This is a genomic window from Comamonas koreensis (genome assembly GCF_021026195.1).
GTDB classification, from domain to species: domain Bacteria; phylum Pseudomonadota; class Gammaproteobacteria; order Burkholderiales; family Burkholderiaceae_C; genus Comamonas; species Comamonas koreensis.
Window position 1 is genome coordinate 111,906 of sequence record NZ_JAJNCT010000009.1, and the last position, 54,823, is coordinate 166,728.

Genomic DNA, 54,823 nt, shown 5'->3' on the forward strand with positions numbered 1-54,823 from the left:
GGGCATCGCGCAGGCCTTGCTGGGGCGTGGCGGCGGCCATCAGCAGCGCCTTGGCGCCGGCGTCTTCCAGGCAGGTGGCTATGCGCTCGGGGGGTGTTTCGCTGTCAAAGGGCAGCCAGGCGGCGCCCGTTTTGGCAATGGCCAGCTGCAGGCTGAGCAGCGCAATGCCGCGTGGTAGCCACAGGCCCACCATGTCGCCCGGGCCAATGCCGGCTTCGATCAGCCGGTGTGCCGCGCGGCTGGCGTCGGCATCGAGCTGGGCATAGGTCAGCTGCCGCGTGCCGGCAATCAGCGCGACTTGCTCGGGGTGGGCATAGGCGGTGGCCTCGAACACATCGGCCAGCACCTCGTGGCGCAACAAATCAGGGCGCTCGGGGCCCCGCAAAACAACAGTCTCAGACATGGCAGCAATACCCGGCAGCTGCAGAAGGCGCAGGCGCACCGCCTATCTGCACAAAACGCCCCAGAACGGGGCATTCGCGCATTATGCGGCTGCACCAGCGCCCGCTAAACCGGGATCACCCCCGCAAGGACCTGTCTGAGGGCTGGGCACAACGCTTTGGCCCGTGTTTAAGCCCGGCCTAATCTGCGGCAGCGGCTTGCGCTGCGGCGGTCGGCAGTACGGCATCGGCCGACCAGCCCCCGCCCAGCGCGCGGTACAGCGCAATCTGGTTGTCCAGCCGGCTCTGGCGCAGGTTGACCAGCTCGGTCTCGGCCTGGAACAGGTTGCGCTGGGCGTCTATCTGCTCCAGGTAGGAGGCATAACCCGCCTCGTAGCGGTCCTTGGCATAGCCCAGGGTCTGGGCCAGCACGGCGCGGCGGCGCTCGGCCGCCTGCTCCTGCTCGGCCAGGCGCTGCACGCCAACCAGCGCGTTTTCCACATCGCCCAAGGCCGACAGCACCGCGCCCCGGTAGGCGTAGGCGGCCTGGTCACGCTGGGCCGTGGCCGTGTCGTACTGGGCATCAAGCCGGCCGCCATCGAACAGCGGGGCCAGCACGCTGGCGCCCAGGCTCCAGACATTGATGGGGTTGTACTGCAGCGCATTGACAAACAGCCGCCCTGCACTGGCGCTGAGGTTGAGCTGGGGCAGGTAGGCGGCGCGGCTGGCGCGCAGGCTGGCATCGCTGGCGGCCAGGTTCAGCTCGGCCTGCACCAGGTCAGGCCGGCGGCGCAGCAAGGCCGATGGCAGCGCCGCAGGCACCACCGGCATCTGCAGGCGGGCAAAGCCCTGGCCGTCGGCCGCCTTGGTATCGCGCACGGCGGGCACATCGCCGGCCAGCAGTTGCAGCGCGTTGTACTGGCGCGCAATGGCCAGCTCCAGCGGCGGGATCTGGCCCTGCACTGCCTCGTACTCGGCCTGTGCCTGCGTCACCTGCAGCCGCGAGATATAGCCCACCGATTCCTGGTCCCGGGCCAGCTGCAGCGCGGTGCTGCGGGTCTGCAAGGTCTGGCGCGTCTGGGCCAGTTGTGCCTCGCGGCCCAGCAGATCGACATAGGCCTGGGCCGTGGTGGCCGCCACCGTCAGCGCCACGGCATCCCGGTCGGCCCGGCTGGCGCGGTACTGCAGATCGGCCGCGCTACTGCGGTCGCCCAGACGGCCCCACAGATCGGGCTCCCAGCTGGCCTGCAGCTGGGGCTGCACAGAGCGGCTGGTGGTGATGCCCGAGGCCGTCAAGGTGTGGGTGGCACCCACATTCGCGCCCAGTGACAGGTTGGGTTGCAGTGCGGCATTGGCAGCGGCGAGCTGGGCGCGGGCTGCTGCCACGCGGGTGCCGGCCACCTGCAGGTTGGCATTGCGCGCCAGCGCGGCCTGCACATAGTGGTTGAGCTGCTCATCGCCAAAGGCCTGCCACCAGGCGGCGGGCACGGCTGCCTCCGGCCCGCTGGTGGCAGCGGCCTCGGTCTGCGCCCAGGCGCCGGGCACGGTCACGGCGGCATCGGCAGGCGCCTGGCGCAGCGCCGGTGCGCAACCGGCCAGCAGCAGGGCCATGCCCAGGGTGGTCAACGTGGTCCAGGCCGAACCGTGCACTAGCGGGCTGCGGGTCATGGCCGGTCTCCTTGGGCGGCGGCCTTGGCGGCGCGCGTGTCCACATGCACTTCGACCGACATGCCCGGGCGCAGTCGCGCGGCCAGCGGCTGGTCCGGGTCAATCGCAATGCGGATCGGCAGGCGCTGCACGATCTTGATGAAGTTGCCCGAAGCATTGTCGGCCTTGATGACGCTGAACTCCGAGCCGGTCGCCGGTGCCATCTGCTCGATATGGCCTCTCAGTTCGGCGCCTTCCAGCGCATCGACATAGAAGCTGGCCGCCTGGCCCTGCTGCATGTGGGCAATCTGGGTTTCCTTGAAGTTGGCTACCACCCAGAGCTGCTCGGGCACCAGGAACAGCAGCTGCGTGCCCGAGGCCACATACTGGCCCAGGCGCACCGAGGCTTCGCTGATCTGGCCATCGCGCGGCGCACGCACCACCGTGTTGTCCAGGTCGATCTTGGCCAGGCCCAGCTGGGCTTCGGCGGCCTTCACCTGGGCTTCCAGGCTGGCCCGTGCCACCTGGGTGGATTTGATGCTTTGCTCGCCAATGCGGATATCGGCCTGCGCCTTTTGCACATTGGCCTTGGCCAGCTGGCTGGTGGCGCGCGACTGGTCACGCTCGCGCAGCGACACCGAGCCGCGTGCGGCCAGGTCCTCGACCCGCTGCAGATCGGCAGCCGCACGGCGGGCTTCGGCATCCACCGCCGACAGGCTGGCCTGGCGTGCGCCCAGGTTGGCGCGGTTTTGCGCCTGGGTCTGGTCCGAGTTGGCCAGCTGCGCGCGGGCATTGTCCAGCTGCGCCTGGGCCTGGGCCACTTTTTCGGCATAGATGCGGTCGTCGATGCGCAGCAGCACATCGCCGCGCTTGACGTGCGCATAGTCCTGCACATTCACCTCGGTCACGTAGCCGCTGACCTGGGGCGCCAGCACGGTGATCTGGCCGCGCACATAGGCGTTGTCGGTGCGCATCATGTCGGAGGCAAAGGGCGGCAGCTTCCAGGCCCAGAGCACCAGCAGCACGCCGGCCAAGGCAACGACCGCCATGGTCAGCACCGCGCGGCGGCTGGGCCGGATCAGCTTGGCCGTTGGCGATGCCGCAGGCGCAGCGGCGGGCACGGGCGCCGCAGGCGCTGGCGTGGCTTGGGGGGCTGCCGGCTCCGCTGTGGCAGCGGGGGCAGCGTTGGGGGTGGGTTTTTCAGTATCAGACATTGTTGTTGCTTTGTAGATAAGGATCGAAAAGGGGTGGGATCAGACGGGGGCCGGCAGCTCGCCTCGGCGCCGCGCCAGCCAGGCCAGGGTGCGCTGGCGCAGCACGCGGTAGAACGCCCAGGCCAGGAAGGCCAGCGCCATCGCGCCAATCACGCGGAACACATCGTTGAAAGCGCGTACCGCCGCTTCACGCCGGATCACCTGCACCAGCTGGGCCTGGCTTTGGGCGCCGCGCTGCACCGGGTCGGTGATCGTGCGGCCCAGGGACTGCGATTGCTGGGCCAGGCGCTGCGCGACCAGCGGGTTGGTCACCGGCATCTCGGCCGCAATCGCCTGCGTATAGAGCTGGGCGCGCTGCTGCTGGATACTGCCCAGCAGCGCCGGGCCGAGCAGGCCGCCCAGGCTTTGGGTCACCGAGAACAGCACGACAAAGGTGACCATGTGGTCCAGCCCCTTGCCCAGCGCGCGCTGGATGCCGATCATCATCACCGGTCCCATGAACAGCGCCGCCGAGAACGCGATCAGGAACTGGCTGAAGAAGAAGTCATGCGGGCGGCTCAGGCTGGTGGAGTGCAGGTCCAGCCATCCGCCCACGCCGATCAGCAGGATCGAGGTCAGAATTTGCGGCAGGATGGCCTGGGGGCTAAAGGTGGCCGCCCCGACGATCACGCCCAGCAGCATGCCGACAAAGATCACGCCATACAGCGCCTGCAGCTGCTCGGGCACCACGCCCATCGCGCGCAGCAGGCCCACCACGCCGTAGTTCTGCTCCGAGATCATGAAACGCATCATGATGGCGCCCGCCATGAAGGTCAGCGTCGTGGGGTGCATCAGCCAGCGCAGCTGGATCAGCGGCGTGCGGCGGCTGTATTCCAGCAGTGCCGCCAGCGCAAACAGCACCACCGAGGCGATCAGCGCATAGGCCAGCCAGGGGGCATTGAACCACCAGGCATTGACGCCCTGGGCCAGCACCGCACACAGCAGGCCCACCGCAGGCGCGACCAGCAGAAAGGTCACAAAGTCCAGCGGCTCGAACACATGGATCTGCAGGCCCCGTGGCAGCTTGAGCACTACCACGGCGGCAAAGGCCATCAGCGCCAGGCCTGCCTCGAACGCATACAGATGGGGCCAGGGGTTGACGTTGACCAGCGAGGGCGAAAGCACCCAGGCCAGTGGCACGGCGATCGAGGACATGTTCATGCCCAGGATGAAGGCCGAGGGCACCTTGGAGGCCGGAAAGCCCTGCATCACATACATGACGGCCAGCGAGGTGGTGGTGGCTCCGGCAAAACCGGCGACCGCTCGCACCACGATGGACATGGTGTAGCCCTCGACAAACACGTGCAGCAGCGCCAGCAGCGCATAGATGCCCAGGCCCCATTCGGCAAACACCCGCAGGCCCAGCTGCTGGCGGCTTTTGAAGACCAGCAGGTTGGCCGTCACATTGACCATCACATAGGCCGCAGGCAGCCAGGCTGCTTCAACCGCCGTCAGGCCCAGCTGGCCCTGGATCGAGGTCAGATTGGCCGTGACCAGGCCATTACCCAGACCGCCGACCAGACCGACAAACAGGCCCACCATGATGTAGGCAATGCGCCGGGGCAGCGTGTGCTGCAGCCGCGCGGGCGAGCCCGGCAGCACGGGACGCTCATGCGTCTCCCAATCCGGGGGTTGCTCGACGTAGCGAAAGGCGGGTGCGTTCATACCGCCTCCCTCGCATCCACGCGCAGGCCCTCGGTGATCAGCTGCCAGGCGCGGTCACTCAGCTGCAGGCGCTCGGCCGGTGTGCGGCCCCGCCGCGCCGCGCTGAACATGCCCACGATCAGCAGCAAATCGGCGCCCTGCAGGTCCTCCCGGCAGCGCCCTGCCGCCTTGGCTTGCAGCAACAAGGGCGTCACCAGTGCCAACAGGCGCGCGCGCAGATCGACGACCAAGGGGTCATCGAGCGGCAGCGAACGCCAGTAATCGGTCAGCGGCACGGTCAGCACCGAGTCATGTGCCCACAGGCGCAGAAACTCGAACAGCGCATCGGCATCGCCCGTCTCGCTCAAGGCCTGGGCCTTGGCGGCCAGCCGCTCCAGGATATGGATCAGCAAGGCCCGCAGCAGCTCGGAACGGTCCGCAAAATTGCGGTACAGCGTCGTGCGGCTCACCCCCGCCCGCTCTGCCACCACATCCAAAGCCACCGTCACCCCCTGCTCGGTAAACACATGCAGAGCCGCATCGAGCAACTGGCTGCGATGGGCCAGCGCATCGCTGCGGGGTTGGCGTTCTTTGGAGGTCATGGTAAGGAGGCAAAAGCATTAAACGTACAAAACTGTACGCTAATTGCACACGGCCTGCACAAACCCTGCAGACATCAGGGTAAACCCGTGAGTTAAAGACTGCCTATTTTTTGGGCAGCCCACTGGCTACTTCCTAGAGAACAGCTTGCTGGATGTGCCACCCGAGATCATGCGGCTCTCTGGAGGAAAAGCAGTGAGGCATGATGTAGCCCCACCGAATTATTTATAGATGAATGAAATATGCGTAAATGATGATATCTATGTTGCTTTAAACATCTAGCAAGCAGAAATTGGCCGTATTCCATGCATGTAGAAGTCGAACTAATTCATAGATTTGCTTTTTTCTCGTAAAAGACTAATATCTATGAATGCCTCGCCAAAACACACCGCCCTCTGACTACCCGCAAGCCGTTCTGCAGCAGATCGAAAAGCTGGCGCAGAACATTGCGATCGCCCGTAAGCGCCGGGGAGAGTCGCAGGCGCAATGGGCCAAGCGCCTGGGCATTTCGCAGCCCACGATGGCGCGGATCGAGCGGGGTGATCCGTCGGTGGCAATGGCCTCCTATGTGATGTGCATGTGGCTGATCAATCCCAAGGGCGATTTGGCCGAGCTGATTGCGCCGCAGAACGACCATACGGCGCTGGAGCGGGAGGTCGCCAAGGCAAAAGCTCAACGCAAACCCAAAGCGCCCCAGCCAAACAGTCCTGTGCCGCCAAAGACCAACGCGGATAGTGCCGTGTACCCCAGCCAGGAATCCGACCTGGCCTCCATCATTCCTGGCCTGTTGAACGAGGCACGCCAGGAATGGACAAGTGCAGCCCCGGGACTTGCCGCGCTCATGGCCAAGAAGCCTCCCCAGAAACCATGACCACCCCCGCCTTCCCCTCCGTCTCTGCACGCACCTATGTGCCGCAAGACCAGCTCTATGTTTGGGCCATGGTCAACCCGGCGGCGCCTACCTTGGCGGGCACGGTCAGTCTTTCGCAGTTGGTGGCGGATTGCGCCACGTTCAGCTATGCGCCAGATTGGTGGAACTTTGCGCTCAGCCAGGACCTGCCTTTGGTACAAGGCCAGCTCTTCAGCAATGACGAAAAGCACACGGCGCCCGGCGCCATTGACGATGCCCGGCCTGACCGCTGGGGCGAGCGCATCATCCGCCACATCGACCGGCCTGCACGCTTATCGATTCTGGAGATGCTGCTCTTTGCCGGTGATGACCGCTTTGGCGCGCTGGGCATCTCCACCTCGGCCGAACATTACCTGCCGCGCTACATCGGACCGTATCCACAGCTGAAGGACTTGGCGCAACTCGCTGCCGCTGTGGAAGATGTGCAGACCCAGGCCCCCATCACCCCTGAGATACAGCGCCTGATCCAGCCCGGCGTCACCTTGGGTGGCGCCCGGCCCAAAGCCTTGCTGCAGACCGACAACGGCCCTTGCGTCATCAAGTTCAGCGAGTTGGATGATGCCGTGGACACGCCGCTGATTGAACACGCGACGATGAGGCTGGCCACACAGGCCGGCATGTACACCGCCAATACGGCGGTACTGCCTCTGCCACCGCGCTATGGCAAAGCACGACACGCACTCACCGTCGAACGTTTTGACCGCGTCGGCCCTTTCCGCGTGCACTGCCAATCGGCTCACACGGCCTTGCGCGCTGCGGGGCTGGAGATGGGCTACAGCGCCCTGGCAAGCATCCTGCTGCGCCTGGGCCATCCCGAGCGACAAGCCGCCATGCGCGAGGAGTTGTTCAAGCGCCTAGTCTTCAACATCCTCATGGACAACACCGACGACCATGAGCGCAACCACAGTCTCAGCCTCAACCTGGCTGATAACTACTACGACCTCAGCCCCGCCTATGACGTGGTGCCGAGCCTGCAGAACCTGGGCTACCAAGCCCTCAGTGTGGGGACCATGGGGGCCGAATCCAGTCTGGAGAACGCCCTCAGCCAGATCAATGAATACGGCCTCAAAAGGCCACGCGCCCTGGCGCTGGTTAAGCAGGTGGCTGCGGTCGTCGATCAATGGGCTGTGCATTTTCAGACGCAGGGCGTCAGCCCGGTGGATATGGAACAGCTCGCAGCCAGCATTGACCGCGACGCGCTCAGGCTGCAAAGGCAGGCATTTCTTTAAAGCCTGCGGGGCTGGCTGAAACCTTCAGAAGCGATGGCGCAACGCCCTCCCATCCCAGCCCTTGGAAGATCTGCCTATATTTAAGGCAGCTCAGTGCCCATCCACCACCACTGGCACGCGAGGCGCCACCGCGCACATCAGCTCGTAGCCTACGGTGCCAGCGGCCTGGGCCACTTCGTCGATGGAGAGCACCGTGCCATTGGCGGCGCGGCCCCAGAGAGTGACCTCGCTGCCCCAGCCGGCTTGGGGGTTGTCGGTTAGGTCGACGGTGACCATGTCCATGCTGACGCGGCCGATCAGGCGCGAGCGCTGGCCGTCGACCAGCACGGGGGTGCCGTTGCCGCAGTGGCGGGGGTAGCCGTCGGCATAGCCGCAGGCGACGACGCCGATGCGCATGGGCTTGTCGGCAGTAAAGGCCGAGCCGTAGCCAACGGTGTCGCCGGGCTGCAGCTCCTGCACGCCGATGACCTTGGCCGACAAGGTCATCGTGGGCTGCAGGCCCCAGTCGTCTGCGGTTTGCAGTGGGTAATCGGGCGCGCTGCCATAGAGCAGGATGCCGCCGCGTACCCAGTCGCCGCGCTCGCTGGCGGACATATGGGGGTTGCGCAGCATCGCGGCGCTGTTGCAGATGCTGCGCTCGCCTGGCAGGTCCAAGGTGGTCTGGTTGAACAGCGCCAGTGCCGCGCCAATGCCCTTGGCCGTATCGGCATCGCTGAAATGGGTGATGAAGGAGATCTCGTCCACCTGGGGCAGCGCATTGAGCCGCGCCCAGGCCGAGCGGTAGCGCTCGGCGGTGAAGCCCAGGCGGTTCATGCCGGAGTTCATCTTCAGGAACACGCGGTGCGGTTGCTGGGTCTTGTGGGCTGCCAGCCAGTCGATCTGCTGGTCGCAGTGCACCGTGTGCCAAAGGTTCAGGCGCGAGCACAGCTCCAGGTCGCGCGCATCAAAGACGCCTTCCAGCAACAAGATAGGGCCGCGCCAGCCCAGATCGCGGATGCGCTGGGCCTCAGACGGCTCCAGCAGCGCAAAGCCGTCGGCGGCGCGCATGCCGTCAAACACCTGCTCGATACCATGCCCGTAAGCGTTTGCTTTCACCACACACCACAGCTTGGCGTCTTGCGCCGCTTGACGCGCGCGTGCCAGGTTATGTTGCAAGGCAGCGGTATGAATGGTGGCTAGAATGGGGCGCGGCATGGCGAATACTCACAACAAGATGATGAAAAACCCCTAGTATTCTGGCACCGTGCTTTCGCCCCTGCGTGCTATAACCTCGACTCCCTACACGCAGCTTACAAATTTCTCGCGCCATTAGCATCCCTTATTAGCCTCTCCAACGAATGAAGCGCGGTTTCTACACCATCATGTCGGCGCAGTTTTTCAGCTCGCTGGCCGACAACGCCCTGTTTGTCGTTGCCGTCGATCTGCTGATCAGCGCAGGGGCCGCCGAGTGGCAGCGTGCCGCCCTGGTGCCCATGTTCGCGCTGTTCTACGTGATCCTGGCACCGTTTGTGGGTGCATTTGCCGATGCCTACCCCAAGGGGCAGGTGATGTTCATCAGCAATGCCATCAAGGTCGTCGGCTGCCTGCTGATGCTGTTTGGCCACCATCCATTGCTCGCCTATGCCGTCGTCGGCCTGGGCGCAGCGGCCTATTCACCGGCCAAGTACGGCATCCTCACCGAGCTGCTGCCAGCCAGCCAGCTGGTGCGGGCCAATGGCTGGATCGAGGGGCTGACGATTACCTCGATCATTCTGGGCGTGCTGCTGGGCGGCCAGCTGGTGGGTCCCCAGGTCTCGGGCTGGCTGCTGTCCTTTGATCTGCCGCTGATCGACACCCCCATCGACACCCCGTCCGAAGCGGCGATCTGCGTGATCGGCCTGCTGTATGCCGGCGCTGCCTGGTTCAACACCCGCATCCCGCGCACCAATACCCAGCTGGTGCCGCTGCGCCAGGACATGGACCGCAGCATGTTCTCCAATGTGATGGACCTGCTGCCCGACTTCTGGCGCTGCAACAGCCGCCTGTGGCGCGACAAGCTCGGCCAGATCTCGCTGTCGACCACCACCCTGTTCTGGGGTGTCTCGGGCAATCTGCGCTACATCGTGCTGGCCTGGAGCGCGGTGGCGCTGGGCTACAGCACCACCAAGGCTTCGGCGCTGGTTGGCGTGGTTGCCATCGGCACGGCAGTCGGCGCCATTCTGGCCTCGATGCGCATGAAGCTCGATGGCGCCACGCGCGTGATCCCGCTGGGCATTGCGATGGGCCTCTTGGTGGTGTGCATGAACTTTATCCACAGCATCTGGCTGGCGGTGCCTTTTCTGGTCGTGCTAGGGGGCCTGGGCGGCTTTCTGGTGGTGCCGATGAATGCCTTGCTGCAGCACCGGGGCCACAACCTGATGGGTTCGGGCCGCTCGATTGCCGTGCAGAACTTCAACGAGCAGGCCTGCATCCTGGGCCTGGGCGTCGTCTACAGCATGTTCACCCGCTTTGGCATGTCGGCCTATGGCGCCATTACCTGCTTTGGCCTGCTGGTGGCCGGCATCATGTGGTGCATCCTGCTGTGGCACCGGCATAATTGCAAACAGCATCCGCAGGAAGTCCAACGGCTGCTGGACATTGCCCGCCACGACCACCACCACTGATGGCCCCAGGCGGTGGGCCCAGCGCCAAGCCCAGCCGCCCTTTCTGCACCACCCAAAACTAGAAAACTGACAGCGCCTGCAGACAACAGGCGCTGCGTCCCCTCGCCCCATGCTCACCGCGCTGCCCTTTTTAGCCCTGATGACCAACGCCCTGATCTGGGGCACGATCTGGTGGCCGTTCCGCCAGTTGCAGGCCCTGGGGGTGCATCCGGTGCTGGGCACGGCCCTGGTCTACCTGATCCTGTTTTGCGGACTGCTGCTGGTCAAGCCGGCGGCGGCGGCCATTGCCCGGCGCCATCCGCTGTTGCTGCTGCTGGCCTTTACCTCGGGCAGCACGAATGTGTTGTTCAACTGGGCTGCCACCACTGGCGATGTGGTGCGCGTCGTGCTGCTGTTCTATCTGATGCCCGCCTGGTCGGTGCTGCTGGCCTGGTACTTTCTGGGTGAAAAGCCCAACAAGTATTCGATACTGCGCCTGGTGCTGGCCTTCAGCGGCGTGCTGATCGTGATGATTCCGGCCGGCGCCACCTGGCAGAGCCTGACGGCCAATCTCTCGCTGCCCGATGCGCTGGCGATTGTCGGCGGCTTCACCTTTGCCGGCACCAATGTGGTGTTGCGCAGCCAGTACCGCGTGCCGGGTGAGGCGCGCATGCTGGCCATGTTCTTTGGCGGCCTGGTCGCCGCCGGTGCCATGTCGGTGCTGGGCATCTACCTGGGCCGCATGCCGGCCATTCCCGATATCGCCTGGGGCTGGCCGCTGATGGTGCTGGTCGTCGCCGTGCTGATCATGCTGAGCAACTGGACCTTGCAATACGGAGCCTCGCGCCTGGCCGCCACCACCGCTGCAGTGGTGATGCTGTCCGAGGTGGTGTTTGCCAGCGCGTCCAATGTGCTGATCGAGGGCACGGTGCTCTCGGGCCGCCTGCTGCTGGGCGGCGCGCTGGTGCTGTCGGCCTCGCTGATCGCGGCGCTGGAGTCGCGACTGCCCTGAATGGTATGACGGTGGGTTAGCGACTAAGATAGCCACCATGCCCGCAACCCCGCACACGATCCAGGACTTTGTTCTCCACGATGCCAGCGCCCAGCCGCTGCCGCTGTCGCGCTATGCCGGCCAGGTGGTGCTGGTGGTCAACACGGCCACGGCCTGCGGTTTCACACCGCAGCTCAAGGGGCTGGAGGCCTTGCAGCAGCAATACGGCGCCCAGGGCCTGCAGGTGCTGGGGGTGCCGTGCAACCAGTTTGGTGCGCAGGCATCGGGCAGCAATGCCGAGATTGCGCAGTTTTGCGAGCTGAACTACCAGACCAGCTTTCCCAGCCTGGCCAAGGTGGAAGTGAACGGCCCGCACACCGACCCCTTGTTTGCCTGGCTCAAGGCGCAGGCGCCGGGCATCCTGGGTGGGCGGATTCTGTGGAACTTCACCAAGTTTTTGGTGGCGCGCGATGGCCGCACGGTGCAGCGCTTTGCACCGATGACCAAACCCGCCAAGCTGGCAGCGGCTATTGAAAAGGCCTTGGCTGCTTCTTAAATACCAAACGGCGCTCAGTCCATCAGCGCCGTCTCCAGCCCGGCGGCAATGCTGGCCAGGCCCGCAATCACACAGACCGCGCCCCAGAACTTGCGCAGCCAGCGGCGCTTGGTGGTGCTTGTGGTGGTATCGGGCTTCATGGCGGTCTCCTTGCCAGGTCTCAGACAGTCAGTGTAAGCAGCGGCTGATCGGCGATCAAGCCAGGGCATAAAAAAAGCTGTCCACGCTTTTAGAGCGCGGGCAGCTTTTTACTGGGCGAAGGCCGGGTTTATTCAGCAGCAGCGCTGTCGTCGGCCTTGGCGGCGGCCGGCTCGGCCACCTCGTCCTCGTCCGCCGCTTCGGGGGCCGCAGGGGCAGCGGCAGGGCGTGCAGCAATCGCCTTGGCCTGGGCGGCGCGGTGCAGGTGGCGCTCGACCGCAGCGGGGTGCATGCCGTACATGTCGGCAAACTCGGCCACGCTCTTGCCGCTGGCGGCATGGGCGGTCGCCAGAGCCTCGGCCTTGGCGTCGAACTCGGCCACTTCCTGCATGGCAGCAGCGAGCATCGCCTGGGTTGCTTCATCCTTGACCTGGACCTTGGCCAGGAAGTCGTCGCGGCTCAGGTCCGATGCAATATAGGCCATGCCGATGCGGCGGCGCAGCTTGAGCTGCAGGTCTTCGCCGTCGCGCGGCTTGCGGCGGCGGAAGGACTCCACCAGCGCATGGAACACATGCTCAGGCGCCATCGCCTCGACCACCTGGCCCTGCAGGTCATGGCGGGGCTGGCCCATTGCCACGGCGTTCAGGTAGCGGGTCGAGCGGGTATGCAGGCCCAGGGCCACCTTCAGCTCGCCCTTCTCGAACGCGTCGGGGTGGGCGGCCATCAGGTCCTGGAACACACCGCGCTTGAGCGGCAGCGGCTGGTCGCCAAACAGAGCGGGGTACAAACCTGCGAGCTTTTCCACCACCGGGTGGCGGGGACGCGGAGGCGCCTTGGGCGCTGCAGGGGTGGCCTGGCCACCGTCACGGCGCGGGCCACGGCCGCCAGCACCCTGGCCTTCGCGGCGTGCGCCGTTGCCGGGCTTGTTGCTGCGGCGGGGGGTCTGGCCGCTGCGGGCGGGGCGCTCGCTGCGTGCCTGGCGTTGCACCGGCGCGGCGTCGGCCTCGACCGGGGCAGGCGCAGCTGCCACTTCCAGCGCATGGCCCTTGGTGGCCGCGCGCAACGCATCGGCCATGGCCGAGTTCAGCACCGGCGCTTGGCCTGCAGGGCGCTCGCGGCGCTCTTGCTTGGGCTGGCGACGCGTATCACCGCCCGCTGCGGGCGCTGCCGCAGCTGGTGCCGGTGCGGAAGCATCAGAAGAGGTGGGGAGGGTCGGTTCGGTCATAAACAGAGGCTGGCGCAGAAAAAAGTGCAGACCCGCCATCAGCAGCTGCACCGGTAAAAAGCAAAACGCCCTGGATCACCCAAGGCAAGACTGCAAGTATAACGAATCAAGCCCATCACCAAGTAAGCAGCTGCACACCTTGCGTGGGCTTTCAGGCGCAGGCGGCGGCGCAGGTTTTGTGCCCATCCAGGCCATGCAAAACCTGCGCGCGCTGCAAGCGGTCCTCCATAGGTGATCAATAGGTGCCCGGGTACTCGCCGCCGTCGATCAGCCAGCTCTGCCCGGTTACATAGCCGGTGTGCTGCGACGCCAGGTAGGCGATGAGTGCGCCCACCTCCTGGGGCCGGCCAAAGCGGCCGGCGGGGTTGGCGGCCTCGCGGCTTTGGCGCACCTGGGCCGGCGAGCGCCCGCTTTGCTGGGCGAGCTTGTCGATGTGGCGGGCCTGTGCATCGGTGTCGAACGCGCCGGGCAGCACATTGTTGATGGTGACGTTGTGGCGCACCGTCTGGCGCGCCAGCCCAGCCACAAAGCCGACCAGGCCCGAGCGCGCGCCATTGGACAGCCCCAGCTCGGCATGCGCCGCCTTGACGCTGCGCGAGACGATATTGATGATGCGCCCGTAGCCGCGCTGCTGCATGCCATCGACCACGCGGCGCATCATGTCGATGGGGCCGACCATCATCATGTCCAGCGCCTCGTGCCAGGTCTCGTCGCTCCAGTCTCGGAAGTCACCCGGCGGGTAGCCGTCGGAGTTGTTGACCAGAATGTCCGGCTGCGGGCAGGCAGCCAGCGCGGCTTCGCGGCCCGCCTTCTTGGTGATGTCAGCCACCACATAGCGCACCGGGCGGCCACACTCGGCCGACAAGGCCTGCGCCGCCGCCTGCAAGCTGCTTTCGGTGCGCGCGGCGATCACCACGTCCACCCCTTCCAGCGCCAGCTGGCGCGCCGCTGCATAGCCCATGCCCTTGCTGCCGCCCCAGACCAGCGCTGCCTTGCCCGTCAATCCCAGATCCATGGTGTTGTTCCTTAGCTCGGCTTAGTGTTGCTCGCTCAGTTCGGCCACAGCGGCCGCTTCGTTCTGGAAGATGAAGCTGTCGCTGTAGATCTTGTCCAGCGCCGCCCCCGACAGGGCCATCAGCGCCTTGGCATCGGCAATCATATGGGGCGAGCCACACAGATAGATCGAATGCTCGGACAGGTCCTCGAAGTCCTCGGCAATGGCGTCCTGCACATAGCCGCGCCGGCCGGTCCAGCTATCGGACGGGCGCGAGAGCACCGGCACAAACGTGAATTCATACAACTGCCCGGCCCAGGCCGCGATCTCGTCGAGCAGGTACAGATCTGCCTCGCTGCGCATGCCCCAGTAGAAATGGATCGGCGGGCAATCCGCATCGCCCAGCAGCGATTCCAGGATCGCCTTGATCGGCGCAAAGCCGGTGCCGGTGGCGGCAAACACCATCGGCTGGTAGTCCTGCGCGCGGTAGTAAAAGCTGCCATGGGGCAGCTCCACATCCAGCACATCGCCTACCGCCATCGTCGCCAGCAGGCCATCGGTAAAGCGCCCGCCGGCAATCTTGCGGATCTGCAGGCTGATGCGCCGGCCCTGCGGCGGCGTGGCCATCGAGAAGCTGCGGTGCTCGCCGCCGGGCAGGCAGATGTTCAGGTACTGGCCAGGCACATAGCGCAGGCCGTGGTCCTCGGGCAGGTCCAGCGCCAGGTGGTAGATATCGGGCGTGTGCATGCGCAGCTCGGCCACAGTGGCCTGCACCCGGGTGGCTGCGGAGCTGTCCGGCCCCGTCGCGATGCTGATGACCAGATCCGACTGCGCCCGGGCCTGGCAGGCCAGCGCATAGCCCTGGGCATGTTCTTCCTCGCTCATGGCCAGCGGCAGCTCGCCATCGGCATAGGCAAACGCGCCCGCTTCCACCTTCATGCGGCAGGTGCCGCAGCCGCCGAAAGTGCAGTCATGGGGCAGCGCCACGCCCTGGCGGGTGGCGGCGTCGAGCACCGATTCATCGGCACCCACGTCAAACGATTGCTGCGTCTGCAGCCACTGTACGCGGTAGTTCATCGCAGACCTCAGCTCGGTTGTCCCTGGCGCTTATTTCTTGATGTCGGCCTGCACCAGCACATCGGCTGCGGCGCCCAGGTGGTCTTTCAAGGCTTGCAAGGCGGCCACGCCACAGGCGGTGTCCTGCTCGCCATTGCCGCCCGACAGGCCCACGCCGCCAATCACCTCGCCGTTGACGACGATGGGGTAGCCACCCACGAAGACCGCAAACTTGCCCTCAAAGCTCCACTGGATGCCAAAGGCCTCGTTGCCCGGCAGCGCCGGCCCATTGGGCAAGGTGTTGAACAGGTGCGTGGAGCGCTTGTGCCCTGCGGCCGTGAAGGCCTTGTTCCAGGCGATCTGCGGGCCGGTGACGCGGGCGCCATCCATGCGTTCGAGCACCAGCGGAAAGCCGCCTTCGTCGGTGATGCAGACCGTCTCGGTCACGCCAATTTCCTTGGCCTTGGCCAGCGCGGCCAGGGACATCACACGGGCTTCCGCCAGTTCCAGTTTCAGTGCGCTTTTCATCGTGTTTCCTCTTGCTGTCAGGGGTCAGATACCGCGGTAGACGGTCTTGATCTGGGTAAAAAATTCCAGGCCGGCGCGGCCCGATTCGCGGAAGGTGGAGGTGCTGGAGTTCTTCAGCCCGCCAAAGGGGGCGTTGACCAGGTTGCCGGTGGTCGTGCGGTTGATCTTGACGGTGCCCGCCTGGATCTCGTTGGTGAACACATGCATGTAGCGCGGGTTCATCGTGACGATGCTGGCAGACAGCCCGTACTGCGAGTCGTTGGCCTGGCGCAGCGCGTCGTCAAAATCGGCCACCTCGATGATCGCCAGCACCGGGCCGAAGATCTCTTCCTGCGCGATGCGCATGCTGTTCTTCACATCGGTAAAGACTGCGGGCGACAGGTAGTAGCCATGGTCGAACTCGCCACCGGTCAGCCGCTCGCCACCGCACAGCCAGCGCGCCTCGCTCTTGCCGATGTCGATGTAGCGCTGCACGGTCTGCAGCTGCTTTTCCGTCGCCAAGGGGCCCAGGTCCATGCCCGGGGCCATGCCGTTGCCGATCTTGAGCTGGGACACGCGCGTCAGCAGCTTGTCGGTAAAGGCCGCCTTCACGCTGGGCACCACCAGGATGCGGCTGGTGCCCGTGCAGGCCTGGCCGGTCAGCGAGAAGCCGCCCTTGATCGCCAAGTCCACCGCCAGGTTGAGGTCGGCGTCCTCCATCACGATCAGCGGGTTCTTGCCGCCCAGCTCCATCTGCAAGCGGGTGGAGAGGTGCACGGTGCGGTGGATCTGGGTGCCGGCCGTCGTCGAGCCGGTGAACGAGATCGCGCGGATGGCCTGCGAATTGGTGATCACCGGCCCCACCTCGCCCGCGCGGCCGGTGACGCAGTTGACCACGCCTGCGGGCACGCCCGCCTTCTCCAGCGCCTCGACCAGGCGCAGGCCCGACAGCGGCGCATCCGACGAGGGCTTGAACACCACCGTGTTGCCGGTGATCAGCGCAGGCGCCAGCTTGCGCGCCGGGATGGAGGCGGGAAAGTTCCAGGGTGAGATCACCGTCACCACACCCAGCGGCTCACGGTGGCTGAACACATGCAGGTTGGCATCGTCCTGTGGGTAGGTCTCGCCGCCCAAGGTCTGGCCTTCGGTGGCATAAAAACGAAAGGTTTGCGCGCTGCGCAGAAACTCGTCGCGCGCCTGGCTCAGCTGCTTGCCCTCCTCACGGGTCAGCTCCTGCGCAAACTGCTCCACGTTCTGTTCCAGGTAGCTGGCCGCATCGTTGAGGATCTTGGCGCGCTTGCCAATGGCCAGCTTGCGCCAGCCATCAAAGGCTTTTTGCGCCGCCTGCACGGCCGCCTCGGCGTCAGCCGGGCCCGATGCCTGAAAACGCCCCACCACATCGCGGGTATCGGCGGGGTTGAGGTTGTCAAAGGTGCTGCCCAGCAGGCAGGGCACCCAGGCGCCGTCGATATAGTTCAGAAACGTTTGCACGGTGTCAGCCATGGTGGAGAGGTCTTGGAGAGGTGAGGGGTCGGTCACAGCGGCGGCCGTCAGGGGCGCGCCGCTGCGCGGGGCAAGGGGGTGCAGCAAGGCTCAGGCGGCCAGCAGCTCTTCCTGCGAGATCTGCAGGTCCTTGGCCACGTAGTCGTGGTAGAGCGCCGTGGTGTAGAGCAGGCGCATCTGGGCACCGATCTCGCAGATGCGCAGGCACTTGGCTTGCAGCTCGGGCGTGTTGGCATGCTCCAGCACGATCTGGTAGCCGCGCTCGCCATGGATTTCGTCAGAGACGATGTGCAGGTCAAAGAACTCGACCTCTTCATCGGTGAAGCCGTACTTGTCACGCAAGGTGGGCGTCTGCTTGCGGTAGATCGACGGCACCTGTGACTCCAGGCCCACGACCAGGCCAGCCACCGCGACCACCGGGTCTTCGCGCATCGCAATCGAATAGCACCAGGCCTGCAGGCCACGCGTGGTGGGCGACATGTTGTTAGGGTCGACCACGCGCTCACGCGTCGTGCCGCAGGCCTCGGCAAAGCGGATCAGCAGATCGGTGTGGCGGTCGCCACCAATCTCTTCCTCATACATATTGGCCAGCAGGAAGTCCTTGGCCTCCGTCATATGGTCTGGCGTGCGGGCGTACAGATAGGCCAGGTAGTCGGCAAACGGGCCCACATAGTGGTAGTGGTTCTCGGCCCAGCGCGCCAGGTGCTCACGGCTCAGGCGGCCGGTGGCCCAGGCCACGCTGAAAGGGGCCTTGTTGGCGCTTTTGCCCTTGATCGCATTCTCAAGCGCAGCGCGAAATTCGTCGCGGTTCATCAGTGTTTGGGTCATGGCGGGTTCCTCTGAAATGTTGGGGTGTCGCCAAGTCAAACCGATCCAAGCGACGGAGTTAGAATACTGTATACAGAAAACATGGTCAATGTTTTCGCACCACCTCCACCCTCAGTGCTTACCCCTATCTGCACCGACACCCATAAGACAGCATCGCTATTTCACAGTAACAAGGCCTTGATAATTCTGTATTTCCCAGTGCCACAACCCAACCCAAAATCCCCCTGCATCACGTTATCCCTAATACATCCACAACATCTGTTTGTATACAGTATACGTAATTGCAATGCGGAGGATGCCATGCCCCAGATCACCTTTCACAAGAACGGCCAGACCTTCCAAGGCGAGGTCAAGAGCGGCGCCAACCTGGTGGTACGCGCGGGGATCAAGCAGTTCCCCTTTCCCCACCTGGCCTACCAGTGCGGCATGGGCAAATGCGCCACCTGCGCCTGCAAGGTGCTGGCGGGGGCTGAGCACCTGCCGGCGCCGAACTGGAAAGAAAAGAAGCAGTTGGGCGCGCATCTGGACGAGGGCTTTCGCCTGGTCTGCCAGCTCTGGCCCGAGCACGACCTGGAGCTGGAACAAGTACCGCTGCCGGCCAGCCCCGCCAGCGCCACCCAAGCCGCAGGCACGGCGCCAGCCACCCCCGCAGTCTGAGGAATGCCCATGTTTGTGATCTTGACCAGCAAGCCCGGCCAGTACCGCACCCAGCCCAATGCCGACATTGCGCTGTGCGAAGCCTGGGACTACCACTTCTGCGGCCGCCTGCTGGCCCACTTTGCCGTGGGCGAGCTGCTGCGCGAAACCAAGGTGCAGGTGATCGAAGAAGGCCCTGGCGGCACCACCAACCGGGTGCCGTCCAAGTTTCTGGAGCGCTTTGATTCGCTGGAGCAAGCCCGCCAGGAGCTGCAGCACCTGTGCCAGTTCGGCGCGCTTGATGCCACCCTGACAGCAGCACCCCTCCCCGCCCCTTCTGCCGCCTGATTGCCCCGTATGCCCACCATCACCTTTGTCAGCAACGACAACAAAACCGTCGAAGCCCCGGAAAACAGCAACCTGCTGCGCGTATCGCTGCGCGAGAAAGGCGGCATCCCTTTCAAATGCGGCGGCGGCCTGTGCGGCACCTGCAAATGCCGCATTGAAGAAGGCCTGGCCCACACCGATGCGATCAAGGCCAAGGAGCGCAAGCATTTCAGCGATGAAGAGTTTGCCGCCGGCCACCGCCTGGCCTGCCAGACCTTTGTCAACGGCGACATCAAGGTCAGCTGGGTGCCCCGGCCATGAGCGCCTGGGCAGCGATGGCCGAGCACCTCTCCTGGGGCCGCTACCTGGCCATGGGGCTGATGGTGCTCGCCGGTGCCGCCATGCAGGGCGTGGGCGGCCTGGGCTATGCGATGTTCTGCGCGCCGTTAGCGGCGATCTTCTTCCCCGAACTGGTGCCCGGCCCCTTGCTGGCCGTGGGTGCACCGCTGGCCTTGCTGGCGTATCTGCGTGAGCGCGAGGCCCTCAACCGCCAGGTCGCTGCCGCCACCTTGGTGGGCCGGGTCATCGGCACGTGCGCCGCCGCCGGGCTGCTGGTGCTGTTCAGCGCCCATGCGCTGTCCATTCTGTTTGCCGTGCTGATCCTGGCCGCCGTCAGCCTCAGCACCATGGGCTGGCGCGTTCAGCCCAGCACCACCAACCTGTCGATTGCCGGTGTGGCCAGCGGCATCATGGGCACCATCACCGCCGCGGGCGGCCCGCCGTTTGCGATTGCGATGCAGCACCTGGCGCCGGCGACGATGCGCTCCACCCTGGGCGTGGTCTTTTTTGCCGGCACCATCGTCTCGCTCACAGCGCTTGCCTGGGTGGGCCGCATGGGCAGCGGCCAATGGCTGCTCAGCCTGGTGCTGCTGCCTTGGATGCTGGGCGGCTTTCTGGCTTCCAACCGCCTGGCCCGCCATATCTCCAAGGCCACCATCCGCCGCTGGCTGCTGGGCACCGCCGCCGTCAGCGCCTGCATCATCCTGCTGCGCGTCTGGCTCTGATTTCCACCCCACTCCACCACACACCATGCTGCACATCACCGATGCCATGGTGGACACCCTGGTGTCCACCGACCAAGCCCTGCAGGCCATGCACAGCGCCTTTGCCGCCTTTGGCGCGGGCGAGGCGGCCATGCAAGCGCGCAAGCGCACCGATGCCGGGGGCGTCAAGCTCTCCACCCTGGGGGCTGTCATCCCCGCGCAAGGCGTCACCGGCGCCAAGGTCTACACCACCATTGCCGGCCAGTTCAACTTTGTCATCCTGCTGTTCTCCACCGAGACCGGCGCGCCGCTGGCCACCTTGGATGCCAATGCCATCACACGGCTGCGCACCGCCGCCACCACGGTGCTGGTGGCCCAGCATCTGGCACCCGCCCATGCGCGCCATCTGTTCCTGTGCGGCGCCGGCGTACAAGGCCTGGCCCATGCGCAGCAGATGGTGCAGCACTTCGGGCTGCAGCGCATCGATGTGTTTGACCCTTATGCACCCGAAGGGTTGGAAGCACGCCTGGCGCAGCTGACCGGTTTGCCCGAAGCGCAGATCCGCCGCGTGGCGCACACCCAGGGCGTGGGCGAGGCCGACATCATCGTCACCGCCTCACGCGCCAAGGAGCCGCTGTTCAACGGAGAGCATGTCGCCCCCCATGCGCTGGTCGCAGCCATTGGCTCCAGCCTGCCCCACACCCGCGAGCTCGACGATGCCTTGCTGGCGCGCGCGCAGCTGATTGCGGTGGAATGGAAAAAGCAGGCGACCAGCGAAGCGGGCGACCTGGTGCTGGCGGACCCGGGCTTGTCGCTGGCGGGCAAGCTGGTGGAGCTGGGCGATATCGTCAGCGGCCGCTATGCCGTCAGCGCGCAGCCGGGCATCCGGCTGTACAAGGCCGTGGGCGTGGGTTTGGAGGATATTGCGCTGGCGGGCCTGGCCTACCAGAACTACCTGGCCAGCAAGTCGTAACGGCGGAGCTCAGGGCTCGATGCCGGCCGCGTTGTAGATATGGCGCGCGGCCAGCAAGCCGGCCAGCTCCGGATCGCCCTTGATGACGGCGCGCAGGATGGCCGCATGCTCTTCCCAGTTCTGGGGCGCACGCGCCTGGCTGCGGGGCGCAAACAGCACTTCGGTGCGGTCGCGCAAGGACAGCATCACCTCTTGCAGCACGGAGTTGGCGGCGATCTTGCCCAGCGCCAGGTGGAACTTCTGGTTCAGCACGGCCAGCACATCGCCATCGCCCGAATGGGCGTTCTTGGTGCCCTCGGCCAGCAAGGCCTCCAGCGCGGCAATCTGCTCGGGGTCATGGCGCTTGGCGGCCAGGCGCGCATTGAGCGCCTCCAAGGTGGCGCGCACCTCCACCAGCTCGCGCAGCAGATCGCCATGGAACTTGGCCACCGAGGCACCACGCCGGGGCTCGATGATCACCAGGCCACTGGCAGCCAATTGGCGCAGGGCCTCGCGCACAGGCATGCGCGAGACCGAAAACTCCTCGGACAGACGCTCCTCCACCAGCCGCTCCCCCGAGGCGAGTTCGCCAGACATGATCTTCTCGCGCAAGGCCTCCACCAGCTGCTGGGTCAGCGGCGAGTGGTTGAGTCCAGGTTTTTTGTCTCCGTTGGCAATGGGCATGAAAGTCGGTCCGTTCGGTACGTTGCAAGCCCCGGGCAGCGGCATCGGCTGCAATGCGCCCCCTGGGTCGCGCCCAGTTTACATGCCCAGCAAGGGTTTGCAGCGCCTTTGCCGTGCCTTGTATACAGAAATCGGCGTTCAGCGCTGGATGCGGCGGATTTCCGCCAGCGAGCGCGTGTCCTGCATCGCCTGCGCCCAGAGACGGCCCGGCTCCAGCTCAGCGAGGCGCTTGGCCTGCCAGCGCACAAAGGCATTTTCGATGGCCGAGAGCCAGCCCAGCGACGCGGGCCGCAAGGCCTGGCGGGGCTCGCGCAGGGCCAACAGATCGGCGTGTTGGGCAGCAATGGCTTGGGAAGCGGTGTTCTTCATGGAGTAGCTCCTGGATGACCTAGTAATTACCCTAGTGTATCCAGTGTACAAATCCATATCCTTGATCTGGATTCATAACCATGCGCTATCCAAGCCTTTGATGTGTCTTGGTAATTCAAGCCAAGACACGGCTTTTGCAGGATACGTCAGTCAGACCTGCAATGTCTACATTGCCTGCCATTTCAGGCCAGAAATCACCTTTTTGTATACTAAAAAGGCAATTTTCTGGATTTAACCCTGGTTTATTGCATGCTGCAATGCAATATTTCTGGTATTCCCTGATGATTTTTTGATTCATTGTATTTAGTATACAAATTGGCTGTTTAATCATACCAAGGAGTAGCCACGATGGATCCGTCAGTCTCTATAGGCCCTGCGCACTGGGCCTACCTCGCCGGGGTGCTGGTCATCATCTTGACCATGGCCTTCCGCGCCAATGTGGTGGTGCCATCGATACTGGCTACCGTCGTCGTGGCCTTCGCCTGGAGCGGCAGCTTCATCACGGGGATTGGAAGCATATTCAGTGCCAGCATGGTGGCTGCCAAGGAGCTGTTCAACATCTTTCTGATCATTGCGCTGATGACGGCCTTGCTCAACGCGCTCAAGGATCTGGGCTCGGACATCCGCATGGTCAAGCCCTTCCGCGCGGTGATGAAAAACGGCCATGTGGCCTATTTCATCCTGGCGCTGGTCACCTACCTGATCTCGCTGTTCTTCTGGCCCACGCCAGCCGTGCCACTGGTGGCAGCGGTGCTGCTGCCGGCAGCGATTGCGGCGGGCCTGCCGCCCATCGCAGGGGCGATGGCCATTGCGATTGCCGGCCAGGGCATGGCGCTGTCGTCGGACTATGTGATTGGTGTGGCGCCGGGCATCAGTGCCAAGGCCGCTGGCGGCATCAGCGCAGTGGCGGTGGGCGACAAGGCCTTGCTGCTGTCCTGGGTGGTCGGCATGATCGCGCTGTTCCTGTCGTACTTCAAGGTGCGCAAGCTCATCGTGCCCAGCGACAACGCACTGCTGGAGCGCTGGGAGCTCAACCCCGCCGGCATCGACGCGCAGATCGAAGGTGCAGGCCCGTTCGACAAGGCCGAAATCGCCAAGGGCACCGCCCATGAGGGCGACCTGGGCACCAATTCGGAGCTGGAAGCCGAGCTGCGCAAGACCCAGCCGCTGGCCTCGGCCTCCAAGCTGTTTGCGGTGCTCACCCCGCTGGCCTTTTTGCTGGTGATTCTGGTGATGGTTGCACCCAAGTTCACTGCAGCGGTGCCTGAGCTCAAGGGCGGCGATGCTGCCATGCTGATCGGAGGCGTGGCTGCGCTGCTGATGATCTGGGCGACCACCGCAGCCCAGGGCTTTCGCAAGATGCTCGATGGCGCGGCCGACCACATCACCGATGGCTTTGTGTTTGCGTTCAAGGCCATGGGCTCGGTGCTACCCATTGCCGGCTTCTTCTTTATTGGCTCGGGAGAGACAGCCGGGGCCATCCTGGGCATGGCGCCGGGTACGCCAGCCCCCAGTCTGCTGTTTGAGCTGGTGCAAGCCGGCCAGCACCTGATCCCCGATAGCCAGCTGCTGGTCTCATTCGGCGTGCTCATCATGGGCATGATCACCGGCATCGATGGCTCGGGCTTCTCCGGCCTGCCGCTGACCGGCACCATCGCCGGTGCACTCGGCCCGGCCTCGGGCATGGATGTATCGGCGCTGGCCGCACTGGGCCAGATGGGCGCGGTGTGGACCGGTGGCGGCACCTTGATCGCCTGGTCCTCGCTGATCGCAGTCGCAGGCTTTGCCCGGGTGAATGTGCTGGAGCTGGCCCGTGCGCTGCTGATACCGGTGGTGCTGGGTCTGATAGCGGCCGTGTTCACCGCTGTCGCTCTCTGGGGCGCTTGAGATGGCGCAGCTGCACCGCCAGGACGCGCCAGGCGCAGCAGGCGTACTGGGCCAGGGCGCAATGGTCGCCACCGGCCACCCGCTGGCTGCAGCGGCCGCGCAGGCCCAGCTGCGGCAAGGCGGCTCGGCTGTCGATGCTGCGATTGCCGCCGATGCGGTGCTGGGCGTCGTCGAGCCGATGGCCACCGGTGTGGGCGGCGACCTGCTGGCCATGCTGGTGCCGCTTGGCCAGGCCCCGCTGGCCTACAACGGCACCGGGCGTGCGCCCCAAGCGTTGACGGCCAACCTGGTCGAGGCCCTGCCCCAACGCCGCATCCCCGAGCGCCATCCGCTCTCCGTCACCACGCCCGGCGTGGTGCAAGGCTGGTGGGATCTGCACCAGCGCTTTGGCAAATGTCCCTGGGCGCAGCTGTTCGATGACGCCGTGCAGGCCGCCAGCCAGGGCTTTGCGGTGGCCCCCGTGGCTGCGCGCGAGTGGGCGCTGTTCCAACCGGTGATTTCCCGCAATGCGGCCAGCGCCGCCCTGTACCGTGCCGATGCGCCGCCCCGTGCGGGCGAGCGCTTTGACAACCCGGCCCTCGCCCGCTTGCTGCAAGCGGTGGCTGCGCAGGGGCCGCAGGCCTTTTATGCCGGCGCCATCCCTGCCGCCTGTGCGGCCGCCGTGCAGACAGCAGGTGGTGTGTTGGCCGCTGCAGATTTCAGCGCCCACCAGGGCAACTTCTGCACGCCAGTCAGCACCTCATTTCGCGGCGCCACCATCTACGAATGCCCGCCCAACACCCATGGTGTGGCCGTGCTGCATGCACTGGCCGCCATGCAGGACCAGGCCATCGACATGGCCAGCGCGGCCACCCAGGTCGCGCTGGTGCAGGCGATGGAGGCAGCCATGGCCCATGCCCAGCAGACCGTGGCCGACCCGGCCGGCAACACCGTCTGCACCACCGTGGTGGATGGCGATGGCCTGGCCATCAGCCTGATGAGCAGCGTGTTCAAGCGCTTTGGCTCGGGCATCGGCGTGGCAGAAGGCGGCTTTGTGCTGCAGAACCGGGGCCATGGCTTTTCGCAGCCCGGCCATATCAATGGGCCGGCGCCAGGCAAGCGGCCGTACCACACGGTGGTGCCGGGCGCAGCGACGCGCGATGGCCAATTCCTCGGTGTGTTTGGAGTGGTGGGCGGCGCGATGCAACCCCAGGGCCAGGTGCAGCTGCTGTGCCGCATGCTGGCCGGCGGCGAGGCACCGCAGCCCGCCATGAACCAGCCACGCTGGCGCCTGGAAGGCGGCCGGGTGCTGGCGGTGGAAGCTGGCATGCCGCCCGCGATTACCGCCGCGCTGCGGGCCCAGGGCTACCGCGAGCCGACTGGCGAAGGTGAGCTGGGCGGGCGCAGCGATTTTGGTGGCGCGCAGTGCATCTGGCGCCTGGCCGATGGCCAGCTTTGCGGCGCCTCCGACACCCGCAAGGACGGGCTGGCACTGGCCGTCTGAGCCGCTTCAGCGCGGGGCCTTGGCGGGCGCCAGCGCGTCGTCGATCACTTCGATCCAGTGGCGCACCGGCACATCGGTGCCCGACTGCAGATGCGAGATGCAGCCAATGTTGGCCGACAGAATCGCGGCAGGCGGTGCATCGCTGCAGGCCTGGTTCAGGGTGCCGATCTTGCGGTCGCGCAGCTGGTGCGCAATCTCGGGTTGCAGCAAGGAATAGGTGCCGGCCGAGCCGCAGCACAGGTGCGATTCCACCCGCGAGACGCGGATGTCAAAACCCAGGCGGCGCAGACTGGTCTCCACCCCGCCGCGCAGCTTCTGGCCATGCTGCAAGGTGCAGGGCGGGTGGTAGGCCAGCGGGGCCTCGGGCAGGTTCAGCTGGCCCTGCAGGCGCTGCTCCAGCTCGGGCAGCATGTCGGGCAGCAGCTCGCACAAATCACGCGCCAGCGCGCCAATCGCAGCGGCCCGCGCCGCATAGGCCGGGTCATGGCGCAGCAGGTGGCCGTAGTCCTTCACCATCACGCCGCAGCCCGAGGCCGTGGTCACAATCGCCTCGACCTGCTGGCTCTCCACATGGGGCCACCAGGCGTCGATATTGGCCCGCGCCTGCGCCAGCGCGCCCTGCGGGTCGCTCAGGTGCTGCTGCACCGCGCCACAGCAGGCAGCGGCTGGCGTAACCAAGGTCTGGATGCCTACGGCATCGAGCACCCGCGCAGCGGCCGCATTGATATTGGGCAGCATCACCGGCTGCACGCAGCCGGCCAGCATCAGCACCTTGCGCGCATGGCTGCGTGTGGGCCACTTGCCGGCACGTGGTACGCGCGCCAGCTTGGCCTTCAGCGCCGCCGGCAGCACCGGGCGGGCCAGCCGCCCCAACGCCAGCGCCGGGCCAAAAGCCTTGGACACCATGCCTTTGCGCAGCGCCCAGCGCTGCAGGCGCTCGGCCGTCGGGCGCTCCACCTTCTGGTCGACGATGTGGCGGCCAATGTCGAGCAGCTTGCCGTACTGCACGCCGCTGGGGCAGGTCGATTCGCAGTTGCGGCAGGTCAGGCAGCGGTCCAGGTGGGTCTGGGTCTTGCGCGTGGGCTCCTGGCCTTCGAGCACCTGCTTGATCAGGTAGATACGGCCGCGCGGGCCGTCGAGCTCATCGCCCAGCAGCTGGTAGGTGGGGCAGGTGGCGGTGCAAAAGCCGCAATGCACGCACTTGCGCAGAATGGCCTCGGCCTCCTGGCCTTCGGGGGTGTCCTTGAATTCGGGGGCTAATTGGGTTTGCATGTTGCTGGGGTGCCTCGATTAGCTGAGCTCTGCTTAGCTCAACGCCCAGTCGCCCAGGCGGCCGGGATTGAAGATGCCGTGGGGGTCAAACGCCTGCTTGAGCCGCTGCTGCACCTGGCGCAGCGCGGGCGAGGCGGGCGTAAAACCAAAATCATCGGATGCGACCAGGCCCACCTGGGGGCCGGGCCGGAAACACACGGCGCTGCCGCCCACACTGGTGGCCAGCGCCTGCAAGGCCTGGGCATGCTGCATGGGGGCCTGCACCCAGCGCAGTGCGCCGCCCCATTCCATCAGCGGCTGCAGGCCTGCTTCGGTGCAGGGCAGCACCGGCGTGGTGGCCGGCAGCGACAGGCGCCACAGTGCATGGCTCGGGTCCATGTCGCTGAACCAGGGCAGCTGCTGCTCGCGGCAGGCCAGCCAGGCGGCATCGGCCTGGCCGTGGTCCAACATGGTGCCGCCCATGCCATCCAAGGCCGATTGCACAGCGGCCACGGCACCGCGCAGCCGCACCAGCAGATGGCCTTGCTCGCCCTCGCCGGATTGCTGCCACAGGCTGGCATTGATGGGCAGCGGCTTGGCGCGCCAGGCCGAGAGTTTGTCCAGCGCCTGCTGCGCCGTGCATTCGTAGTACAGGGTGGCCTGCGCGCGCTGCATCGGCAGCACCTTGAGGCTGATGTCGGTCAGCAGGCCCAGGGTGCCCCAGGCACCGGCCATCAAACGCGACACGTCATAGCCCGCGACGTTCTTCATCACCTGGCTGCCAAAGCGCAGCAGCTCGCCCTGGCCATTGATCAGCTCCAGGCCCAGGATGTAGTCGCGCACCGCGCCCACCGCCGCCCGTGAGGATCCGGACAGGCCCGCCGCCACCATGCCACCGACCGTGGCACCCGGGCCAAAATGCGGCGGGTCAAAAGCCAGGCACTGGCCGCATTCGGCCAAGGCCTGCTCCAGCGCCGCCAGCGGCGTGCCAGCCCGCACGGTTACCACCAGCTCGCTGGGCTCGTAGCTGATGATGCCGCTGTAGCTGCGGGTGTCGAACACCTCGCCGCCCAGGCGGGCACCATAAAAATCCTTGCTGCCACCGCCCCGGATGCGCAGCGGCGTCTTGTGGGCATGGGCGGATCGAACGCGCTCCTGCCAGTCGAGCACGGTGGGGGGAAGAGAGGCAGCCACAGCTTGGTCCATGGCGCCATGGTAGCGACAGTTGCGCCCGGCGTACGGCGCTCAAGTTAGATGGGGGACTTTGCCCAGGTTCTCAGAACCCATGCCCGATTTCGCGCCAAGGCTGGGTCGGCAGGCCGGCCACGCCGACGCGCATCGCGAACACGCAGCCCGACAGCGGCAGTTGGGCCAGCTCGTCGCGGCTGCGGCCGTGGCGGGCGGAGGTGACGTACAGGGTGCGGCCATCGCTGCCGCCAAAGCAGGGCATCGTGGGGCAGAGCGCCGGTGTGTAGTGGTTGGCGAGGATGCGGCCCTGCGGGGAGATCTGCAGCACGCGGCCGCCCTCGTACATCGCGCACCAGTAGTTGCCTTCGACGTCGACAGCGGCGCCATCGGGCCGGCCGCCGTAGCCGGGCTCGCCCGGTGTCCAGCCCTCGGGCTTGCTGTCAAAACGGATGAAGACCTCGCCCTCGCCTTGCGGGTAGCCGCTCACGTCGCAGGCAAATTTCTTGACCGTGTGGCTGGGCGTATCGGCCCAGTACATCGTACGGCGGTCGGGCGACCAGGCCAAGCCATTGGCGTTGGAGACGCCATCGAGCACCTTGCGCACCGTCGTGGTGCCTGTCAGGCCATCGATGCAGTAGAGCGCTGCTACCGGCTCGCGCGGGCCGCTGGCCGGCTCGTGGATGGTGCCCACCCAGAAGCGGCCCTGGGCATCGCAGCGGCCGTCGTTGCCGCGCTCGGTGGCGGGGTCGATCGGCAGGCGGGCGATCTCGTGCAGGGTACCGCCCCAGTGGGTGGCGCGGCAGATGCGGTCGCGCAGCACCACGATCCAGCCGTCCAGCGCGCCGCCGCTGCGGGCCGGCGCCATGCAGCCGGGCTCGGCGGGCATGTCCCAGCGGTCCATATAGCCCGATCCGGGCATCGTGCGCCACAGCTGTTTGCCAGCCACATCAACGCCATAGAGAACACCACCACTGGCTTGCCAGAAAGGAGACTCCCCCAACGCAAAGGGCTGGCTGACCACGGTATGCCAGATCATGGCGTTCCTTTAAAAATGAATTGCATGGAAAACCCTAAGCATTATCTGTGCCACCTGGCTTGCCGAGAAACTGGCTTATGGAATATAGGACAGCGGCAACGCGGTGGTGAACTTCAGCTCCTCCATCGCAAAGCTGGACGACACATCCAGCAACTGGGTATCGGCAATCAGGCGCTTGTAGACCTTGTCGTACGCGGCGATGTCGGGCACCACCACACGCAGCAGGTAGTCCACCTCGCCGCTCATGCGGTAGAACTCCACCACCTCGGCGATGGCCGCCACCGCCGCGCGAAAGCGCTCAAACCATTCCTGGCTGTGCATGCTGGTGCGCACCGCGACAAACACGGTCACACCCACATTGACCTTGTCGCGGTCCACCAGTGCCACCTGGCGCTTGATGACCCCGGCCTCCTTGAGCCTCTGGATACGGCGCCAGCAAGGGGTGGCCGACAGCCCCACCTGGGCCGCCAGTTCGGCGACCTGGGTCTCCGCATCGGCCTGCAGCAACTCCAGCAGTTTGCGGTCAATAGAATCCAATTTCATTCTTCGCCCATTTTTTGGAATAGAACTCCAATATTCTGCAATAACTGGCAAATTCTGCGGCTGTATTCCCCGGCCCGGCCTCGACAATGTGGGCATGGAAATCTACCTCGACGCCAACGCCACCACCCCCGTCCTCCCCCAAGCCCGCGCCGCCGCCCTGGCGGTGATGGCCGATGCCTATGGCAACCCCAGCAGCATCCATGGCAGCGGCCTCAAGGCCCGCGCACTGCTGGACGAAGCGCGCGCAGCAGCACGCCAGGTGCTGGGCGTGCCCAGCGGCCAGCTGCTGTTCACCAGCGGCGCGACCGAGGGCATCCAGACAGCAGTGCTGTCCGCGCTGAGCGCCCTGCGCCAGCGCCGCGATGCAGGCGACAGCAGCCCCATGCAGCTGCTCTACGGCGCGACCGAACACAAGGCCGTGCCTGAGGCCCTCAAGCACTGGAATGCCGTGCTCGGCCTGCAGCTGCCGATCGCCGCCATCCCCGTGGGCATCGATGGCCGCCACGACCTGGCTTGGCTGCGCGCGCAGGCGCCCACGGCCGGCCTGGTCTGCACGATGGCCGCCAACAACGAGACCGGCGTGGTCAGCGATCTGGACGGCATTGCCGATGCGCTGCGCGGCAGCCCGGCGCTGTGGCTGGTCGATGGCGTGCAGGCGCTGGGCAAGCTGGCGCTCAACCCGGTTGAGCGCGGCATCGACTACGCACCGTTCTCCGGCCACAAGCTCTATGCGCCCAAGGGCGTGGGCATGCTCTATGTGCGTGAGGGCGCGCCCTTTACGCCGCTACTGGCCGGCGGCGGCCAGGAAGGCGCACTGCGCGCCGGTACCGAAAACATGGCTGGCATTGCCGCACTGGGCGCCGTGCTGCGCGCACTGCAGGACGGCGGCAGCTTTGCCAGCGCTGCCACGATGGCCGACCACCGCAGCCAGCTGGAAGCGGCGCTGCGCAATGCCTTTGCCGGCCTGGTGTTCAACGCGCCGCCCGCGCTGTGCCTGCCCACCACGTTGAACTTCTCCGTGCCGGGCCTCAGCGCCAAGCTGCTGCTTGATCTGTTTGATGCCGCCGGCCTGCGGGTCAGCGGTGGCTCGGCCTGCAGCGCCAGCAAGGCCCAGCCCAGCTATGTGCTCGAAGCCATGGGCCTGCCCGCCTGGCAGACGGCTGCGGCGGTGCGCATGTCCTTTGGCGCGGCCGATTCGGCCGAGATGATCGCCGAAGCCTGCCAGCGCATCCGTGCCTGCGGCGCCGCACTGCGCGCCAACTGCCTGGTGGAGGCGCCTGAAGACACCGACCATGGCGCCACCCCGTTGCTGACGCGCTTTGTCGTCGATGGGGCCTGCTGCTACCTGCTGGCCGATGCCACCAGCCAGCGCTGCGTGGTGGTCGATCCGCTGCCCGAGCTGGTCGGGCGCCTGGCGCAGTGGCTGCGCTGCCGGGGCTACACCCTGGCCGCCGTGCTGGACACCCACAGCCATGGCGACCATGCCTCATCGGCGGCCGAGCTGCGCGCGGCCGTACCCGCTGCGCTGCAGGCCGCTGGCGCGGTAGATGCGCTGGGCTGGCCCCAAGGCGCCACGCAGATTGCGCTGGGCGCCTATCGCCTGAGCCGCCTGGCACTGCCCGGTCACACTGCCGACTCCACCGCCTATCTGCTGCATGAAGGTGCACAGCTGCAGCTGGCCCTGGTGGGCGATACCGTGCTGCCCGGCGCACTGGGCCGCAGCGATTTTGCGCAGAGCGCGCCGCTGGCCTATGCGGGCAGCCTGCGCCTGCTGGCCGAGACCGTGGGCCCGCAAACCCTGCTGCTGCCCGGCCATGACTATGACAACCGCTTTGCCTGCACCCTGGCCGTCGAGGCTGCTGCCCAGCCGCTGCTGGCCGGCGTGCTGCAAGGCCAGTTGGATGCCGCCGCCTTTGCCGCTGCCAAGGCCGCGCTGGAGCAGGACCTGGCCCCCACCGCCTACCAAACCATGGCCTGCGGCGCCCGCGTGGATGCCGCCACGCCCACCGGGTGTGTGGAGCTGCCGGTGGCCCGTGCCCAGGCGCTGCAGCAGGTCGGCGGCGCCGTGCTGCTGGTGGATGTGCGCGAGCCCTATGAGCAGCAACTGGGCCAGGCGCCGGGCATGGACGAGGGCGCCAGCAGCCAGGCCGTGCCGCTGTCGGTCCTGCTCAATGCACTGCCGCAGTGGCTCGCCTTGCCGGCCGATACCCCCGTGGTGTTTTACTGCCGCAGCGGCAACCGCAGTGCCCAGGCGGCCCATGCATTGCGCCGGCTGGGCCACCACCAGGCCTTCAGCGTGGCCGGTGGCCTGGCGCTGTGGCCAGAGCGCGCCACGGCATAGGTCTGAACGGTGTTTTATGCGCCAGCGCGGCGCATAAAAAAAGGCCGGCCGGGTTGTGCACCCGTCCGGCCCCCCAAGGAGTATCCGCAAGAATCAACGTCCGTAGGCCGCTTCGCCGTGGGAGGTGATATCCAGGCCTTCGCGTTCGGCTTCTTCCGTCACACGCAGACCACCCGTCAGCAGACCAGCCACCTTGTACGAGATCCAGGCCGCTACTGCAGACCACACGATGGTGATCAGCACGCCCTTGGTCTGCACCCAGATCTGGTGGGCCATGTTGTAGCCTTCTGGCTCGACACCGCCCAGGCTGGAGGCGCAGAACACACCGGTCAGGATGGCACCCAGGATACCGCCCACGCCGTGAACACCGAAGACGTCGCAGGTGTCATCGACCTTGAGCAGGCGCTTGAGACCGGACACACCCCACAGGCACAGAGCGCCAGCGAGCAGACCCATCACGATGGCACCCATGGGGCCGACAAAACCGGCTGCCGGGGTGATGACCACCAGGCCACCGACAGCACCCGAAGCGGCACCCAGCATCGAAGGCTTGCCCTTGTGCAGGGTTTCGCAGACCAACCAGCTCACGCAAGCTGCGCCGGTGGCCACGATGGTGTTGATGAAGGCCAGACCGGCAATACCGTTGGCAGCACCTGCCGAGCCGGCGTTGAAGCCGAACCAGCCCACCCACAGCAGCGATGCGCCCACCATGGTCAAGGTCAGGTTGTGGGGCGCCAGCGCTTCGCGGCCAAAGCCCAGACGCTTGCCCAGCACATAGGAGCCCACCAGACCGGCCACACCGGCGTTGATGTGCACGACGGTGCCGCCGGCAAAGTCCAGCGCGCCATCCTTGCCCAGCAGACCACCGCCCCAGACCATGTGGGCAATCGGCAGGTAGCTGAAGGTGAACCACAGCACCGCGAAGATCATCACGGCAGCGAACTTGATGCGCTCGGCAAAGGCACCGACGATCAGCGCCACGGTGATGGCGGCGAACGTAGCCTGGAACGAGACGAACACATACTCAGGCACGGTGGCCATCGCACCCGACAAGGTATCGGGGGTGATACCCATCAGGAACACCTTGCCGAAGTCGCCAAAGAAGTTGCCTTCGCCAGAGAAGGTCAAGGAGTAGCCGTAGATGGTCCACAGCACGGTGATCAGCGAAAAGATCGTGAATACCTGGGCCAGCACCGACAGCATGTTCTTGCTGCGCACCAGACCGCCGTAGAACAGCGCCAGACCCGGGATCACCATCAGGATCACCAGCATGGTCGAGGTCATGATCCAGGCGGTATCGCCTGCGCTCAGAACGGGAGCTGCCGCATCGGCCGCAGCCGCGTTGCCCGCAGTGGCCAGTGCCACCGCCGCCAGCCCTGCCAAGGAAAGTAGTCGTCTCATGTTGTTCACACCTTCAAGATAAATTGGCTTGTTGCGCGCGCCTTGCCAGCGCGGAGCGCTGTTTTTTTAGATAGCGTTCGGGCCGGTTTCGCCGGTACGGATACGCACCACTTGCTCCAGCGGAGAGACAAAGATCTTGCCGTCGCCGATCTTGCCGGTGCGCGCTGCGTTCTCGATGGCCTCGATCACCCGGTCCACCAGGTCCTCGGCCACCGCGATCTCCAGCTTCACCTTGGGCAGGAAATCCACCACGTACTCAGCGCCGCGGTACAGCTCGGTATGGCCTTTCTGACGTCCAAAGCCCTTGACCTCGCTCACCGTGATGCCTTGCACCCCAATATCGGACAGCGCCTCACGCACTTCATCGAGCTTGAAGGGCTTGATCACCGCCACTACCAGTTTCATGTTCATAGGTTCTCCTGTCGTCACTTATTGCAGCGGCGCTGCGTCAAAAAGCCTTGGTCAGCGACACGATCGCGCGACCCTTGTTCACAAAGCCGAAGGCACCGGTCTTGTTGGCGCCCACCCAGGCGGCGCTGAGCGAGAAGCCGTCACCCAGGTCATAGGCACCGCCCACGCTGTAGTCCAGGTAGTTGGGCACGCCCAGGTCCTTGATGTCGCTGGAAAAGCGGGTGTAGCCCACGGCCAGCTTCAAGGTCGTCTTGGGCGCCACTTCCTGCGCAAATGCCACATTCAGGTAACCGGTGTTGCGGCCCTTGTACGTGCTGTCGTACTTGGTGCCGGCCCAACCAAAATAATCCTTCGACACGGTGTGCGAGTACTTCACGGTCACGGGCCCGTAGGTACCCGAGCCATACAGCTCGGTGGTGTTGCCCAGCGTGTTGCCGGGGTAGACATAGGTCAGCAGACCCAGGTCCCAGTCCACATCGGCAGCCTTGAACTTGTAGCCACCGTAGAAATCCATCTCCAGCTTGTTGTTGTCGAGCCAGTCGACGGTGGAGTTCCAGTTACCCACATAAAAGCCGCTGTCGCCAAAGGCGTAGTCGACCCCTCCCTGGAGGGCGGGCTTGACCCACTGGGCACTAGAGGACTTCTGGTCCTGACCACGGAACTTGTAGTTCGTGGTCACGCTCACGTTGGCGGTCAGCTGCGCGCTTGCCACCATCGGCAGCGCCAGGAACGCTGCACCTGCCACCACCATCCAGCCTCTGTTGCTCATTGCCATTGCCACACTCCTTGTTGATGAATTCGACCCATCCGTTTGTGGCAAGCACAATGCACAGAGCGTGCCAATCTCCGCGCCACCTGCTGCGTTGTGCGCACCAGACAAGCGCAGCGCGCTATGTTTTTTTGCAAATGCTTACGTTCTGAGGCGCAACAGGGCCGCCCGGGGCGATTGGCGAGGGGCGCGGGCGCGGGGCCTGGCCGTCCCGGGCCCGCGCCCCTTGTCCCCAAAACCGAGTTTTGCGATGCTGGCTGCAGCCGTGCCTCCAAGAGGTGCTTAGCAATGCACCAAAACGGTGCACAACCACAAGGAAGCCAGCCTATGAGTCTCGCCGTGGTGCACAGCCGGGCCTTGGTCGGGCTCACCGGCCATCCCGTCAGCGTCGAAGTCCATCTGGCCAATGGCCTGCCCAGCTTCACCCTGGTCGGTCTGGCCGATCTGGAAGTGAAGGAAGCCCGCGAGCGCGTGCGCTCGGCGCTGCAGAACAGCGGGCTGGAGTTTCCGCACAACAAGCGCATTACCGTCAACCTGGCCCCCGCCGATCTCCCTAAGGAATCGGGCCGTTACGACCTGGCCATCGCGGTCGGCATTCTGGCGGCCAGCGGCGCCATTGATGCGGAGCGGCTCAGCCACTACGAGTTTGCCGGTGAGCTGTCGCTGTCCGGCGCACTGCGGCCGGTGCGCGGCGCGCTGGCCGCGAGCATGGATCTGCACCAGCGCGGCCAGCATGTGCGCCAGGTGCTGCCCCCGGGCAGTGCAGAAGATGCGGCGCTGGTGCCCGATGCCGAGGTCTACCGCGCCAGCCACCTGATGGACGTGGTGCAGCACTTTGCGCCGCAGGCCGCCAGCGCCGAGCCCGATGCAGCCCCCAGCCAGTGGCAGCGCATGCCCGCCCAGGACCGGCCGCCCGAGGCGCCCGGCGCCGACATGGCCGACGTCAAAGGCCAGACCGCCAGCAAGCGGGTGCTGGAGATCGCCGCCTGCGGCGGCCACAACCTGCTGATGCTGGGCGCACCGGGCGCCGGCAAATCGATGCTGGCCCAGCGCTTTGCCGGCCTGCTGCCTGCGCTGAGCGTGGCCGAGGCGCTGGAGAACGCCGCCGTGCACAGCCTGGTCGGCGCCTTTGATGCCCGCAGCTGGGGCCAGCGCACCACCATGGCGCCCCACCACACCGCCAGCGCCGTGGCCCTGGTGGGCGGCGGCAGCCCGCCCCGGCCCGGTGCGATATCGCTGGCCCATTGCGGCGTGCTGTTCCTCGATGAGCTACCGGAGTTCCCCCGCAGCGCGCTCGAAGCACTGCGCGAGCCGCTGGAGACCGGCCAGATCAGCATTGCCCGCGCCGCGCAGCAGGCCACTTTTCCCGCCCGCTTTCAGCTGATCGCTGCGATGAACCCCTGCCCCTGCGGTTTTCGGGGCTCGCGCCAGCGCGCCTGCCGCTGCTCGCCCGACCAGGTCAGCCGCTACCAGGCCCGCATCAGCGGCCCCCTGCTCGACCGCATCGACCTGCACCTGGAAGTCAGCCCCCTGCCCGCCGATGAGCTGCTCACCGCCCCCGCTGGCGAATCGACCGCCTCCATCCGCGAACGGGTGACCGCTGCCCGCGCCCGCTCACTGCAGCGCCAAGGCATGCTCAACCAGCAGCTGCAAGGCCAGGCGCTCGATGCCCACTGCCAGGCCGAACCCGCCGCGCTGCAACTGCTGCAAACCGCCGCCGCCCAGCTGGCCTGGTCCGCACGCGGTATCCACCGCAGCCTGCGCGTGGCCCGCTCGATTGCCGACCTGGCGCAGTCGGAGACCATCACCCCGGCCCATGTGGCTGAGGCGGTGCAGTACCGGCGGGCGCTGCTGGGTACCAACGGCATGTAGCCAGCGCTGCTGAACGCCCACCCTTATGCAGAAAACGCGTTTGCTAAGTCAGAAAAATTAGTTCCTCCCGCAACGCTGTCTTCGCACAATCCCCCCTTTTGCGCCGCGCAGCCCTGCTGCGGCCGGCGGGTTTTTGAAAGCGGATATGGGTGTGAGCAAATTGGGCCAGTGGCGAGTCTTGGGCGTGGCGGTGGCCTCGCTGTGTGTGGTGGCCGGTGCCAGTGCTGCAGGTGCAGCCAGCGCTCCCAGTGGCGCACCCATCCGTATCGGCTTGCTGGCGCCGCTGACCGGATCGGGCGGTGCCTATGGCAAGGAAGAGGAAACGGCGGCCAAGGCCGCCGCTGCCCATATCAATGCCCATGGCGGTGTACTGGGCCGGCCGTTGGAGATCATCGTCGCCGATGACGAGACCACGCCAACGGCCGGTGTCTCGGCCGCGCGCAAGCTGATCGATGTGGACGGCGTGGTGGCCATCACCGGCGTGTGGAGCAGCGCCGTGGCGCTGGCCGTGCGCCCGGTGGCGTTGGAGAAGAGCGTGGCCTTGCTGCCGGTGGGTTCGGCCGATGAGCTGACCGAAGGTGACAACAAAGGCCTGGTCTGGCGCTTCCAGACCAATGGCAAGAACTGGGGCCAGGCCTTTGCCAATGTGGCCTACAAGGATGGCGCCAGGACGGCCTCCATCCTGGTGCTGCAGACGCCCTTCACGCTCAGCACCGTCAAGCCCTTTGCCGACCGCTTTGCGCAGCAAGGCGGCAAGGTGCTCGACACCCTCTACTTCAACCCCAACCAGCCCTCGTACCGGGCCGAGGTGGAGAAGATCTTCAGCAAGAAGCCCGATGCGGTCTTCCTGCCCAGCTACATCCCCGAGTTCAGCGCCATCGTGCGCGAGATTTACCGCAGCGGCTACGAAAGCAAGCTCTACACCTTCAGCCATGCAGCCGACAGCGGCGGCAAGTTTGTGCAGAACGTGGGCAAGGCCGCCGCAGAGGGCGTGAACCATGTGCAGGCCACGCCGGTGGGCAACAACGCCAGCTACCAGCTGTACCTGAAGCAGACCCAGCAGCCCGAAGGCACGATCGTCGCGTTTGGCGCCAATGTGTTCGACGAGATCAATGTGCTGGCGCTGGCCATCGAAAAGGCCAAGAGCGCCAAGGCGGCCGACTTCAGCAAGGAAATCGCCAACGTGGTCAATACCAAGGGCCCCGATGTGCACGACCCCGTGCAGGGCCTGCAACTGATCCGCGCAGGCAAGCCTTTCCGCTACTCCGGCGCGACGGCGGACTTCCGCTTTGCGCCCAATGGCGACCAGGTGGACCTGGACTATGGCCACTACCGCGTGCTCAATGGCGTGAGCAAGCTGGTGGGCACCACCAAATGAGCCTGCAGACAGACGATCTGCTCACGGTTCAGGATGTTCATGTAGGTTTCGGCGAATTCACGGCCCTTGACGGTGCCCACCTGCGCATTGCGCGCGGGGGCATCACCGGCATGGTGGGGCCCAATGGCGCGGGCAAGTCCACCTTGTTCAATGTGCTGGGCGGCCAGCAGGCGCACCAGGGCGGCCAGGTGCTGTTCGACGGCCAGGACATCACGCACTGGTCGGTGCACCGCCGCGCCCAGGCCGGGCTCACCCGCACCTTTCAGATCTCGCGCGAGATGGGCGCGCTCACCGTGCTGGAGAACCTGCTGCTCGCCGCACCGCAGCAGCCCGGAGAAAAGCTCTGGCATGCGCTGCTGAACACCGCTGCTGCGCGCCAGCATGAAGCCCAGGCGATGGCGCAGGCCCAGGCCCTGCTCGAGCGCGTGGGCATGTGGCGCCTGGCGCATGAGCGGGCCGACAGCCTCTCGGGCGGCCAGAAAAAACTACTGGAGCTCTGCCGCGCGCTGATGCTCAAGCCCCGGCTGGTGCTGCTCGATGAGCCGGCGGCCGGCGTCAACCCGGTGCTGGTCGGCGAGATTGCGGACTTTATCCGCAGCCTGCAGGCCGAAGGCATGAGCTTTGCCATCGTGGAACACAACATGGACATGATTGCCGCCCTCTGCGACCCGGTGTATGTGCTGGCGCAGGGCAAGGTGCTGACCCAGGGCAGCTTTGCACAGGTCTCTGCCCATGCGCAGGTGGTCGAAGCCTACCTCGGAGGTGTGGCATGAGCGCCGAACTGCGTCTGGACAACATCGTGGCCGGCTACGGCGCGCGCGCCGTGCTGCATGGCGTGAGCCTGGATGTCGCACCCGGCTCCAGCCTGGTGGTTGTCGGCCCCAACGGCTCGGGCAAATCCACCTTGATGCGCGTGGTCACCGGGCTGATCCGCCCGCAGTCGGGCCGTGTGCTCTGGGATGGCCGCGACATCACCGCCATCGACGCCCCGGGCCGCGCGCGCCTGGGGCTGGGCTATGTGCCGCAGGAGGCCAATGTGTTCCGCAACCTCTCGGTGCTGGACAACCTCAAGCTCGGCCATGAGTTCATCGCCAGCGGTGGCGCCAAGGCCTTGCGCCAGCGGCTGGATGCGGTGCTGGCGCTGTTTCCCGAGATCGTTCCCAAGCTGAACGTGGCGGCCGGCTTGCTCAGCGGCGGCCAGCGGCAGATGGTGGCCATGGGCGCGGCGCTGATGCCCTCGCCCCGGCTGCTGGCGCTCGACGAGCCCTCGGCAGGTCTGTCGCCATTGAATGCATCGCGTCTGTTTGAGGTGGTGCAGCGCGTGGCGCAAACCGGCGTCACCCTGTTCATGATCGAGCAGAACACCCGCTTGGGTCTGGCCGCTGCGGACCAGGGCCTGGTGCTGGTGGCCGGCCAGGTCAAGGCGCGCGCGCCCAGCCAGGAGCTGCTGGCCAACGGCCAACTTCAAAGTCTTTATCTGGGGGCGCACTGATGCTGGCGCAGCTCATCTTCAACGGCCTGGTCTCGGGCCTGCTCATTGCGTTGCCGGCGCTGTCGCTGGCCCTGGTCTTCAGCGTGCTGCGCTTTGCCAACTACGCCATTGGCGCGATGGTGACCATCGGCGCCTACCTGGTCTATGCCTTCAACGGCCCGCTGAACTGGCCCTTGCCACTGGCGGTGGCCGCCGGTATGGCGCTGAGCATTGCGCTGGCCCTGTTGCTGGACCGGCTGGTGTTTGCGCCGCTGCGCGGGCGCTCGGGCGTCACCTTGCTCGTAGCCTCAATCGGCCTGGGACTGGTGCTGGAAAACCTGGTGCGCCTGGTCGCCGGCAATGCGCCGCGCGGCTTTGGTGTGGAGATCGCCCGGCCCGCGCGCCTGCTCGGCCTGCGCGTCAACCAGGAGCAGCTCATCACCCTGGCCTGCGTGCTGGCAGCGCTGGCGCTGGTATGGCTGGTGTTCCGCTTCACGCGCCTGGGCCGGGCAATGCAGGCCGTGGCCGACAACCCCGATCTGGCGGATGTGCGCGGTATCTCACGCAAGAAAGTGACGGCCGCCGTCTGGGCGCTGGCCGCCGCAATGGCGACCTTGTCGGGCGTGCTGATTGGCCTGGACTCGAATGTGGACCCGCAGATGGGTTGGAACTACCTGCTGCCGGTCTTCACCGCCGCGATCCTGGGCGGCATCGGCAGCCCGATGGCCGCAGTAGCCGGCGCGCTGCTGCTGGGCGTGACCGAAGAGCTGGCGACCCTGTTCCTGGCGCCCCACTACCGCACGGTGGTGGCCTTTGTGGTGATGGCCTTGTTGCTGCTGCTGCGGCCGCACGGCCTGTTTGGCGCCAAGTGGGTGCGCAAATGACAAGCTATCTGATTGCAACCCTGGTGCTGGTGGTCATTGCCACCTTGTCGGGCCTGGCGCTGAACCTGCAATGGGGCCTGGGCGGCCTGGTCAATTTTGGGCTGTTCGGCTTTTACATGCTGGGCGCCTATGCCTGCAGCCTGCTGGAGATGCAGGGTGTGCCGCCGCTGGCCGCCATGCTGCTGGCGCTGCTGCTTACGGCAGCGGCCAGTGCGCTGGTCAGCCTGATCTCGGTGCGGCTGAGCGAGGACTACCTGGCCATCGTCACGCTGGGCTTTGCCGAATCGCTGCGGCTCTTCATCAGCTACGAGGAGTGGCTGACCCGGGGCACCCTGGGCATCCCCAACATCGTGCGGCCGTTTGCCGACCTGGTGCCCACAGCCTGGCGGGACCTGTTCTTTCTGGGCTTCTGCCTGGTCTGGCTGGCGCTAGTGTTTGTGGTGCTGCAGCGCCTGGCGCGCTCGCCCTTCGGCCGCCTGCTGCGTGCCACGCGCGAGGACGCGGGCGTGGCTGAGGCACTGGGCAAGAACGTGCTCTGGGTGCGGGCGCGCAGCTTTGCGCTGGGCGGCGCCATCCTGGGCATTGCCGGCAGCCTGCACGCCTTCTACTACACCTATATCGATCCGACCCAGTTCACCACCATCCTGACGGCCTATGCCTTCATGGCCGTGATCCTGGGCGGGCGCGGCAGCCATGCCGGCGTGCTGGTTGCCGGCTTCACGGTGATCCTGCTGCTCGAGGGCAGCCGCATGCTGGCCGGCGTCATCCCCTGGCTCGATGGCGCGCAGCTGGCCGCCATCCGCCTGTCGCTGGTCGGCGTGCTGCTGCTGGCGATGCTGATCTTCAAACCCAACGGCTTGCTGCCGGAATACCGGCTGGGCCCCCGCTCTCAAGGAACCTCACCATGACCCGAATCACCCGCAAATCCCGCGACGACCTGCCCGCCGCAGAGCAACCGCTGTGGGACCGCATGCTGGCCGCTGGCGACTTTGCCGACCAGGCAGGCGTCATGGCGCAGCGCCTGCCGATCTTCTCGCAGACCTGGGCGCTGCTGCTGCAGCTGGGCCAGGAGGCAGTGCTGCCCAAGCGCTACACCGAGCTGGCCATCGTCACCGTCTCGCTGCTCAACGAATGCGAGTACTGCATCGACCACCACGGCCCCAAGCTGCAGGTCGAAGGCCTGTCGGCGGACGGCGTGCGAACGCTGCTGGACTACGCCAACCACCCCGAGCTGAACGAGCTGGACCGCCTGGTGGTGGAGTACGCCATCGCCGTGACCCGGAACTGGAGCCAGACGCGTGACGAAATCTTTGCGCGCCTGCACCAGCACTTCAGCGAAGCGCAGATTGTCGAGCTGACCTGGCGCACCGCGCTGTGCGGCGCCTTCAACCGCTTCAACGACATCCTGCAGGTGCAGACCGCGCCCCTGGCCAGCCCGGCAGCCAACGAAACCGCCGCACAGGCCTGAGCACCGGAAGCACCGTGACGGATCCCATCGCATGAGCAGACAGCCCCGGCGTGAACTGCGCCTCAACACCTTCCAGATGGCTGCGCCCTCCCACAACTGGGCGGGCCTGTGGAAGCACCCGCGCGACAACCAGGCGCAATACCACCAGTTGCGCTACTGGGCGGACATGGCCCGCACCGCAGAGCGGGGCCTGCTCGACGGCATCTTCATTGCCGATGTGTTCGGCATCTACGACGTCTACGCAGGCAATGCCGATGCGGCCCTGGCGGCCGGCGCCCAGTCCCCGCAGCTGGACCCGACGATGCTCATCTCGGCGATGGCCCTGGTGACCGAGCACATCGGTTTTGGCGTGACATCGAGCCTGAGCAACGACCACCCCTTCTCCTTTGCGCGGCGCTTCAGCACCCTGGACCACCTGACCCATGGCCGCCTGGGCTGGAACATCGTCACCGGCTACCTGGAGAGCGGCGCGCGCGGCCTGGGGCGCGACAGCCTGCGCGACCATGACGAGCGCTACGAGGTGGCCGAAGACTTCATGGCCGCGGTCTACCAGCTCTGGGAAGGCAGCTGGGAGGCCGGTGCTGCCGTGCGCGACAAGGACAGCGGCGTGTTCAGCCACCCCGAGCGCGTGCATGCGGTAGCGCACGACGGCCCCTACTACCGCGTGCATGGCCGGGCGCTGGCCGAGCCCTCGCCCCAGCGCACACCGTTGCTGTACCAGGCCGGCAGCTCCGCGCGCGGCCAGCAGTTTGCCGGCCGCCATGCCGAGGCCTGCTTTATCAACGGCCCCACACCCGCAGCAGCCGCCAAGTCGGTGAAGGCCTTGCGCAATTCGGCACGCGACGCCGGCCGCGATCCCTATGACCTGCTCACCTTGCTGGGCGCCACCGTGATCGTTGCGCCCACCAACGCCGAAGCCCAGGACCTGCGCGATGAGTACCGCCGCTACCTGGACAGCGCTGGCCAGCTGGCGCTGGTCTCGGGCTGGACCGGCATGGATCTGTCCCGGCTCGGCCTGGACGATGTGCTGCCCTTCGCGAAAACCAATGCCATCCAGTCCACCGTGGAGCACCTGACCCGCAACACGCCACAGCCGCCCAGGGTGCGCGATCTGCTCGATTTCAGCCCGGTCGGCGCGCGGGCGCCAGTCTTCATCGGCTCGCCGGCCGATGTCGCCGACCAGATGGCCCGCTGGGTCGCCGAGAGCGATATCGACGGCTTCAACCTCGTGCGCACCGTCATGCCCGAGAGCCTGGACGCCATCGTCGACCTGCTGATCCCCGAGCTGCAAAACCGGGGCATGTTCAAGACGCGCTATGCGGAAGGGACCTTGCGCGAAAAGCTGTTTCCGGCAGGGGGCCAGCTGCTGCCGGCCAGCCACCCGGGGGCGGCTTACCGGCGCTGATTTTGCAGCGGACGGTTACCTACACCGCTCCCCAAAAAACAACCCCCATCGCCCTCTAAAGTGCGATGGGGTTGGAACATCAGTGCAGAAAGTCTGCTTCAGACTTCCAACCATCTGGCAAAGAGTCACAGGCCCGCTCGGGGAGTCCCATTTGGTGCGTTGTATCCTTTCGGATGTCGGACGCGAAGCGGCAGCGCAGCAGCTTTTTCAAGATCGGCTATCGTCCGTGGTTGGTAGATGAACAGGTCCTCTAACTGTATGGCGAGGCCGAGCACTTGTACAACCGCGATGACCGTCTCAAAGGAAACGTTTTTTCCCGTCTCCAGGTTCAGCACGGTCGCTTTTGACACGCCTACTCGGCTGGCGAGCTCGGCTTGGGTGAAGCCTTGGGCAATGCGATGCTTGCGCAGGCGCCCCGCGAGTTCGGCAGCGATTTGTGCCGGAGCATACAGTCCAAGGTTCATTATTTTTCTCTTTAAGTCCAATAATGACGTTTAAAACCTAATATTTTAAGTTTTAAACTTCAGTCAGTCAAACACCGACCCGGCCTTGTTGCCAGTGGCCGATGCCGAGCAGAACCGGCGGCGCTACTGGGACATCACAGGCTTTGCAACCTGAACAAAGGCTGCCTCCACAGATAAAACAACCCCCATCGCCCGGCAACAGGCGATGGGGGTTGCTACGTCAGCGCACTAAGCCGCTTCAGGCTTCCGGCATCAGCGGTTCGCCCAGGTTCAGCATCAGGCGGTTGGCCCAGGCAAAGATGGCGTCCGAGTGCAGGAGGTCCAGCACCTCGCCGTCGTTCAGGCCCTCGGCCTTGAGCGCGTCGATGTCGGTGGCGTTGATGGCGGCGGGCTGCTCCGTGATCTTGATCGAGAACTGCACGATGGCCTTTTCACGCGCGGTGGTGCCGGCGGTGGCGGGCTGCTCGAAGACCTGGGCGATGGTGTCGCTGCGCTTGGCCAGCTGCTCAAAGCGCTGCGCATGCACCGAGGCGCAGTAGACGCAGCCATTGATGCGCGATACCACCGTGGAGCCCAGCTCGCGCTCGGCACGCGAGAGGCCGCCGGGCGCATACATGATGGCGTTGAAGGCGGTGGAGCGCTCGCGCAGGATCAGCGGCTGGTGCACCAGGAACAAGTAGTAGTCCGAGGTCTTGGCCTTGGGGTGGCTTTCTTCCAGCACGGCCATCTGGTCGGGCGTGGCCTGGTCGAGCTGGACCACATCCAGCCAGGCCTTCCACTCCAGCGATTCGTTGGTAAAGCCGTGGGCGCGGATGACCTGGGCGGGTTGGAATGCGGCGGGCGTGCTCATGCGGTGGCCTCCTCGGATGCTTTCATGGCTTGCAGGCCGGCGACAAGGCGGACCTGGTAGGAGAGAAACGCGATCAGCTGCGACAGCGCCACGACGGCCGGGGTGCTGATGCCAGCGGCTGGCAGGGTTTCCAGCGCGGCCTTGTCGCCCTCGATCGGGTTCTCGATCAGGGTGCGGGTAAAGGCCAAGATGGCGGCCAGGCGCGGGTCTTGCGCATCCTGGGGTTGGCCGGTCTCGGCGACGGCGATCAGTGCGGCATCCACCGGCAGCTGCTGCAGGCGTTCGCGGTAGTGGGCGACCAGCTCGGGGGCGGGGGTCAGGCGGCAGGCATAGAGCGCGACCAGCAGGCGCTCGGCCAGGCTGATGCCCGGCAGCGCCGGATCAAACAGGGCCTGGTAGCTGCCCTGGGTGGCGGCCACCACCTTTTCACGCTGGTGGCGGGCCGCATAGGTACGGCTGCCCGGTGCCAGACCGACCAGCTGGTCGATCAGGTCATCGCTGGGGGATGTGGACATGCAAGACTCCTTGGTTATGTTTTTGCAGCGCCGGCCCGGGCCGCCACTGCGCGTTCTAGAAACTGCAGCACGCCCTGCCAGGACGCGGCATCGGCATGGGCGTTGTCGGCCGGATTGCCACCGCCGGTGCTGACCTTGCCCGAGACCGGGTGCGCATAAACCAGCTGCGTGGTCGGCACATAGGGGAACAGGATGGCGTGGCCGGCGCGCTCAAAGTCCAGCCACTGCACATCGTGCGGGTGCTGCACCTCGGCCAGCTTGTCGCGCACCATCTGCGAATACACGCTCGACGGCCAGGAGCCATCGTCGGTGGCCGACAGCAGCATCACCGGGCCCTGGATGCGCTCCACCGGGATGCGCGCACGCGCGACGGCCTCGGCATCGCGCAAAGCGGTGCGCATCGCGCGCTCATGGCGGTGGGGCGATGGGCCTTCGTCAAACGGGGCCCAGCTGGCGGTGCGGTTGTTCTCCCAGATGTGGGTCAGCGGCTTGCCGTCCAGCAGCCAGGTCGGACCTTCGCGGCCCACCTGCGGGTCGCAGGCGTTCTGGCCACTGTGTACGAAGGCGCTGGGCACATAGCCCACCACGGCCGATACCTGCTGCGCAAAGGTGGCCCCCAGCAGCAGCACCAGCTCACCGCCGCGCGACTGGCCGCTGAGCGCGACAAAGTCATGCGCCGGTTGCACCGTGCGGCGCAGCCATTGCAGGCCTTTTTCAAAATACTCCAACGGGGTGTTGGAGATGTAGGGCGACAGGCCCGGCGCCTTGAAATACGCCAGCGCAAAGGCCGCATAGCCGCGCGATGCATAGAGCGCCGCGCGCGGCTCGTTGATGCCGCCGCCCGAGCCATTGACGATCATCACCGCCGGGTGCGGGCCGGCGCCAGCGGGCAGGTACAGGGTGCCGACCAGGCCGTCCTCGCGAACCTCGCGGCGGGTCACGCCGGGGGCGGCGAGCTGCTGGCTGAAGCGGGCCTGCGCCTGCGCAGTGCCAGAACTGGCCTGCAAGGTCGTCACCAGCGCATCGGTCACCGGCTGGTTGAACAGCTCGCGGCTGGAGGATTGCACCGGGCTTTGCGACCAGACCAGGCCCATGCCATCGACTCCGGCATAGCTGCCGGAGACGGGGGCATCGCGGTTCAGATCAACAGCCCCCTGCGCATCGGCGATGAAGCGCGCCTGGGCGCGCCACAGCACGCCGCTGCGCGGGGTCTCGGCACGGATCTCCACCGCCTCACCGGGCTGGGCGCCTTCGATACGGATGTGGCGTGCCACATCGATCAGCGCGTCCGCCTGGTCAACCGTGATGGACAGCTGGGCCATCAGGGTGCCACCTTGGTCACCATCGATGCGGTGGTGCGGTCGCTGCTGAACGGGGTGACCTTCAGGCCCTTCTTCGCGGCCCAGATATTGCGGTAGTGGAACAGCGGGATGATGCCCACATCATCGGACACCACCTTGGCCGACTGGCGCAGGATGCTCTCGCGCTTGGCCATGTCGAACTCTTCGGTGGATTCGGTCAGCGCCTTGTCTACCGCCGGGTTGCTGTAGTGGCCCCAGTTGGAGGCGCCCAGGCCCTTCTTCGCATCGACCGTGGCCAGCACGTTCACCAGCGCATAGCTGGCCTCGCCGGTGCCATTGCCCCAGGCGAGCATGCTCATCGCATATTCGTTCTTGTTGGCGCGGCCCGAGTACACGGCCCATGGCACCACCTCCACCTGGGTCTTCACGCCAATGCGGGTCCAGAACTGGGCCACCACCTGGGCCGTCTCCGGGCCTTGCGGGTAGCGGTCGTTGGGCACATGCATAGTCAGCTTGAAGCCTTCGGGGAAACCGGCATCGGCCAGCAGCTTCTTGGCCTTGGCGGCATCAAAAGGAATGTTCTTGATGTCGGGGTTGTAGCCATAGGTGTTCTTGGGCATCCACTGGTTGGCCTCGGTGGCCGCGTCCTGCAGGATGCGGTCCACGATGGCACCCCGGTTGATCGCCAGGTTCAGTGCCTCACGCACGCGCTGGTCCAGCAGCGGGTTCTTCGCCAGCGGCTTGCCGGCGTTGTCGGTGATGAAAGCATTGGGCGCCGGGTTGAAGCTCGGTTGCAACAGCATCACGCGCAGACCGTCATAGGGGTAGACGGTGACGTTGGGCGCGTTCTTCAGGCGCGCCAGGTCGGAGACCGAGACCTTGTCGATCACATCCACATCGCCTGCCAGCAGCGCGGCGGTGCGCGATGCGGCATTGTTGATGTAGCGGTAGTTGACCTTCTCCCAGATCGGCTTGTCACCCCAGTAGCCATCGTTGCGCTGCATCACCACGCGATCGCCCGGCGTGTAGGACACCCATTTGTAGGGGCCCGAGCCGACCATGGCCTTGCCCGCGTTGTAGTCTTCGGTGGCCGATTTCTCGCCCACATGCTTGCTGACGATGTGCACCGACGCCAGGTTCAGCGGCAGATCGGGGTTGGGGATATTGGTCTTGATGATCAGCGTGTGCGGGTCCTTGGCGGTCACCGATTCGACGGTGCGCAGGTAGCCGGCAAAGGTGGCCACGCTGCCGGGCACGGCGCGCGCGCGCTGGTAGGAGTAGATGACGTCTTCGGCGCTGAAGGCCTTGCCGTCCTGCCACTTCACATCGGTGCGCAGCTTGAACTCCCAGGTCTTGGGGTCCAGGTTCTTCCAGCTGGCGGCCAGGCCAGGCTGCAGCTTGTTGTAGTTGTTCTGGACCAGCAGATCCCAGAAATGCAGGTCCACCGAGCGGTCGCCGGCGTGGTTGTTGAGCTGGGGGTCCATCGACGAGACCGGGTCGGCAAAGCCGATGTTCAAGGTCTGCGCATGGGCAGCCAGGCCAGCGCCCATCAGGGCAGCGGTGAGGGAAGAGACGATGATGCGTTTCATGGCGAACTCCTGGTGAAACTGTGAAAACGGTGCAAAGAATGCGGATAAAAAGGTGGCGCTCAGCTGAGCGTTCAGGCGTCGTTCAAATGGCAGGCGCTTTGGTGCTGGATGGCGATGCCCTTGAGCTGGGGCGCTTCCACCGTGCAGCGCGGCATCGCACGCGGACATCGCGGATGGAAGTGGCAGCCGCTGGGAGGGTTCAGCGGGCTGGGGATTTCGCCCTGGATGGCCGAGTAGGTCTTGTGGCGGGCGTTCATGTTGGGCACCTCGGCCAGCAAGGCCTGGGTGTAGGGGTGGTTGGGCCGGGCAAACAGCTCTTCGACCGGCGCAGTCTCGATCACGCGGCCCAGGTACATCACCACCACCCGGTCGCAGATATGCTCGACGACGCCCAGGTCATGGCTGATGAACAGATAGGTCAGGTGCAGCTGCTCGCGCAGGTCCATGAACAGGTTCAGGATCTGCGCCTGGATCGACACATCGAGCGCAGCCACCGCCTCATCGCAGACCAGCATGCGCGGCTGCACCGCCAGTGCGCGGGCAATGCCGATGCGCTGGCGCTGGCCGCCGCTAAACTGGTGCGGGTAGCGGCTGCGCAAAGCGGGGTCGAGCCCGGCGCGCTCCATCTGCGCGCAGACATAGTCGTCAAAACCGGCCTGGTCCACCAGGCCATGGATGCGGGCCGCCTCGCCAACGATCTCGTCCACGCGCAGGCGCGGGTTCAAGCTGGCGTACGGGTCCTGGAAGATCATCTGGATGCGCAGGCGCTCGGCATGGCGCTCGGCCGGCGTGAGCGCAGCCAGCGGTTTGCCGGAAAAGCGCACTTCGCCATCGGACGGCGGCAACAGCCCGGCCGCCATGCGGCCCAGGGTGGACTTGCCGCAACCGGATTCGCCCACCAGGCCCACCACCTCACCGGGGCGCACCAGCAGATCGACCTGGTCGACCGCACGGGTCACCGGGTGGGGCTTTTCCAGCCCCAGCTTTTGCAGCAGGCGGCCGCCCAGGCCGGGCTTTTGCTCGCCAAAGCGCTTGCTGACCTGGCGCAGCTCGACCACCGGGGTGTCTGCCGCGCTGTCGGCCGCTGTGGTATTCGTCATCTCGTTCATGGGCGGGCCTCCAGGCCTTGCGGCGCGGCGGCACCCAGGGTGCCGGGGGCGCTGGCGGCCAGCGCCGGGTGAAAGCAGCGCACCAGGCGGCCGGGCAGCGGCTCGGTCTGCTCGGGCTGGGCCTGGCAGGCAGCGGTGGCGCGGGCGCAGCGGGCGGCAAAGGCGCAGCCCGGCGGCAGCTGCAGCATATTGGGCGTCATGCCGGGAATCTGCTGCAGGCGGCTGCCGCGCCGGTTGTTGGCCGGCAGGCTGCCGATGAGGCCGGCAGTATAGGGGTGCAGCGGGCTGTCCAGCACGGCATCGACGCCGCCTTGCTCGACGATGCGGCCGGCATACATCACGGCCACTTCGTCGGCCAGGCCAGCCACCACCGACAGGTCGTGCGTGATCCAGATCAGCGAGGTGCCCTGCTGGCGCGCCAGCTTCTGCACCTCGGACAGGATCTGCGCCTGGATGGTCACATCGAGCGCCGTCGTGGGCTCGTCGGCAATGATCAGATCGGGCCGGTGCAGCATGGCCGTGGCAATGGCCACGCGCTGGCGCATGCCGCCCGACAGCTGGTGCGGGTAGGCCTGCAGGCGCTCGTCGGGGCTGGCAATGCCCATCATCGCCAGGGTCTCGCGTGCCCGCTCCCGTGCCTGGGCCTTGCTGGCCGAGGTATGGGCGCGCACCGCTTCGATCATCTGCGTGTCCACACGCAACACGGGGTTGAGCGTCATCATCGGGTCCTGGAAGATCATCGCGATGCGGTTGCCCTGCAGCTGGCGCAGCTCGCGGGGCTTGATCTTGGTGATGTCGCGGCCCTGGAACAGCACCTCACCGCCAGTCACGCGGCCCGGCGCATCGACCAGGCCCATGATGGAAAAGCCGGTGACGGACTTGCCCGAGCCGGACTCGCCGACCAGGCCCAGGATGCGGCCACGCTCCAGGGTGAAGGACACATCGTTGACCGCGCGCAGGGTGCCGGCGCGGGTCGCAAACTCGGTGCGCAGATGGCGCACCTGCAAGGTGGGCACGCTGCTCATCGGGTGTTCCTCGGGTTCAGGACATCGCGCAGGCGGTCGCCCACCAGGTTGATCGCCACGATGGTGACCAAGAGCGCAATGCCGGGGTAGAAGCTGATCCAGTACTGGCCCGAGAGCATGAACTGGTAGCCATTGGAGATCAGCAGGCCCAGCGAAGGCTCGGTCACCGGCACGCCCAGGCCCAGAAAGCTCAAGGTGGCCTCCAGGGTGATGGCGCGGGCGATCTGCAGGGTGCCGATCACGATCAGCGGCGGCAGGCAGTTGGGCAGGATGTGGCGCACCATGATGCGCCAGTTGGGAATGTCCAGGCAGCGTGCCGCCTCGACATACTCGCGTCGGCGCTCGACCAGGGCCTGGCCGCGCGCGGTGCGGGCGTAGTAGGCCCATTCCAGGATCACCAGGGTCAGCACCACATTGCCCACGCCCTTGCCCAGGTAGGCGAGGATCATCATCGCCACCAGGATCGAGGGAAAGGACAGGATCAGATCGACCACGCGCATGATGATTGTGTCGGTCTTGCCACCGGCATAGGCGGCCAGCAGGCCCAGCAAGGTGCCCACGACGCCGGCAATCAGCGCCGAGCCCACGCCCACCAGCAGGCTGATGCGCAGGCCATAGAGAATCGCAGAGTACAGATCGCGGCCCTGGCCGTCGGTGCCCAGCATGTAGTGGAAGCTGTCCATGCCATTGGCCGAGCCTGGCGGCAGGCGTGCATCGAGCACGTCGAGCTGCTGCAGGTCATAGGGGTTCTGCGGCGTGATCCAGGGAGCGACCAGCGCCGCCAGAATCAGCACCACGGCGACGACGAGGCCAAACAGCGCCAGGCGCGAGGCCATGAAATCCGCCACATGCGCGCGCCAGGGCGAAGGCTGGCGAAGTGCCGCTGCCGGGGCCGTGCCCACGGGGGTGTTGGCTGGGGTGTTGGTGCCGCTCATGCTGCGCCCTCCAGGCGCACGCGGGGGTCGAGCACCTTGTACAAGATATCCACGATCAGATTGAGCGTGACAAACAGGCAGACCACCACCACCAGGTAGGAGACGATGACGGGGCGATCCAGCGCATTGATGCTGTCCAGAATCAGCTTGCCGGCGCCCGGCCAGGAGAAGATGCTCTCGGTCACCACCGCAAACGCGATGGTCGAGCCCAGCTCCAGGCCCAGCACGGTGACCAGCGGAATCATCGTATTGCGCAGCACATGCAGGCCCACCACGCGCAGCGGCGACAGGCCCTTGGCGCGGGCAAATTTCACATAGTCCAGCGGCAGCACTTCACGCACACCGGCGCGCGTCAGGCGGATCACCAGCGAGATCTTGAACAGCGACAGGTTGATCGCCGGCAGCAGCATGTGGCGCAGGCCATCGGTGGTCAGAAACGACCATTGCGCGCCGAGAAACTCCACGGTCTGGCCGCGCCCGCTCGACGGCAGCATGCCCAGCGAGACGCTGAAGGTCATGATCAGCATCAGGCCGACCCAGAAGGTGGGCAGCGAAAAGCCCACAATGCTGCCGGCCATGATGGATTTGGAAAACCAGCTCTCGGGGTAGAGGCCGGCCAGCAGGCCCAGCGGCACGCCCAGCACCACGGCGATGACCAGCGCGGCAATCGCCAGCTCCAGGGTCGCCGGCAGGCGCTGCAAAATCAGCTCGATGGCCGGCACGTTGTAGACAAAGCTCACGCCCAGGTTGCCCTGCAGCGCGCCGCCAACAAAGCCCAGGTACTGGCGCCACAGCGGCTGGTCAAAGCCCAGCTGGGCGATGATGCGCGCGCGCTCGACCTGGTCCACGTCCTGGCCGATCAAAATATCGACCGGGTTGCCGATGGCATGCAGGCCGACGAAGACGATCACCGTCATCAAGAGCACCACCACCAGCGCCTGCGCAAGGCGGCGCAACAGCCAGCCGATCATGGTGCGTCCGCCTTGTCCAGCAGCGCAGCGGTCTGGTCAGGCGGCTCGGCCGGCGTCCACTCGTCACCAAACACCTCGGGGTCGCTGAAGGCCTGCAGCTTCTCGAAATGCCACTGCACATCTTCGGCATACAGGCGGCTGCTGATGCCCTGGGCCAGGCGCTCGGCGCCCACGCTGATCGCAGGAATATCGCCGGACACGGTGCCATGCGTCAGCGCAGCCGGGTACGAGAACGCATGGATGCGTTCCAGCCCTGGGCAGGCGCCGGGAATCTTTGGCTGCAGCTCGAAGGCCGGGCCCAGGTCGGGCGAATCGGACAGCTCCTGGTCGTCCTCGCCCTCGGGGTGGCGGAAGCGGTCGCCCCAGTTGCGCACATGGGCGGCAAAGGGGGCGAACTCGCTGCGCGCATTCCAGTCGATGCGAAAACCGGTGGAGAACACGACAAAGTCCAGGTGGAACACGCCCTTGGAGGTGTGCACGCGGATCTCGTCGCCGGTCCATTCCATGCGCTCGATCGCGCAGCCCAGGTTGAAGCGGGCATTGGCATGGCGCGAGACGCGCAAGGTGCTGCCCCGGGGTGGCGGTACCTGCTGCACATTGATGTAGTGGCGGATCTTCCACTTCCAGTCATCGGGCAGGTGCAGATGGCCATGGGTCAGCCCCGGGCTGCCGGCGCCCTTGCCCTTGTTGACACGGGGAATATCGCTGCGGCGGATCAGCAGATCGACGCTGGCAGCGCCGCTCTCCAGCGCGGTGGCGGCGCTGTCCATGGCCGAGGCACCGGCGCCCACCACACCGATGCGCTTGCCAGCCAGTTGGGCGTAATCGGTGCTGTCCGAGGAATGCGCCCAGCGGTCACGCGGCAGGCTGCGCGCCATCTCTGGCACATAGGCGCCGCCCAGGCCGTCGCGTCCGGTGGCCAGCACCACATGGCGTGCCAGCACCTTGCGTGCGCCGTCGGGGGTTTGCAGATCGAGCTGCACCACGCCATCGGCACCGCGTGGGCGCACGGCCAGCACCTTGTGGCCGTTGTGCACCGGCAGCGCTAGCACCTGGCGGTACCAGCGCAGGTAGTCCATCCACTGCAGGCGCGGGATCTTGTCAAGCGCCTCCCAGGCCTCCAGGCCGAACTGCGACTCGAACCAGGCGCGGAAGGTCAGCGCCGGTTTGCCCAGCGCCGGGCCGGTGAGCTGCTTGGGCGAGCGCAGGGTTTCCATGCGCGCCGTCGTCGCCCAGGGGCCTTCAAAGCCGGCGGGCGACTGGTCAAAAATCTCGGCCGGCACGCCCATGAAGCGCAGCGCCGCGCACGCGGCCAGACCCGACATGCCGCCGCCGATGATGGCAACGGGCAGTACCGGTTCGCCCTCGAGCGCGGTTTCGGGCACCCAGTCCTTGGCGGGCAGGTCCAGCCAGGCCAGGTCCTGGCGCACCCGTGCTTCGAGTGCAGCCAGCCCGGCGGGCGGCAATTGGCGGTCGTCGTTCATGCGTGGTTCTCTCAAGGTTCTTGCGCGCCAGCAGCGGGCCGCTGGCCCTCTGGCAGCATTTCTTCCAGCAGCGCGGCGTGCTCTCGCGCGTCATGCAGTACAAAGCCGGGCAGCAGCGCCTGCGCCACCTCGGTCAAGGCCTGGCACAGCGCATCCATCGCCGGCGTGCAAGGCGTGGCCTGCTGGCTGACCACGCCAAACAAAAAGGGGATCTCAGTATCGAGCGGGCGCACCACCACGCCTTGCAGCGGCAGGCCCAGCGCCGTCACCGGCTCCAGCACCGAGACGCCCAGGCCCGCGCGCACCGCAGCCATCGCGTTCACCGAGGCATTGGTTTCCATGAACTGGGTCTGCCCGGGTTGCGCGCCCGGGCGGGCGGCGGCAAAGGCCTCATCCAAGCGGCCGCGCAAGCGGTAGGGGTTGGCCATGGTGATGATGCGGCGCTCGGCCAGCGCGGCGAGGGGCACCACGTCCAGTGCGGCCAGCGGGTCGCCCTCGGGCAGCACCGCCACGCAGGCAGCGCGGCCAATCCAGTGCACCTGCAGGCCCCGGTGCTCCAGCGGCAGGCTGCTCACGCCCAGCTGGGCGGCACCGGTCAGCACACCCTGGGCCACCTGCTCGGGCGAGGCGCTGCGCAGCTGGATGTGCGAGATGCTCTGCGCCATCGCGCCTTCCAGCCGTGCCAGCGCCGCAGGCACCAGGCCGGCCGCCAGCGCCGGTGTGGCCAGCAGGTTCAGCGGGCGTTGGCTGCCGCCTGCAATTTCGCGGGCGCGCTGGCGGATCTGCTGCAGGCTGTGCAGCGCATGGGCCACGTCCTCGTACAGCAGAAAGCCTTGCTCATTCGGAGTGATGCGCGGTCCGTTGCGGCTGAACAGCGCATAGCCAATCTCTTGCTCCAGCTCCTGCACCAGGCGGCTGATCGCGGGCTGCGAACGGCCCAGCATGCGGCCGGCGGCCGTCACGCTGCCGGTCGAGATCACGGCCGCGAAGGCCTCAAGCTGGCGAAGTTCCATGGGTATTGAATGCGAAAACCGCATTCTGAGCTATTCAGTATGCAATCTACAAATACTAAATAGACATATCCAAATAGCAGAAGCGTATTTACCCGGGTACCGGGGGTGGCGGCAGCCCGCCACCCAAGCGGGATTGGGCGCAAAAAAAGGGAGCTTGTGCTCCCTGTTCGGTAGTTGTTTCTGGCTTCGACCGGCTCTTGTGTCCCCTCAGAGCCCCAGCTTCCTGGCCACGTAATCGGCGTCCTTGTCGCCCCGGCCCGAGAGGTTGACGAGGATGTTCACCTCCTTGTCCAGCTGGGGCGCGATGCGCATGGCCCAGGCGACGGCATGGGCGCTTTCCAGCGCCGGGATGATGCCCTCGACCCGCGACAGGGTCATGAAGGCGTTGAGGCAAGCCTGGTCGTCCACCGCCTGGTAGTCGACCCGGCCCAGGTCCTTGAGGTAGCTGTGCTGCGGGCCCACACCGGGGTAGTCCAGGCCCGAGGCGATGGAATGCACGGCCGCAGGGCTGCCATCGGCGTTCTCCAGCACATAGCATTTCATGCCATGGATGGCACCGGGCTTGCCCACCGACAAGGTGGCGGCATGCTTGCCCGGCTGGTCCACGCCCTCCCCCGCCGGCTCCACACCGACCAGCTTGACACCGCCATCGGCCAGGAAGGCGCTGAAGATGCCCATCGCATTGG

Annotated in this window: 55 protein-coding genes (2 of these 55 only partly in view); 21 read left to right on the forward strand and 34 right to left on the reverse strand. The window is 66.1% G+C overall.

Annotated features, from left to right (window positions below; genetic code table 11):
* From LPW39_RS08475 to LPW39_RS08495, 5 genes are all read right to left on the reverse strand, one after another.
* Positions 1-403: the 5' end (the start) of a Pls/PosA family non-ribosomal peptide synthetase gene (locus tag LPW39_RS08475; protein WP_230773472.1), read on the reverse strand. Its footprint begins 3,665 nt before the window's first position; the window shows 403 of its 4,068 coding nt (coding positions 1-403); it begins with the start codon at positions 401-403; its stop codon lies beyond the left edge, outside the window.
* Between the two features lie 178 nt (positions 404-581).
* On the reverse strand, positions 582-2,048 hold the full coding sequence (locus LPW39_RS08480) for an efflux transporter outer membrane subunit (protein WP_230773474.1): 1,467 nt from the start codon (positions 2,046-2,048) through the stop codon (positions 582-584).
* Positions 2,045-3,241, reverse strand: a complete 1,197-nt coding sequence (locus tag LPW39_RS08485) for an HlyD family secretion protein (protein ID WP_230773476.1) — start codon at positions 3,239-3,241, stop codon at positions 2,045-2,047. Before LPW39_RS08485 ends, LPW39_RS08480 begins: the two co-directional genes overlap by 4 nt.
* A 39-nt stretch (positions 3,242-3,280) precedes the next feature.
* Complete coding sequence (locus LPW39_RS08490; RefSeq protein ID WP_230773478.1) at positions 3,281-4,945, reverse strand: MFS transporter; 1,665 nt, start codon at positions 4,943-4,945, stop codon at positions 3,281-3,283.
* A complete protein-coding gene (locus tag LPW39_RS08495) occupies positions 4,942-5,526 on the reverse strand; it encodes a TetR/AcrR family transcriptional regulator (RefSeq protein WP_230773485.1) in 585 nt (194 codons plus the stop codon). The genes LPW39_RS08490 and LPW39_RS08495 overlap by 4 nt, the downstream gene beginning before the upstream one ends.
* Positions 5,527-5,894: 368 nt before the next feature.
* On the opposite strand from LPW39_RS08495, the gene LPW39_RS08500 reads away from it, so the two are divergent.
* The gene (locus tag LPW39_RS08500) at positions 5,895-6,395 is read left to right on the forward strand and encodes a helix-turn-helix transcriptional regulator (RefSeq protein ID WP_230773486.1); all 501 of its coding nucleotides are present in this window, start codon (positions 5,895-5,897) and stop codon (positions 6,393-6,395) included.
* Positions 6,392-7,663, forward strand: a complete 1,272-nt coding sequence (locus LPW39_RS08505; protein WP_230773487.1) for a type II toxin-antitoxin system HipA family toxin — start codon at positions 6,392-6,394, stop codon at positions 7,661-7,663. The genes LPW39_RS08500 and LPW39_RS08505 overlap by 4 nt, the downstream gene beginning before the upstream one ends.
* Positions 7,664-7,753: 90 nt before the next feature.
* Here LPW39_RS08505 and alr read toward each other — a convergent pair whose 3' ends face one another.
* A complete protein-coding gene (gene alr, locus LPW39_RS08510; RefSeq protein WP_230773491.1) occupies positions 7,754-8,857 on the reverse strand; it encodes an alanine racemase in 1,104 nt (367 codons plus the stop codon).
* A gap of 143 nt (positions 8,858-9,000) precedes the next feature.
* Here alr and lplT point away from each other — a divergent pair, with 143 nt between their 5' ends.
* The 3 genes from lplT to LPW39_RS08525 all read left to right on the forward strand — a co-directional run bounded on the left by lplT (position 9,001) and on the right by LPW39_RS08525 (position 11,831).
* On the forward strand, positions 9,001-10,305 hold the full coding sequence (lplT, locus tag LPW39_RS08515; RefSeq protein WP_230773492.1) for a lysophospholipid transporter LplT: 1,305 nt from the start codon (positions 9,001-9,003) through the stop codon (positions 10,303-10,305).
* 139 nt (positions 10,306-10,444) lie between these two features.
* Positions 10,445-11,296 carry a DMT family transporter gene (locus LPW39_RS08520; protein ID WP_330166598.1) on the forward strand — a complete coding sequence of 284 codons (852 nt, stop codon included), beginning with the start codon at positions 10,445-10,447 and terminating at the stop codon, positions 11,294-11,296.
* Positions 11,297-11,333: 37 nt separating this feature from the next.
* The gene (locus tag LPW39_RS08525; RefSeq protein WP_230773494.1) at positions 11,334-11,831 is read left to right on the forward strand and encodes a glutathione peroxidase; all 498 of its coding nucleotides are present in this window, start codon (positions 11,334-11,336) and stop codon (positions 11,829-11,831) included.
* Between the two features lie 14 nt (positions 11,832-11,845).
* Here LPW39_RS08525 and LPW39_RS23435 read toward each other — a convergent pair whose 3' ends face one another.
* From LPW39_RS23435 to LPW39_RS08555, 7 genes are all read right to left on the reverse strand, one after another.
* Positions 11,846-11,971 carry a hypothetical protein gene (locus tag LPW39_RS23435; RefSeq protein WP_269075791.1) on the reverse strand — a complete coding sequence of 42 codons (126 nt, stop codon included), beginning with the start codon at positions 11,969-11,971 and terminating at the stop codon, positions 11,846-11,848.
* A 128-nt stretch (positions 11,972-12,099) separates the two neighbouring features.
* Positions 12,100-13,194: a ProQ/FINO family protein gene (locus LPW39_RS08530; RefSeq protein WP_330166599.1), complete on the reverse strand. Its 1,095-nt coding sequence runs from the start codon at positions 13,192-13,194 to the stop codon at positions 12,100-12,102.
* A 235-nt stretch (positions 13,195-13,429) separates the two neighbouring features.
* The gene (locus LPW39_RS08535; RefSeq protein ID WP_230773495.1) at positions 13,430-14,209 is read right to left on the reverse strand and encodes an SDR family oxidoreductase; all 780 of its coding nucleotides are present in this window, start codon (positions 14,207-14,209) and stop codon (positions 13,430-13,432) included.
* Positions 14,210-14,230: 21 nt separating this feature from the next.
* Positions 14,231-15,265, reverse strand: coding sequence for a 2Fe-2S iron-sulfur cluster-binding protein (locus LPW39_RS08540; protein WP_230773496.1), 1,035 nt, complete (start codon positions 15,263-15,265; stop codon positions 14,231-14,233).
* Between the two features lie 30 nt (positions 15,266-15,295).
* Positions 15,296-15,772: a GlcG/HbpS family heme-binding protein gene (locus tag LPW39_RS08545; RefSeq protein WP_133857535.1), complete on the reverse strand. Its 477-nt coding sequence runs from the start codon at positions 15,770-15,772 to the stop codon at positions 15,296-15,298.
* A gap of 24 nt (positions 15,773-15,796) precedes the next feature.
* A complete protein-coding gene (locus tag LPW39_RS08550; protein WP_230773498.1) occupies positions 15,797-17,254 on the reverse strand; it encodes an aldehyde dehydrogenase family protein in 1,458 nt (485 codons plus the stop codon).
* Positions 17,255-17,344: 90 nt separating this feature from the next.
* The gene (locus tag LPW39_RS08555; RefSeq protein WP_230773500.1) at positions 17,345-18,082 is read right to left on the reverse strand and encodes a TenA family transcriptional regulator; all 738 of its coding nucleotides are present in this window, start codon (positions 18,080-18,082) and stop codon (positions 17,345-17,347) included.
* Between the two features lie 300 nt (positions 18,083-18,382).
* On the opposite strand from LPW39_RS08555, the gene LPW39_RS08560 reads away from it, so the two are divergent.
* The 5 genes from LPW39_RS08560 to LPW39_RS08580 are packed head-to-tail and all read left to right on the forward strand — an operon-like array spanning position 18,383 to position 21,061.
* Complete coding sequence (locus LPW39_RS08560) at positions 18,383-18,739, forward strand: 2Fe-2S iron-sulfur cluster-binding protein (protein WP_230773502.1); 357 nt, start codon at positions 18,383-18,385, stop codon at positions 18,737-18,739.
* Positions 18,740-18,748: 9 nt separating this feature from the next.
* Positions 18,749-19,066, forward strand: a complete 318-nt coding sequence (locus LPW39_RS08565; RefSeq protein ID WP_133857531.1) for a ferredoxin — start codon at positions 18,749-18,751, stop codon at positions 19,064-19,066.
* A gap of 9 nt (positions 19,067-19,075) precedes the next feature.
* Positions 19,076-19,366, forward strand: a complete 291-nt coding sequence (locus LPW39_RS08570) for a 2Fe-2S iron-sulfur cluster-binding protein (protein ID WP_021024716.1) — start codon at positions 19,076-19,078, stop codon at positions 19,364-19,366.
* The gene (locus tag LPW39_RS08575) at positions 19,363-20,109 is read left to right on the forward strand and encodes a sulfite exporter TauE/SafE family protein (RefSeq protein ID WP_230773504.1); all 747 of its coding nucleotides are present in this window, start codon (positions 19,363-19,365) and stop codon (positions 20,107-20,109) included. Before LPW39_RS08570 ends, LPW39_RS08575 begins: the two co-directional genes overlap by 4 nt.
* 25 nt (positions 20,110-20,134) lie before the next feature.
* Positions 20,135-21,061, forward strand: coding sequence for an ornithine cyclodeaminase family protein (locus LPW39_RS08580; RefSeq protein WP_230773505.1), 927 nt, complete (start codon positions 20,135-20,137; stop codon positions 21,059-21,061).
* A 9-nt stretch (positions 21,062-21,070) separates the two neighbouring features.
* Here LPW39_RS08580 and LPW39_RS08585 read toward each other — a convergent pair whose 3' ends face one another.
* Positions 21,071-21,724 (reverse strand): GntR family transcriptional regulator, encoded by a 654-nt coding sequence (locus LPW39_RS08585; RefSeq protein ID WP_021024713.1) that lies wholly within the window; start codon positions 21,722-21,724, stop codon positions 21,071-21,073.
* Positions 21,725-21,862: 138 nt separating this feature from the next.
* The gene (locus LPW39_RS08590; RefSeq protein WP_230773507.1) at positions 21,863-22,093 is read right to left on the reverse strand and encodes a hypothetical protein; all 231 of its coding nucleotides are present in this window, start codon (positions 22,091-22,093) and stop codon (positions 21,863-21,865) included.
* Between the two features lie 348 nt (positions 22,094-22,441).
* Between LPW39_RS08590 and LPW39_RS08595 the strand changes: the two genes are divergently transcribed.
* Both LPW39_RS08595 and LPW39_RS08600 read left to right on the forward strand, forming a co-directional pair.
* Entirely contained in the window at positions 22,442-23,980 is a 1,539-nt protein-coding gene (locus LPW39_RS08595; RefSeq protein WP_230773509.1) for a hypothetical protein, read from the forward strand.
* 1 nt (position 23,981) lies between these two features.
* A complete protein-coding gene (locus tag LPW39_RS08600) occupies positions 23,982-25,463 on the forward strand; it encodes a gamma-glutamyltransferase family protein (protein WP_230773512.1) in 1,482 nt (493 codons plus the stop codon).
* Positions 25,464-25,469: 6 nt separating this feature from the next.
* Here the strand turns inward: LPW39_RS08600 and glcF are convergent, their stop codons facing one another.
* From glcF to LPW39_RS08620, 4 genes are all read right to left on the reverse strand, one after another.
* Positions 25,470-26,735 (reverse strand): glycolate oxidase subunit GlcF, encoded by a 1,266-nt coding sequence (gene glcF, locus LPW39_RS08605; RefSeq protein WP_230773514.1) that lies wholly within the window; start codon positions 26,733-26,735, stop codon positions 25,470-25,472.
* 33 nt (positions 26,736-26,768) lie between these two features.
* Positions 26,769-27,920 carry a glycolate oxidase subunit GlcE gene (gene glcE / locus LPW39_RS08610; protein WP_407928816.1) on the reverse strand — a complete coding sequence of 384 codons (1,152 nt, stop codon included), beginning with the start codon at positions 27,918-27,920 and terminating at the stop codon, positions 26,769-26,771.
* Positions 27,921-27,990: 70 nt separating this feature from the next.
* A complete protein-coding gene (locus tag LPW39_RS08615) occupies positions 27,991-28,938 on the reverse strand; it encodes an SMP-30/gluconolactonase/LRE family protein (protein WP_230773529.1) in 948 nt (315 codons plus the stop codon).
* A gap of 75 nt (positions 28,939-29,013) precedes the next feature.
* Positions 29,014-29,475: an Lrp/AsnC family transcriptional regulator gene (locus tag LPW39_RS08620; protein WP_330166606.1), complete on the reverse strand. Its 462-nt coding sequence runs from the start codon at positions 29,473-29,475 to the stop codon at positions 29,014-29,016.
* 100 nt (positions 29,476-29,575) lie between these two features.
* Between LPW39_RS08620 and LPW39_RS08625 the strand changes: the two genes are divergently transcribed.
* Complete coding sequence (locus tag LPW39_RS08625; RefSeq protein WP_230773533.1) at positions 29,576-31,822, forward strand: aminotransferase class V-fold PLP-dependent enzyme; 2,247 nt, start codon at positions 29,576-29,578, stop codon at positions 31,820-31,822.
* A 93-nt stretch (positions 31,823-31,915) separates the two neighbouring features.
* On the opposite strand, the gene LPW39_RS08630 is transcribed toward LPW39_RS08625, so the two are convergent.
* The 3 genes from LPW39_RS08630 to LPW39_RS08640 all read right to left on the reverse strand — a co-directional run bounded on the left by LPW39_RS08630 (position 31,916) and on the right by LPW39_RS08640 (position 34,403).
* On the reverse strand, positions 31,916-33,223 hold the full coding sequence (locus LPW39_RS08630) for an ammonium transporter (RefSeq protein ID WP_133856812.1): 1,308 nt from the start codon (positions 33,221-33,223) through the stop codon (positions 31,916-31,918).
* 66 nt (positions 33,224-33,289) lie between these two features.
* Positions 33,290-33,628: a P-II family nitrogen regulator gene (gene glnK / locus LPW39_RS08635; RefSeq protein WP_027010591.1), complete on the reverse strand. Its 339-nt coding sequence runs from the start codon at positions 33,626-33,628 to the stop codon at positions 33,290-33,292.
* Positions 33,629-33,671: 43 nt separating this feature from the next.
* On the reverse strand, positions 33,672-34,403 hold the full coding sequence (locus LPW39_RS08640) for a TorF family putative porin (RefSeq protein ID WP_182328067.1): 732 nt from the start codon (positions 34,401-34,403) through the stop codon (positions 33,672-33,674).
* A gap of 327 nt (positions 34,404-34,730) precedes the next feature.
* Here LPW39_RS08640 and LPW39_RS08645 point away from each other — a divergent pair, with 327 nt between their 5' ends.
* From LPW39_RS08645 to LPW39_RS08680, 8 genes are all read left to right on the forward strand, one after another.
* Entirely contained in the window at positions 34,731-36,275 is a 1,545-nt protein-coding gene (locus LPW39_RS08645; protein ID WP_230773542.1) for a YifB family Mg chelatase-like AAA ATPase, read from the forward strand.
* A 145-nt stretch (positions 36,276-36,420) separates the two neighbouring features.
* Positions 36,421-37,653 carry an ABC transporter substrate-binding protein gene (locus tag LPW39_RS08650; RefSeq protein ID WP_230773544.1) on the forward strand — a complete coding sequence of 411 codons (1,233 nt, stop codon included), beginning with the start codon at positions 36,421-36,423 and terminating at the stop codon, positions 37,651-37,653.
* Positions 37,650-38,426, forward strand: coding sequence for an ABC transporter ATP-binding protein (locus LPW39_RS08655; protein ID WP_230773546.1), 777 nt, complete (start codon positions 37,650-37,652; stop codon positions 38,424-38,426). The genes LPW39_RS08650 and LPW39_RS08655 overlap by 4 nt, the downstream gene beginning before the upstream one ends.
* Positions 38,423-39,145: an ABC transporter ATP-binding protein gene (locus LPW39_RS08660; RefSeq protein WP_230773548.1), complete on the forward strand. Its 723-nt coding sequence runs from the start codon at positions 38,423-38,425 to the stop codon at positions 39,143-39,145. The genes LPW39_RS08655 and LPW39_RS08660 overlap by 4 nt, the downstream gene beginning before the upstream one ends.
* On the forward strand, positions 39,145-40,008 hold the full coding sequence (locus LPW39_RS08665; protein WP_230773550.1) for a branched-chain amino acid ABC transporter permease: 864 nt from the start codon (positions 39,145-39,147) through the stop codon (positions 40,006-40,008). Before LPW39_RS08660 ends, LPW39_RS08665 begins: the two co-directional genes overlap by 1 nt.
* Positions 40,005-40,916 carry a branched-chain amino acid ABC transporter permease gene (locus LPW39_RS08670; protein ID WP_230773553.1) on the forward strand — a complete coding sequence of 304 codons (912 nt, stop codon included), beginning with the start codon at positions 40,005-40,007 and terminating at the stop codon, positions 40,914-40,916. Before LPW39_RS08665 ends, LPW39_RS08670 begins: the two co-directional genes overlap by 4 nt.
* Positions 40,913-41,476, forward strand: a complete 564-nt coding sequence (locus LPW39_RS08675) for a carboxymuconolactone decarboxylase family protein (protein WP_230773554.1) — start codon at positions 40,913-40,915, stop codon at positions 41,474-41,476. Before LPW39_RS08670 ends, LPW39_RS08675 begins: the two co-directional genes overlap by 4 nt.
* 31 nt (positions 41,477-41,507) lie before the next feature.
* A complete protein-coding gene (locus LPW39_RS08680; protein ID WP_230773556.1) occupies positions 41,508-42,881 on the forward strand; it encodes an LLM class flavin-dependent oxidoreductase in 1,374 nt (457 codons plus the stop codon).
* 125 nt (positions 42,882-43,006) lie between these two features.
* On the opposite strand, the gene LPW39_RS08685 is transcribed toward LPW39_RS08680, so the two are convergent.
* The 12 genes from LPW39_RS08685 to trpB form a co-directional block, all read right to left on the reverse strand.
* Positions 43,007-43,345, reverse strand: coding sequence for a helix-turn-helix transcriptional regulator (locus tag LPW39_RS08685; protein ID WP_230773558.1), 339 nt, complete (start codon positions 43,343-43,345; stop codon positions 43,007-43,009).
* A 238-nt stretch (positions 43,346-43,583) separates the two neighbouring features.
* A complete protein-coding gene (locus tag LPW39_RS08690; protein WP_230773559.1) occupies positions 43,584-44,195 on the reverse strand; it encodes a peroxidase-related enzyme in 612 nt (203 codons plus the stop codon).
* Positions 44,192-44,710, reverse strand: a complete 519-nt coding sequence (locus tag LPW39_RS08695; protein WP_230773561.1) for a CMD domain protein — start codon at positions 44,708-44,710, stop codon at positions 44,192-44,194. Before LPW39_RS08695 ends, LPW39_RS08690 begins: the two co-directional genes overlap by 4 nt.
* 14 nt (positions 44,711-44,724) lie before the next feature.
* The gene (locus LPW39_RS08700; protein WP_230773568.1) at positions 44,725-46,032 is read right to left on the reverse strand and encodes an acyl-CoA thioesterase/bile acid-CoA:amino acid N-acyltransferase family protein; all 1,308 of its coding nucleotides are present in this window, start codon (positions 46,030-46,032) and stop codon (positions 44,725-44,727) included.
* Positions 46,032-47,600 carry an ABC transporter substrate-binding protein gene (locus tag LPW39_RS08705; RefSeq protein ID WP_230773570.1) on the reverse strand — a complete coding sequence of 523 codons (1,569 nt, stop codon included), beginning with the start codon at positions 47,598-47,600 and terminating at the stop codon, positions 46,032-46,034. Before LPW39_RS08705 ends, LPW39_RS08700 begins: the two co-directional genes overlap by 1 nt.
* Positions 47,601-47,671: 71 nt before the next feature.
* The gene (locus LPW39_RS08710; protein ID WP_230774299.1) at positions 47,672-48,700 is read right to left on the reverse strand and encodes an ABC transporter ATP-binding protein; all 1,029 of its coding nucleotides are present in this window, start codon (positions 48,698-48,700) and stop codon (positions 47,672-47,674) included.
* 5 nt (positions 48,701-48,705) lie between these two features.
* Positions 48,706-49,734 carry an ABC transporter ATP-binding protein gene (locus tag LPW39_RS08715; RefSeq protein ID WP_230773572.1) on the reverse strand — a complete coding sequence of 343 codons (1,029 nt, stop codon included), beginning with the start codon at positions 49,732-49,734 and terminating at the stop codon, positions 48,706-48,708.
* Positions 49,731-50,669 carry an ABC transporter permease gene (locus LPW39_RS08720; RefSeq protein ID WP_133856797.1) on the reverse strand — a complete coding sequence of 313 codons (939 nt, stop codon included), beginning with the start codon at positions 50,667-50,669 and terminating at the stop codon, positions 49,731-49,733. The genes LPW39_RS08715 and LPW39_RS08720 overlap by 4 nt, the downstream gene beginning before the upstream one ends.
* Complete coding sequence (locus LPW39_RS08725) at positions 50,666-51,640, reverse strand: ABC transporter permease (protein WP_133856796.1); 975 nt, start codon at positions 51,638-51,640, stop codon at positions 50,666-50,668. Before LPW39_RS08725 ends, LPW39_RS08720 begins: the two co-directional genes overlap by 4 nt.
* Entirely contained in the window at positions 51,637-53,124 is a 1,488-nt protein-coding gene (locus LPW39_RS08730; protein WP_230773574.1) for a SidA/IucD/PvdA family monooxygenase, read from the reverse strand. Before LPW39_RS08730 ends, LPW39_RS08725 begins: the two co-directional genes overlap by 4 nt.
* An 11-nt stretch (positions 53,125-53,135) precedes the next feature.
* Positions 53,136-54,137: a LysR family transcriptional regulator gene (locus tag LPW39_RS08735; protein ID WP_230773576.1), complete on the reverse strand. Its 1,002-nt coding sequence runs from the start codon at positions 54,135-54,137 to the stop codon at positions 53,136-53,138.
* Between the two features lie 207 nt (positions 54,138-54,344).
* On the reverse strand, positions 54,345-54,823 hold the 3' end of the coding sequence (gene trpB, locus LPW39_RS08740) for a tryptophan synthase subunit beta (protein ID WP_230773577.1). 730 nt of this gene lie beyond the right edge of the window; 479 of the gene's 1,209 nt are visible here — the last part of the coding sequence; its start codon lies beyond the right edge, outside the window; its stop codon occupies positions 54,345-54,347.

Coding starts and splice junctions, on each gene's coding strand:
- LPW39_RS08480 (WP_230773474.1), bottom strand. CDS start 2,048: ATGACCCGCAGCCCGCTAGTGCACGGTTCGGCCTGGACCACGTTGACC.
- LPW39_RS08485 (WP_230773476.1), bottom strand. CDS start 3,241: ATGTCTGATACTGAAAAACCCACCCCCAACGCTGCCCCCGCTGCCACA.
- LPW39_RS08490 (WP_230773478.1), bottom strand. CDS start 4,945: ATGAACGCACCCGCCTTTCGCTACGTCGAGCAACCCCCGGATTGGGAG.
- LPW39_RS08495 (WP_230773485.1), bottom strand. CDS start 5,526: ATGACCTCCAAAGAACGCCAACCCCGCAGCGATGCGCTGGCCCATCGC.
- LPW39_RS08500 (WP_230773486.1), top strand. CDS start 5,895: ATGCCTCGCCAAAACACACCGCCCTCTGACTACCCGCAAGCCGTTCTG.
- LPW39_RS08505 (WP_230773487.1), top strand. CDS start 6,392: ATGACCACCCCCGCCTTCCCCTCCGTCTCTGCACGCACCTATGTGCCG.
- alr (WP_230773491.1), bottom strand. CDS start 8,857: ATGCCGCGCCCCATTCTAGCCACCATTCATACCGCTGCCTTGCAACAT.
- lplT (WP_230773492.1), top strand. CDS start 9,001: ATGAAGCGCGGTTTCTACACCATCATGTCGGCGCAGTTTTTCAGCTCG.
- LPW39_RS08520 (WP_330166598.1), top strand. CDS start 10,445: ATGACCAACGCCCTGATCTGGGGCACGATCTGGTGGCCGTTCCGCCAG.
- LPW39_RS08525 (WP_230773494.1), top strand. CDS start 11,334: ATGCCCGCAACCCCGCACACGATCCAGGACTTTGTTCTCCACGATGCC.
- LPW39_RS23435 (WP_269075791.1), bottom strand. CDS start 11,971: ATGAAGCCCGATACCACCACAAGCACCACCAAGCGCCGCTGGCTGCGC.
- LPW39_RS08530 (WP_330166599.1), bottom strand. CDS start 13,194: ATGACCGAACCGACCCTCCCCACCTCTTCTGATGCTTCCGCACCGGCA.
- LPW39_RS08535 (WP_230773495.1), bottom strand. CDS start 14,209: ATGGATCTGGGATTGACGGGCAAGGCAGCGCTGGTCTGGGGCGGCAGC.
- LPW39_RS08540 (WP_230773496.1), bottom strand. CDS start 15,265: ATGAACTACCGCGTACAGTGGCTGCAGACGCAGCAATCGTTTGACGTG.
- LPW39_RS08545 (WP_133857535.1), bottom strand. CDS start 15,772: ATGAAAAGCGCACTGAAACTGGAACTGGCGGAAGCCCGTGTGATGTCC.
- LPW39_RS08550 (WP_230773498.1), bottom strand. CDS start 17,254: ATGGCTGACACCGTGCAAACGTTTCTGAACTATATCGACGGCGCCTGG.
- LPW39_RS08555 (WP_230773500.1), bottom strand. CDS start 18,082: ATGACCCAAACACTGATGAACCGCGACGAATTTCGCGCTGCGCTTGAG.
- LPW39_RS08560 (WP_230773502.1), top strand. CDS start 18,383: ATGCCCCAGATCACCTTTCACAAGAACGGCCAGACCTTCCAAGGCGAG.
- LPW39_RS08565 (WP_133857531.1), top strand. CDS start 18,749: ATGTTTGTGATCTTGACCAGCAAGCCCGGCCAGTACCGCACCCAGCCC.
- LPW39_RS08570 (WP_021024716.1), top strand. CDS start 19,076: ATGCCCACCATCACCTTTGTCAGCAACGACAACAAAACCGTCGAAGCC.
- LPW39_RS08575 (WP_230773504.1), top strand. CDS start 19,363: ATGAGCGCCTGGGCAGCGATGGCCGAGCACCTCTCCTGGGGCCGCTAC.
- LPW39_RS08580 (WP_230773505.1), top strand. CDS start 20,135: ATGCTGCACATCACCGATGCCATGGTGGACACCCTGGTGTCCACCGAC.
- LPW39_RS08585 (WP_021024713.1), bottom strand. CDS start 21,724: ATGCCCATTGCCAACGGAGACAAAAAACCTGGACTCAACCACTCGCCG.
- LPW39_RS08590 (WP_230773507.1), bottom strand. CDS start 22,093: ATGAAGAACACCGCTTCCCAAGCCATTGCTGCCCAACACGCCGATCTG.
- LPW39_RS08595 (WP_230773509.1), top strand. CDS start 22,442: ATGGATCCGTCAGTCTCTATAGGCCCTGCGCACTGGGCCTACCTCGCC.
- LPW39_RS08600 (WP_230773512.1), top strand. CDS start 23,982: ATGGCGCAGCTGCACCGCCAGGACGCGCCAGGCGCAGCAGGCGTACTG.
- glcF (WP_230773514.1), bottom strand. CDS start 26,735: ATGCAAACCCAATTAGCCCCCGAATTCAAGGACACCCCCGAAGGCCAG.
- glcE (WP_407928816.1), bottom strand. CDS start 27,920: ATGGACCAAGCTGTGGCTGCCTCTCTTCCCCCCACCGTGCTCGACTGG.
- LPW39_RS08615 (WP_230773529.1), bottom strand. CDS start 28,938: ATGATCTGGCATACCGTGGTCAGCCAGCCCTTTGCGTTGGGGGAGTCT.
- LPW39_RS08625 (WP_230773533.1), top strand. CDS start 29,576: ATGGAAATCTACCTCGACGCCAACGCCACCACCCCCGTCCTCCCCCAA.
- LPW39_RS08630 (WP_133856812.1), bottom strand. CDS start 33,223: ATGAGACGACTACTTTCCTTGGCAGGGCTGGCGGCGGTGGCACTGGCC.
- glnK (WP_027010591.1), bottom strand. CDS start 33,628: ATGAAACTGGTAGTGGCGGTGATCAAGCCCTTCAAGCTCGATGAAGTG.
- LPW39_RS08640 (WP_182328067.1), bottom strand. CDS start 34,403: ATGAGCAACAGAGGCTGGATGGTGGTGGCAGGTGCAGCGTTCCTGGCG.
- LPW39_RS08645 (WP_230773542.1), top strand. CDS start 34,731: ATGAGTCTCGCCGTGGTGCACAGCCGGGCCTTGGTCGGGCTCACCGGC.
- LPW39_RS08650 (WP_230773544.1), top strand. CDS start 36,421: ATGGGTGTGAGCAAATTGGGCCAGTGGCGAGTCTTGGGCGTGGCGGTG.
- LPW39_RS08655 (WP_230773546.1), top strand. CDS start 37,650: ATGAGCCTGCAGACAGACGATCTGCTCACGGTTCAGGATGTTCATGTA.
- LPW39_RS08660 (WP_230773548.1), top strand. CDS start 38,423: ATGAGCGCCGAACTGCGTCTGGACAACATCGTGGCCGGCTACGGCGCG.
- LPW39_RS08665 (WP_230773550.1), top strand. CDS start 39,145: ATGCTGGCGCAGCTCATCTTCAACGGCCTGGTCTCGGGCCTGCTCATT.
- LPW39_RS08670 (WP_230773553.1), top strand. CDS start 40,005: ATGACAAGCTATCTGATTGCAACCCTGGTGCTGGTGGTCATTGCCACC.
- LPW39_RS08675 (WP_230773554.1), top strand. CDS start 40,913: ATGACCCGAATCACCCGCAAATCCCGCGACGACCTGCCCGCCGCAGAG.
- LPW39_RS08680 (WP_230773556.1), top strand. CDS start 41,508: ATGAGCAGACAGCCCCGGCGTGAACTGCGCCTCAACACCTTCCAGATG.
- LPW39_RS08685 (WP_230773558.1), bottom strand. CDS start 43,345: ATGAACCTTGGACTGTATGCTCCGGCACAAATCGCTGCCGAACTCGCG.
- LPW39_RS08690 (WP_230773559.1), bottom strand. CDS start 44,195: ATGAGCACGCCCGCCGCATTCCAACCCGCCCAGGTCATCCGCGCCCAC.
- LPW39_RS08695 (WP_230773561.1), bottom strand. CDS start 44,710: ATGTCCACATCCCCCAGCGATGACCTGATCGACCAGCTGGTCGGTCTG.
- LPW39_RS08700 (WP_230773568.1), bottom strand. CDS start 46,032: ATGGCCCAGCTGTCCATCACGGTTGACCAGGCGGACGCGCTGATCGAT.
- LPW39_RS08705 (WP_230773570.1), bottom strand. CDS start 47,600: ATGAAACGCATCATCGTCTCTTCCCTCACCGCTGCCCTGATGGGCGCT.
- LPW39_RS08710 (WP_230774299.1), bottom strand. CDS start 48,700: ATGACGAATACCACAGCGGCCGACAGCGCGGCAGACACCCCGGTGGTC.
- LPW39_RS08715 (WP_230773572.1), bottom strand. CDS start 49,734: ATGAGCAGCGTGCCCACCTTGCAGGTGCGCCATCTGCGCACCGAGTTT.
- LPW39_RS08720 (WP_133856797.1), bottom strand. CDS start 50,669: ATGAGCGGCACCAACACCCCAGCCAACACCCCCGTGGGCACGGCCCCG.
- LPW39_RS08725 (WP_133856796.1), bottom strand. CDS start 51,640: ATGATCGGCTGGCTGTTGCGCCGCCTTGCGCAGGCGCTGGTGGTGGTG.
- LPW39_RS08730 (WP_230773574.1), bottom strand. CDS start 53,124: ATGAACGACGACCGCCAATTGCCGCCCGCCGGGCTGGCTGCACTCGAA.
- LPW39_RS08735 (WP_230773576.1), bottom strand. CDS start 54,137: ATGGAACTTCGCCAGCTTGAGGCCTTCGCGGCCGTGATCTCGACCGGC.